Origin of the sequence: Aeromonas sp. QDB30 (assembly GCF_027707645.1) — a bacterium.
GTDB classification, from domain to species: domain Bacteria; phylum Pseudomonadota; class Gammaproteobacteria; order Enterobacterales; family Aeromonadaceae; genus Aeromonas; species Aeromonas caviae.
In genome coordinates this window covers 1-56533 of sequence record NZ_JAPCIY010000013.1, presented here as the reverse complement: position 1 = coordinate 56533, position 56533 = coordinate 1, and the positions used below count along the sequence as shown (strand labels likewise).

At 62.0% G+C, this 56533-nt stretch carries 51 protein-coding genes, 2 tRNA genes and 2 pseudogenes (1 of these 55 cut by a window edge); 35 read left to right on the top strand and 20 right to left on the bottom strand.

Annotation, left to right across the window (positions count from 1 at the left end; genetic code table 11):
* The 3 genes from PG896_RS06410 to PG896_RS06400 all read right to left on the bottom strand — a co-directional run.
* Positions 1 to 891, bottom strand: the 5' portion of a protein-coding gene (locus PG896_RS06410; protein ID WP_109112503.1) for a methyl-accepting chemotaxis protein. It extends 669 nt beyond the left edge of the window; 891 of the gene's 1560 nt are visible here — the first part of the coding sequence; it begins with the start codon at positions 889 to 891; its stop codon lies beyond the left edge, outside the window.
* Positions 892 to 1042: 151 nt separating this feature from the next.
* Positions 1043 to 1342: a hypothetical protein gene (locus tag PG896_RS06405; RefSeq protein ID WP_171865506.1), complete on the bottom strand. Its 300-nt coding sequence runs from the start codon at positions 1340 to 1342 to the stop codon at positions 1043 to 1045.
* A 110-nt stretch (positions 1343 to 1452) separates the two neighbouring features.
* A complete protein-coding gene (locus tag PG896_RS06400; RefSeq protein WP_128318329.1) occupies positions 1453 to 3057 on the bottom strand; it encodes a peptide ABC transporter substrate-binding protein in 1605 nt (534 codons plus the stop codon).
* Positions 3058 to 3230: 173 nt separating this feature from the next.
* Here PG896_RS06400 and PG896_RS06395 point away from each other — a divergent pair, with 173 nt between their 5' ends.
* Together PG896_RS06395 and PG896_RS06390 are read left to right on the top strand one after the other, a co-directional pair.
* Positions 3231 to 3938: a ParB-like protein gene (locus PG896_RS06395; RefSeq protein WP_042014597.1), complete on the top strand. Its 708-nt coding sequence runs from the start codon at positions 3231 to 3233 to the stop codon at positions 3936 to 3938.
* Positions 3939 to 4023: 85 nt separating this feature from the next.
* Positions 4024 to 4452, top strand: a complete 429-nt coding sequence (locus tag PG896_RS06390) for a DUF2753 family protein (RefSeq protein WP_010672859.1) — start codon at positions 4024 to 4026, stop codon at positions 4450 to 4452.
* 2 nt (positions 4453 to 4454) lie between these two features.
* Here PG896_RS06390 and PG896_RS06385 read toward each other — a convergent pair whose 3' ends face one another.
* Positions 4455 to 5204: an enoyl-CoA hydratase-related protein gene (locus PG896_RS06385; RefSeq protein WP_270835532.1), complete on the bottom strand. Its 750-nt coding sequence runs from the start codon at positions 5202 to 5204 to the stop codon at positions 4455 to 4457.
* A gap of 89 nt (positions 5205 to 5293) precedes the next feature.
* Between PG896_RS06385 and PG896_RS06380 the strand changes: the two genes are divergently transcribed.
* From PG896_RS06380 to PG896_RS06370, 3 genes are all read left to right on the top strand, one after another.
* Positions 5294 to 5734, top strand: coding sequence for a copper chaperone PCu(A)C (locus PG896_RS06380; RefSeq protein ID WP_039039478.1), 441 nt, complete (start codon positions 5294 to 5296; stop codon positions 5732 to 5734).
* 94 nt (positions 5735 to 5828) lie between these two features.
* Positions 5829 to 6458, top strand: coding sequence for a TIGR04219 family outer membrane beta-barrel protein (locus tag PG896_RS06375; RefSeq protein WP_128313680.1), 630 nt, complete (start codon positions 5829 to 5831; stop codon positions 6456 to 6458).
* A gap of 31 nt (positions 6459 to 6489) precedes the next feature.
* Positions 6490 to 7170, top strand: coding sequence for an SDR family oxidoreductase (locus PG896_RS06370; RefSeq protein ID WP_270835531.1), 681 nt, complete (start codon positions 6490 to 6492; stop codon positions 7168 to 7170).
* A gap of 194 nt (positions 7171 to 7364) precedes the next feature.
* On the opposite strand, the gene PG896_RS06365 is transcribed toward PG896_RS06370, so the two are convergent.
* The 3 genes from PG896_RS06365 to PG896_RS06355 form a co-directional block, all read right to left on the bottom strand.
* A complete protein-coding gene (locus tag PG896_RS06365; RefSeq protein WP_171865504.1) occupies positions 7365 to 7994 on the bottom strand; it encodes a 3'-5' exonuclease in 630 nt (209 codons plus the stop codon).
* Between the two features lie 194 nt (positions 7995 to 8188).
* A complete protein-coding gene (locus PG896_RS06360) occupies positions 8189 to 9913 on the bottom strand; it encodes a proline--tRNA ligase (protein WP_244813086.1) in 1725 nt (574 codons plus the stop codon).
* 137 nt (positions 9914 to 10050) lie between these two features.
* Entirely contained in the window at positions 10051 to 12060 is a 2010-nt protein-coding gene (locus tag PG896_RS06355) for a methyl-accepting chemotaxis protein (RefSeq protein ID WP_270835530.1), read from the bottom strand.
* Between the two features lie 232 nt (positions 12061 to 12292).
* On the opposite strand from PG896_RS06355, the gene ruvA reads away from it, so the two are divergent.
* The 15 genes from ruvA (at position 12293) to PG896_RS06280 (ending at position 24308) form a co-directional block, all read left to right on the top strand.
* Positions 12293 to 12907, top strand: coding sequence for a Holliday junction branch migration protein RuvA (ruvA, locus tag PG896_RS06350; protein ID WP_270835529.1), 615 nt, complete (start codon positions 12293 to 12295; stop codon positions 12905 to 12907).
* A 75-nt stretch (positions 12908 to 12982) separates the two neighbouring features.
* Complete coding sequence (ruvB, locus tag PG896_RS06345; RefSeq protein WP_041211014.1) at positions 12983 to 13993, top strand: Holliday junction branch migration DNA helicase RuvB; 1011 nt, start codon at positions 12983 to 12985, stop codon at positions 13991 to 13993.
* 940 nt (positions 13994 to 14933) lie between these two features.
* Positions 14934 to 16490: a cytochrome ubiquinol oxidase subunit I gene (locus PG896_RS06340; RefSeq protein ID WP_010672869.1), complete on the top strand. Its 1557-nt coding sequence runs from the start codon at positions 14934 to 14936 to the stop codon at positions 16488 to 16490.
* Between the two features lie 12 nt (positions 16491 to 16502).
* Complete coding sequence (gene cydB / locus PG896_RS06335) at positions 16503 to 17639, top strand: cytochrome d ubiquinol oxidase subunit II (protein WP_010672870.1); 1137 nt, start codon at positions 16503 to 16505, stop codon at positions 17637 to 17639.
* Between the two features lie 14 nt (positions 17640 to 17653).
* On the top strand, positions 17654 to 17770 hold the full coding sequence (gene cydX, locus PG896_RS06330; protein ID WP_005331536.1) for a cytochrome bd-I oxidase subunit CydX: 117 nt from the start codon (positions 17654 to 17656) through the stop codon (positions 17768 to 17770).
* On the top strand, positions 17757 to 18068 hold the full coding sequence (locus PG896_RS06325; protein WP_103244242.1) for a cyd operon YbgE family protein: 312 nt from the start codon (positions 17757 to 17759) through the stop codon (positions 18066 to 18068). Before cydX ends, PG896_RS06325 begins: the two co-directional genes overlap by 14 nt.
* A 286-nt stretch (positions 18069 to 18354) precedes the next feature.
* The gene (gene ybgC / locus PG896_RS06320) at positions 18355 to 18762 is read left to right on the top strand and encodes a tol-pal system-associated acyl-CoA thioesterase (RefSeq protein ID WP_010672872.1); all 408 of its coding nucleotides are present in this window, start codon (positions 18355 to 18357) and stop codon (positions 18760 to 18762) included.
* Positions 18752 to 19438 (top strand): protein TolQ, encoded by a 687-nt coding sequence (gene tolQ / locus PG896_RS06315; RefSeq protein WP_010672873.1) that lies wholly within the window; start codon positions 18752 to 18754, stop codon positions 19436 to 19438. Before ybgC ends, tolQ begins: the two co-directional genes overlap by 11 nt.
* Positions 19438 to 19884 carry a protein TolR gene (gene tolR, locus PG896_RS06310; protein ID WP_069784929.1) on the top strand — a complete coding sequence of 149 codons (447 nt, stop codon included), beginning with the start codon at positions 19438 to 19440 and terminating at the stop codon, positions 19882 to 19884. Before tolQ ends, tolR begins: the two co-directional genes overlap by 1 nt.
* Positions 19885 to 19889: 5 nt before the next feature.
* Positions 19890 to 21020 (top strand): cell envelope integrity protein TolA, encoded by a 1131-nt coding sequence (gene tolA, locus PG896_RS06305; RefSeq protein ID WP_010672875.1) that lies wholly within the window; start codon positions 19890 to 19892, stop codon positions 21018 to 21020.
* Between the two features lie 77 nt (positions 21021 to 21097).
* Complete coding sequence (gene tolB / locus PG896_RS06300) at positions 21098 to 22423, top strand: Tol-Pal system beta propeller repeat protein TolB (protein ID WP_041211016.1); 1326 nt, start codon at positions 21098 to 21100, stop codon at positions 22421 to 22423.
* Positions 22424 to 22471: 48 nt separating this feature from the next.
* The gene (pal, locus tag PG896_RS06295) at positions 22472 to 22996 is read left to right on the top strand and encodes a peptidoglycan-associated lipoprotein Pal (protein ID WP_010672877.1); all 525 of its coding nucleotides are present in this window, start codon (positions 22472 to 22474) and stop codon (positions 22994 to 22996) included.
* A 157-nt stretch (positions 22997 to 23153) separates the two neighbouring features.
* A complete protein-coding gene (ybgF, locus tag PG896_RS06290) occupies positions 23154 to 23963 on the top strand; it encodes a tol-pal system protein YbgF (protein ID WP_041211017.1) in 810 nt (269 codons plus the stop codon).
* A gap of 174 nt (positions 23964 to 24137) precedes the next feature.
* Positions 24138 to 24213: transfer RNA gene (locus PG896_RS06285), tRNA-Lys, on the top strand.
* Positions 24214 to 24232: 19 nt separating this feature from the next.
* A tRNA-Val gene (locus PG896_RS06280) sits at positions 24233 to 24308 on the top strand.
* Between the two features lie 47 nt (positions 24309 to 24355).
* Here the strand turns inward: PG896_RS06280 and PG896_RS06275 are convergent.
* Positions 24356 to 26460 (bottom strand): annotated as a pseudogene (locus PG896_RS06275) (methyl-accepting chemotaxis protein).
* A gap of 142 nt (positions 26461 to 26602) precedes the next feature.
* On the opposite strand from PG896_RS06275, the gene nadA reads away from it, so the two are divergent.
* Positions 26603 to 27676, top strand: a complete 1074-nt coding sequence (gene nadA, locus PG896_RS06270; protein WP_161469973.1) for a quinolinate synthase NadA — start codon at positions 26603 to 26605, stop codon at positions 27674 to 27676.
* A gap of 70 nt (positions 27677 to 27746) precedes the next feature.
* On the opposite strand, the gene PG896_RS06265 is transcribed toward nadA, so the two are convergent.
* On the bottom strand, positions 27747 to 28607 hold the full coding sequence (locus PG896_RS06265) for a D-hexose-6-phosphate mutarotase (RefSeq protein WP_161646924.1): 861 nt from the start codon (positions 28605 to 28607) through the stop codon (positions 27747 to 27749).
* Between the two features lie 105 nt (positions 28608 to 28712).
* Entirely contained in the window at positions 28713 to 29708 is a 996-nt protein-coding gene (gene gap / locus PG896_RS06260) for a type I glyceraldehyde-3-phosphate dehydrogenase (RefSeq protein WP_010672882.1), read from the bottom strand.
* Positions 29709 to 30054: 346 nt separating this feature from the next.
* Here gap and malQ point away from each other — a divergent pair, with 346 nt between their 5' ends.
* The 4 genes from malQ (at position 30055) to msrB (ending at position 37085) form a co-directional block, all read left to right on the top strand.
* Positions 30055 to 32244, top strand: coding sequence for a 4-alpha-glucanotransferase (malQ, locus tag PG896_RS06255; protein WP_161646923.1), 2190 nt, complete (start codon positions 30055 to 30057; stop codon positions 32242 to 32244).
* An 82-nt stretch (positions 32245 to 32326) separates the two neighbouring features.
* Complete coding sequence (gene glgB / locus PG896_RS06250) at positions 32327 to 34504, top strand: 1,4-alpha-glucan branching protein GlgB (protein ID WP_109112618.1); 2178 nt, start codon at positions 32327 to 32329, stop codon at positions 34502 to 34504.
* Positions 34504 to 36642, top strand: coding sequence for a glycogen debranching protein GlgX (gene glgX, locus PG896_RS06245; protein ID WP_045523375.1), 2139 nt, complete (start codon positions 34504 to 34506; stop codon positions 36640 to 36642). The genes glgB and glgX overlap by 1 nt, the downstream gene beginning before the upstream one ends.
* Before the next feature lie 56 nt (positions 36643 to 36698).
* Complete coding sequence (msrB, locus tag PG896_RS06240; protein WP_010672886.1) at positions 36699 to 37085, top strand: peptide-methionine (R)-S-oxide reductase MsrB; 387 nt, start codon at positions 36699 to 36701, stop codon at positions 37083 to 37085.
* Positions 37086 to 37155: 70 nt separating this feature from the next.
* On the opposite strand, the gene PG896_RS06235 is transcribed toward msrB, so the two are convergent.
* The 4 genes from PG896_RS06235 to PG896_RS06220 form a co-directional block, all read right to left on the bottom strand.
* The gene (locus PG896_RS06235) at positions 37156 to 38025 is read right to left on the bottom strand and encodes an AraC family transcriptional regulator (RefSeq protein ID WP_270835527.1); all 870 of its coding nucleotides are present in this window, start codon (positions 38023 to 38025) and stop codon (positions 37156 to 37158) included.
* Positions 38026 to 38162: 137 nt separating this feature from the next.
* The gene (gene chrA / locus PG896_RS06230; protein ID WP_270835526.1) at positions 38163 to 39305 is read right to left on the bottom strand and encodes a chromate efflux transporter; all 1143 of its coding nucleotides are present in this window, start codon (positions 39303 to 39305) and stop codon (positions 38163 to 38165) included.
* Positions 39306 to 39477: 172 nt separating this feature from the next.
* Positions 39478 to 39918 carry a nucleotide triphosphate diphosphatase NUDT15 gene (locus PG896_RS06225; protein WP_270835525.1) on the bottom strand — a complete coding sequence of 147 codons (441 nt, stop codon included), beginning with the start codon at positions 39916 to 39918 and terminating at the stop codon, positions 39478 to 39480.
* A 178-nt stretch (positions 39919 to 40096) separates the two neighbouring features.
* Positions 40097 to 41101: an NADP-dependent oxidoreductase gene (locus PG896_RS06220; protein ID WP_139739635.1), complete on the bottom strand. Its 1005-nt coding sequence runs from the start codon at positions 41099 to 41101 to the stop codon at positions 40097 to 40099.
* 175 nt (positions 41102 to 41276) lie between these two features.
* Here PG896_RS06220 and PG896_RS06215 point away from each other — a divergent pair, with 175 nt between their 5' ends.
* From PG896_RS06215 to PG896_RS06205, 3 genes are all read left to right on the top strand, one after another.
* Positions 41277 to 41702, top strand: a complete 426-nt coding sequence (locus tag PG896_RS06215) for a MarR family winged helix-turn-helix transcriptional regulator (RefSeq protein WP_029313694.1) — start codon at positions 41277 to 41279, stop codon at positions 41700 to 41702.
* 35 nt (positions 41703 to 41737) lie between these two features.
* Positions 41738 to 41968: a hypothetical protein gene (locus PG896_RS06210; protein ID WP_029313696.1), complete on the top strand. Its 231-nt coding sequence runs from the start codon at positions 41738 to 41740 to the stop codon at positions 41966 to 41968.
* 148 nt (positions 41969 to 42116) lie between these two features.
* Positions 42117 to 42434, top strand: coding sequence for a hypothetical protein (locus PG896_RS06205; protein WP_041211026.1), 318 nt, complete (start codon positions 42117 to 42119; stop codon positions 42432 to 42434).
* Between the two features lie 129 nt (positions 42435 to 42563).
* On the opposite strand, the gene PG896_RS06200 is transcribed toward PG896_RS06205, so the two are convergent.
* Together PG896_RS06200 and PG896_RS06195 are read right to left on the bottom strand one after the other, a co-directional pair.
* Positions 42564 to 43040, bottom strand: coding sequence for an Lrp/AsnC family transcriptional regulator (locus PG896_RS06200; protein ID WP_010672894.1), 477 nt, complete (start codon positions 43038 to 43040; stop codon positions 42564 to 42566).
* A gap of 309 nt (positions 43041 to 43349) precedes the next feature.
* Complete coding sequence (locus PG896_RS06195) at positions 43350 to 43973, bottom strand: helix-turn-helix transcriptional regulator (protein WP_041214535.1); 624 nt, start codon at positions 43971 to 43973, stop codon at positions 43350 to 43352.
* Positions 43974 to 44121: 148 nt separating this feature from the next.
* Between PG896_RS06195 and PG896_RS06190 the strand changes: the two genes are divergently transcribed.
* Together PG896_RS06190 and PG896_RS06185 are read left to right on the top strand one after the other, a co-directional pair.
* Positions 44122 to 45360 (top strand): MFS transporter, encoded by a 1239-nt coding sequence (locus tag PG896_RS06190; RefSeq protein ID WP_069652460.1) that lies wholly within the window; start codon positions 44122 to 44124, stop codon positions 45358 to 45360.
* A gap of 232 nt (positions 45361 to 45592) precedes the next feature.
* Positions 45593 to 46414 carry a Cof-type HAD-IIB family hydrolase gene (locus tag PG896_RS06185; RefSeq protein WP_043155694.1) on the top strand — a complete coding sequence of 274 codons (822 nt, stop codon included), beginning with the start codon at positions 45593 to 45595 and terminating at the stop codon, positions 46412 to 46414.
* Between the two features lie 54 nt (positions 46415 to 46468).
* On the opposite strand, the gene PG896_RS06180 is transcribed toward PG896_RS06185, so the two are convergent.
* On the bottom strand, positions 46469 to 47032 hold the full coding sequence (locus PG896_RS06180) for a DUF2799 domain-containing protein (protein ID WP_043155692.1): 564 nt from the start codon (positions 47030 to 47032) through the stop codon (positions 46469 to 46471).
* Between the two features lie 199 nt (positions 47033 to 47231).
* On the opposite strand from PG896_RS06180, the gene PG896_RS06175 reads away from it, so the two are divergent.
* From PG896_RS06175 to PG896_RS06165, 3 genes are all read left to right on the top strand, one after another.
* A complete protein-coding gene (locus tag PG896_RS06175; protein WP_010672899.1) occupies positions 47232 to 48071 on the top strand; it encodes an isopenicillin N synthase family dioxygenase in 840 nt (279 codons plus the stop codon).
* A 209-nt stretch (positions 48072 to 48280) separates the two neighbouring features.
* Entirely contained in the window at positions 48281 to 49594 is a 1314-nt protein-coding gene (locus PG896_RS06170) for a sodium-dependent transporter (protein ID WP_042015790.1), read from the top strand.
* 412 nt (positions 49595 to 50006) lie between these two features.
* The gene (locus PG896_RS06165) at positions 50007 to 51320 is read left to right on the top strand and encodes a sodium-dependent transporter (protein ID WP_161470177.1); all 1314 of its coding nucleotides are present in this window, start codon (positions 50007 to 50009) and stop codon (positions 51318 to 51320) included.
* 36 nt (positions 51321 to 51356) lie between these two features.
* Here PG896_RS06165 and PG896_RS06160 read toward each other — a convergent pair.
* From PG896_RS06160 to PG896_RS06145, 3 genes and pseudogenes are all read right to left on the bottom strand, one after another.
* Positions 51357 to 52995 (bottom strand): annotated as a pseudogene (locus PG896_RS06160) (hypothetical protein).
* Between the two features lie 142 nt (positions 52996 to 53137).
* Entirely contained in the window at positions 53138 to 53602 is a 465-nt protein-coding gene (locus PG896_RS06150; protein WP_041211035.1) for a hypothetical protein, read from the bottom strand.
* Between the two features lie 29 nt (positions 53603 to 53631).
* A complete protein-coding gene (locus tag PG896_RS06145; protein WP_171865572.1) occupies positions 53632 to 55005 on the bottom strand; it encodes an aminotransferase-like domain-containing protein in 1374 nt (457 codons plus the stop codon).
* A 115-nt stretch (positions 55006 to 55120) separates the two neighbouring features.
* On the opposite strand from PG896_RS06145, the gene PG896_RS06140 reads away from it, so the two are divergent.
* Positions 55121 to 55717 (top strand): LysE family translocator, encoded by a 597-nt coding sequence (locus tag PG896_RS06140; protein ID WP_039039402.1) that lies wholly within the window; start codon positions 55121 to 55123, stop codon positions 55715 to 55717.
* Between the two features lie 102 nt (positions 55718 to 55819).
* Positions 55820 to 56410 (top strand): LysE family translocator, encoded by a 591-nt coding sequence (locus PG896_RS06135; RefSeq protein WP_010672906.1) that lies wholly within the window; start codon positions 55820 to 55822, stop codon positions 56408 to 56410.
* Positions 56411 to 56533 lie beyond the last annotated feature (123 nt).

The window sequence follows — 56533 nt, the reverse complement described above, 5'->3', positions numbered from 1 at the left end:
GGCATTGTCAGCCACATCGCGGATGGACTGGCTCATCTGGGTGATGGCCGCCGCCAGTTGCTCGCTCTGGGCCCGCTGCTGTTGCAGGTGAGTGTCTATGGTCTGGATATGCCCCCTGTCATCCTCCGCCGCCTGCAGGATCTGCTGGTTGGTGTCCGCGCTGCGACCCACCACGGCGCGCAGCTCCGCCTTCTTCATGCGCAGCAGCAGTTCAAGGGCGGCCAGGCTGTCCTGACGCCTGGCATAGAGTACCTGGCAAAGGGCGCTGCCCTGCTCCTCGCCCGCCATGGTCAGCAGCCTGGCCAGCCGCCGTTGCAGATGCCTGCCATGTCCCATCTGGGCCAGCAAGCAGAGCAGGGTGATGACGCCCCACCCCGGCTGGCCGGTGACCAGACTGGCCCCCATGCCGAGCAGGGCGGTGCCAGAGAGCAGTAGACACAGCTGCCCCGGCTCCAGAGTCAGCCGGGTCAGCCAGGGCAGTGCCTTGCCGTCACGGATCCGGGCATAGAGCTGCTCTGCCCAGGCGATGTCGTGATCCTGGGGACGGGTGCGGACAGACTGGTATTCGATGATCTGCTGCTGATCGTTGAGAATCGGCGTGACGTAGGCGTTGACCCAGTAGAACTGACCACTCTTGGCGCGGTTCTTTACCAGCCCCATCCAGCTCTTTCCTTGTTGCAGGCGGCGCCACATGTCGGCGAACGCGGCCTTGGGCATGTCGGGGTGGCGGACCAGATTGTGGGGCTCCCCTTCCATTTCGGTCGCGCTGTAGCCCGCCACATCGCAAAAGTGCTGGTTGGCATAAGTGATGTGACTGGCGGGATCCGTGGTCGAGATCAGTGATATGTGATCGGGGAAACGGATCTCCCCTTCGTGCCGGGTTGTGGTCATGTGCGCATCCTGAATGAGCCAAGTAACTGATAAAATTATTTTTTATTTTTGTGATTGTTACGGCGTCATTGTAGATGTGGACTGTTACACCACCTTGGCTTGGGTCAATAAATCAACACGGGAAAGGCTGAAAAAAGTCGTAGATGGCGGCTCAGCCGCGGGGAGTGAAGTCGTGGATCTCCCCCGTCCTCGGCTTGAAGCGGGGGTCATTGTCTTCTGTGCTGGCGACCCAGGCCATGGTCTGGCAGAAACTCTCCTGCTTGGCGAAGGCATCCCGGGCCTGATCGATGGCTCGTTCGGCATTGCGCCGCTCCATCTTGCTGGCCTTGCGGTCGCTGAACTGCTTCTGCTGGCTCAACATCCATTCGAGGAAGGCCTGGCGGCATTCGGTTTCATCGGCGGCCTTGGCGGGAAGGGCAACAAACAGGGCAATCAGGAGCAGAGCACGCATGGCAGGATCGGATCACGGGGTTGATGAATGAAAAGAGGCGGCATTTTATGCCGGGAACTTGAACAGGAACAGTGCCAGGAGGGGTCAGATGTCCCGACCCCTCCCCGGACTCAGTGTTTGACGAGGTAGAGCTGACGGCTGTAGGCCACGTCTTCCGGGTTGTTGATGGGATACCCCTTGAGCCAGGGCTTGATGAGCCGGGCATTGGTGTACTGGTAGATGGGGGCGATGGGGGCCTCCTTCTGCAAGATGGCCTCGGCCTCATCGAACAGGCGGGCCCGTTCTGCGGGATCCTGACTGTTGGCCGCCTGCGCCAGCAGCTTGTCGTAAGCCGGGTTGGCGAACCGGGCCATGTTGCCGCTGTGGCCCGATCCCCAGAGCCCGAGGAAGGCGGAGGGGTCGTTGTAATCGGCGACCCAGGAGGAGCGGATCACCTCGAACTGGCCGCTTTGACGGCTGTCGAGATAGGTTTTCCACTCCTGGTTGGTGAGCTCGACCCGGGCCCCCAGCTTCTGTTTCCACAGGTTGGCGATGGCCAGCGCCATCTTCTTGTGAATTTCCGCCGTGTTGTAGAGCAGGGTCAGCTTGAGGGGATTGCTTGGGCCGTAGCCCGCTTCTTTCAGCAGGGCTCTGGCACGCTCGTCCAGCGCCTGCTGACTGCTGGTGGAGAGCAGATTGGGCTTGGGGTCGAAGTCGGCGGTCACGTCCGGGGTGAAGTGGTAGGCCGGTTTCTCCCCGGTGCCCAGCACCTTGTCGGCAATCAGGCCCCTGTCGATGGTGTAGGAGAGCGCCTGGCGCACCCGCACATCATTGAGGGGCGGGCGCTGGGTGTTGAAGGCGTAGTAGTAGGTGCCGAGCTGTTCCGGGGTATAGACTTCCCCCGGGATCTGGGCCATCAGGCTCTGGTACTGCTCCTTGGGGAAGGATTCGGTGATGTGCAGATCCCCGGCCAGATAGCGGTGGGTGGCCGCGCTCTCCTGGTTGATGGGCACGAAGGTGACGCGGGTCAGCACCGTGTGGGCGCGATCCCAGTAGTAGGGATTGGGCGTCAGCTCCAGTTTCTCGTTCACCACCCGGTGACTCAGCACGAAGGCGCCGTTGCCCACCAGCTTGCCGGGCTGGGTCCACTGGTTGCCATATTGTTCCATGCTGGCCCGGTGCAGGGGCGACAGGCTGGGATGGGTCAGCAGGCTCAGGAAATAGGGCACCGGCTGGGAGAGGGTCACTTTCAGGGTATGGTCATCGACGGCCTCCACCCCGAGCGCATCGGGGGCCAGCTTGCCTGCCACTATGTCGTCCACCTTGTCGAAGCGAGCGAGCTGGGCGAACCAGGCGAAAGTGGCGGCTTCCCTGGGGTCAACCAGCTTGCGCCAGCCATAGACGAAGTCGGCGGCGCGCACGGGGTCGCCGTTGGACCAGCGGGCATCCGGCCTCAGGTGGAAGGTGAATGTCTGGTTCCCCTCGTTGTCCCAGCGGGATGCCACCCCGGGCAGCACCTTGCCGTCCGGTCCCTGGGTCAGCAGCCCCTCGTAAAGATCCCTGAGGACCTGCAGCTCCGGCAGTCCCACCAGCTTGAGGGGGCTCAGGCTCGCCGGTTCATCCTTGAGATGACGGACGACGGCCTGCTCGGCGGCGAGTGGGGTGCCGGGCGGCACATCGGCGGCCTGGACGCAGGCACAGCCCAGCAGGGCCAGCAGGGGGCTCCATCCTTTCATGGTGAATCCTTCAAAATGTGTGAAGCGGGGAGAAAACTCGGCGAGAATGCATCGCCGGCAGATGGGAAATCATGATATCCCCTTTGCTGGTCAGACCGCCAGCATGAGTCCCATGATATCCGATGCGGCTGTCAACGAGGGGGCGCCGTGAGCGCCAGGAAAAGGAGAGAGTGATGAGAGCATGGATCTTGTTGGCCTGCGTGCTGAGCCAGGGCGCCTGGGCGTTGTCCCCGTGCGAGAAGAGCAGCCCGGTGGGAAGCTGGTGCGAGGTAAACATAGAGGCGCTGCACCCCACCCAGGGTGGCGTCGGTCAGTTGCAGGTGGATACCACAGCCCGGGAGCTGGCGGACAAGAGCGAGAAGCAGCTCGACAAACTGATGAAAAAGAAAGAGATCCCCATCGTCATCGCGCCGGATGGGGGTTACTGGCTGGTGGACAGGCACCACCTGACCAAGGCGCTGTGGCAGCAGGGGGTGAAGCAGGTCAGGGTCAAGGTGATTGCACGGTTGCAGGACAGGGCCAATTTCTGGAGCCAGATGCAGAACAACCACTGGGCCTGGCTCAAGGATGAACGGGGTCAACCCCTGACTCCCGAGCAGTTGCCCGGCCATATCGGTGAGTTGCCGGATTATCCCTACCGCACCCTGGCGGGGCTGTTGCAGGATGCGGGCTACTTCAGCAAGAAGGATCAGGTCTACTTCGTCGAGTTTGCCTGGGCCAGCTGGCTCGGCCAGCAGATGGCCTGGCAGCCGATCGATGAGGTCAACCTCGCGGATCGCCTCGCCGAAGCCAAACGGCTGGCGTGCAGCAGCAAGGCGGCGGATCTGCCTGGTTACCCCGGCAAGCAGTGTCGCGTCAATCAGCCCAGAACGGCGGGTTGAGGGATCCTGCACAAAGGGTCTGGTTGATATTTGTTCTCGATTGGCCATGATACAGACTCCACTCGTGTCGGCAAAGGAGAGGAACATGGAACATCAGAACTGGCAACGTTACATGCTGGAGGCGGAGAACGCCCTTGGCATGGGGGCTCTGGGCACGGCGATCTGCCTCTATCAGCAGGCCCTGGGGGAAGTCTATGAGCTGGCCTCCGGGGATCTGGACGAACTGGCCAGCATGCGGGTCGCCACCTGTCACCGCATGGCTGACTTCTGGCGTGCCATGGAAGAGCCCGCCTATGAACTGCGCTACCTCAAGCTCGCCTCCGAGCTGGTCACCGCCCTGGTGCCCCAGTGCCCCAACCGGGAGTGCGAATCCCTCATCAGTGAGCTGGGCTGCTGCCGCGCCGCCCTGCTCTCCTTCTTGAAGCGCCACCCCAATCCGGAGATTGCCCGGCTTATTCAGGTGCAGGACAGGGTGCAGGGCTGCGAGTTGATAGGCCGGTTCCGTCTCAACTGAGTTCAGCGCCGTTTTTGCAGCTTGCTGGCGATGCGGCTTTGCGCCTCTTCCCCTTGCAGGGCCTGGGCGAAGGCGCGCGCTTCCAGGTCGATGACGAAATGCACCGCCTGTTTGAGCTCCTGCTTGAGCAGCGCCTTGCTCTTCTGGAGCGCCATCGGCGGCTTGGCCGCCAGTTTCAGTCCCTGCTCTCGAGCGAAGTGGAGCAGGTCCGCCGGGGCCAGCACCCGGTTGGCGAGCCCGAGACGCAGCGCCTCTTCTCCATCGATGGCCTCTGCCAGCAGCAACAGTTCCGCCGCCTTGAGGTGACCGACGGCGCGTGGCAGCAGCAGGCTGGCGGCAAACTCCGGCACCAGTCCCAGCTCGACGAAAGGCAGCTGCAGCCGGGCGTTGTCACCCAGATAGACCAGGTCGCAGTGCAGCAGCAGTGTAGTGCCGATGCCGACTGCCGGGCCGCCCACGGCGGCGATCACCGGTTTGGGGAAGTCGGCCAGGGTGTGCAGAAATTGCAGGATGGGGTCGTCCGGCTCAAGGGCGTGCTTGCCAACAAAGTCGGCCAGATCGTTGCCGGCGGTGAAGCACTCCGCCTGGCCTTGCAACAGCAGCACATGGACCTCTTCGTCCCGGGCGGCCTGGCGCAGTGCGTCGGTCAGCGCCAGATACGTCTCCGTGTTGAGGGCATTGCGCTTTTCCGGTCGATTGAAGGTCAGGGTGAGCAAGCCGTCCTGCTGTTCGGCCAGAATTGTGAGGGCCATGTCTGAATCCTTGTTGTCGGGGGCTGTCAAAAGCTTGCCACAGGGGTAAGCTTTGTCTCGTTTAACAACATCATAAAAGGATTTCAACCATGTTTAAACGTGCGTTTTATTCCACCATGGCACTGCTTCTGGCCGCCCCGGCCCTGGCCAAGGTCGACGCAGTCGATGGTTATGTGCGCCTGCTGCCCCCTGGCTCGCCGAACACGGCGGCGTTCATGGTGCTCAGGAACGATGGGGACAAACCGGTGAAACTGGTGGCGGGAGCGTCCCCTGAGGCGGGCCGTGTCGAGCTGCACACCCATTTGCACGAGAACGGCGTCATGAAGATGCGCCAGGTGGAGAGCATCGAGATCCCGGCCAAGGGGGAGGCCGTGCTCAAGCCCGGCAGTCTGCACATCATGTTGTTCGACATCCATACCCTGGCCCAGGGCACGCCCTTCCCGCTGACCCTGACCCTGGACGATGGGCAGACGCTGTCACTGAGCCTGCCCGTGAAGCCGGTCGAACCCATGAAAGGGATGAAGCACTGACATTTATCGTCGTTTGTTCAGATTTGAGACTGGGTATTTTGGCTGCACCGGGTAAAATAGCGCTCTTTCCATGTATGCAAGAGGAAGTGAAGTAATGAAGAAGACACTGATTGCCGGTTTTGTGTTGGCGCTGTGCAGCCAGAGTGCCATGGCCGCTGACGACTGGCGTTTTGCCGCCGGTGCTGATGTATGGGCTTCTCAGGGCAGTGGTCAGGCATATGGTTATAGTGCCAATCACTATGATGACAAATACAACTGGAACGGCTATCTGCAACTGGAACACGGTATCATCTTCCTGCCGAACGCCAAATTTGAAATTTCCGATTTCAGCACCTCCGGTGGCGCCTTCAAGAACGACCTGACAGCCTACGATCTGAGCCTCTACTACCGTCTGTTCAACAACGATCTGTTCAAGATCGATCTGGGTATGACCGGTCGTCACTACGATGGCGAGCAGGTCTACTCCGGTCGCAAGGGTTATGACGAAGATACCCTGATGGCCTATGCCGGCAGTGAAGTGAAGATCCCGGGCACCGGCATCGCCTTCTTCGGCGATCTGCGCACTCACGATGCGGACAACTATGACTACCGTCTGGGTGGTTCCTACAAGTTCTCCTCCATGCCGATCAAGCTGCGTGCCGGCTGGCGTGAAGCCAAGGTCGACTTCGCCAATATCGATCAGTCTGTCGATGGCTGGTTCATGGGCGGCGAATTCACTTTCTAATCTGACCGTCGACTGACGACGAGGAGCGATAATGGGCCACATCATAGTGACAGGTGCCGGTTCTGGTCTCGGCCGGGCGCTGACCATCGGACTGGTTGAGCGGGGCCATCAGGTCTCCATGATGGGGCGCCGTTATCAGCGACTGCAGGAGCAGGAACAACTGCTCGGCAGCGCGGTGATCGGCATCGCTGCCGATCTGGCGCACCATGAAGAGGTCGACGTCGCCTTCGCCGCTGCGGTGGAGTGGGGCGGGCAGCCCGACATGGTGATCCACTGCGCCGGGGTGGGCGAGTTTGGCCCGGTCGGTGTCTACACCGCCGAGCAGATCCGCCGGGTGGTGGAGAGCAATCTCATCTCCACCATTCTGGTGGCCCAGCAGACGGTGCGCCTCATCAGTGACAAGGGCGGGGTGCTGGCGAATGTGCTCTCCTCTGCCGCCCAGACCGGCAAGGCCAACGAGAGCCTCTATTGCGCCTCCAAATGGGGCATGCGCGGCTTTCTCGAATCCTTGCGGGCCGAGCTGAAGAGTGCTCCCCTGCGACTGGTGAACCTCTATCCGAGCGGGATCCGCAGCGAGTTCTGGGAGAATTCGGATCACGTGGATTCGAGTGGCTTCATGACGCCGGAAGACGCGGCAGCCTACATGCTGGATGCGCTGGCCGCGAGAAGCAGCTGCCATGTGACCGATCTCTTTATCGGTCGCAATGCCTGAAGCGCCGTGAACCTGCCCCGTCGCCAGATGACAAGGAAACAAAAAGCGCGCCATTTGGCGCGCTTTTTCATTGATGTGCAGTGCTAAATTATCTGCTTGCCTGCCTCTCTTTACGCCGGGCCATCATGGATTTGAAGGCGGGTAAATTCAGTGCCGACATGGCATGGATGATTGATGATGCATGTCGGCACATATTATTTCCGAGTCGCATATTCCCGCAGGAAGGATGGAATCACCTGTTTTGGCTTCTTGCCAAGGGTCAGCAGCAATTCAAAGTCCGGGTCGATAATGCCATGTCGACACGCCAGCTCTTCCAACAAGGCAAGCCAGAGGTGGGCCGTCACCTCGGCATCCGCCAGGGCACGGTGAAACACCCCGTCATTGGGCAGACTCCGGTATTGCACCAGGGTACCCAGCTTGTGATCCGGGGCATCGGGAAACAGGCGCCTCGATAGCAGCAGGGAACAGGCGAACTGGCCGCGGTATTGCGCCGGCAATCGCTCTATTTCCGCATCCAGAAAGCGCTTGTCGAAGGAGGCGTTGTGGGCGACCAGATTGTCATCACCGATAAAGTCGACGAAATCCGCCATCACCTCGTTACAGGGGGGAGCCTGTTTCAGCATGGCATTGCTGATCCCGGTATATTGCTCGATGAAGCTGCTCACGTTGAAGCCCGGATTCATCAATGCCGAGAAACGCTCACTGATATGGCCATCCTTGATTCTGACGGCACCGACCTCGATGGCTCTATCCCCTTGTCCGGGTGAAAGCCCTGTGGTCTCGAAGTCGAGCACGACAACGGTATTGGCTGAGGCGATGGACATAACTTCTCGGGCAAGCTGGGTAAAGAGCGCCAGTCTAGGAAATCAGCCGTGCCGTGTACAGGGCAATGCAGTTATCTCATTGGTTCACGCTGGAGACGCATTTTTGTGCATCATGGCTGAGAGCCATATAAAAAGCCCCGAGTGCCGTGGCACTCGGGGCTTTCCTATGAAAAGCGAAAGGCGGTGTCGCGTTATCAGCGACCCAGCTTGGCCTTGAGCAGGGCAACGATCTCTTTGATCGCCACTTCCTGCTTCTCGCCGGAGCGGCGGCACTTGTACTCCACCACGCCGTTGTCCAGACCACGGTCACCGATGACGATGGCGTGGGGCACACCGATCAGCTCCATGTCGGCGAACATCACACCCGGGCGCTCCTTGCGGTCGTCAAACAGCACGTCCACACCGGCGGCTTTGAGCTCGGCGTAGAACTGTTGCGCCTGCTCGGCCACGCGCTCGGACTTGTGCATGTTCATCGGCACGATGGCCACTTCGAACGGGGCGATGGCGTCCGGCCAGATGATGCCGTACTGGTCGTTGTTCTGCTCGATGGCGGCAGCCACCAGACGGGAAACCCCGATACCGTAGCAACCCATTTCCATGGTGACGGACTTGCCGCCTTCGTTCAGCACGCTCGCCTTCATCGCTTCGGAGTACTTGGTACCCAGCTGGAAGATGTGGCCCACTTCGATACCGCGCTTGAGCAGCAGCTTGCCCTGGCCGCACGGGCTCGGGTCACCTTCTACCACGTTGCGCAAGTCGGCAACCTCAAAAGAGGTGATGTCGCGATCCCAGTTGGCACCGGTCAGGTGGAAACCGGTCTCGTTGGCGCCGCAAACAAAATCGCTCAGATGGGCGGCGCTGCGATCGACGATGATGCGACCGGCAAAGCCGACCGGGCCGATGGAGCCTGCGTCGCAACCGGCGGCAGCCTTGATCTGCTCGTCATTGGCGAAGGTCAGCGGGTTAGCCACGCCAGAAAGCTTCTCGGCCTTGATTTCGTTCAGCTCGTGGTCGCCACGCAGTACCAGGGCGATGACAGCCTGTTTTCCGTGCTCGTCTTCCTCGGCCAGTACCAGCAGGGTCTTGGCGATGGCGGTCGGCGCCACGTTCAGGAAAGCGGCCACATCAATGATGGTGTGGACGGCCGGGGTGGCCACCTTGGTCAGGGCTTTGGTTGCGGCAGCGCGCTCGCCAGCCGGTGCCAGGGCTTCGGCCATCTCGATGTTGGCGGCGTAATCGGATGTATCGGAGAAGGCGATCAAGTCTTCACCGCTCTCGGCCAGCACCTGGAATTCGTGGGAGCCGGTGCCCCCGATGGAGCCGGTATCGGCCTGCACCGGGCGGAAGTTCAGACCCATGCGAGTGAAGGCGGTGCAGTAGGCCGCATGCATCTTCTCATAGGTATCGACCAGGGAAGCCTTGTCGATGTGGAAGGAGTAGGCATCCTTCATCAGGAATTCGCGGCCACGCATCACGCCGAAACGGGGGCGCACTTCGTCGCGGAACTTGGTCTGGATCTGGTAGAGGTTCAGCGGCAGTTGCTTGTAGCTGTTCACTTCGTAACGGACCAGCGCGGTGATCACCTCTTCGTGGGTCGGACCCAGCACGAAGGGGCGGTTGTGACGGTCGGTCAGGCGGCACAGCTCGGGGCCGTAGTCATCCCAACGGCCGGACTCCTGCCACAGCTCGGCGGGCTGTACCACCGGCATGGACACTTCGACGGCACCCGCATTGTTCATCTCTTCGCGGACGATGTTTTCAATCTTCTTCAGGACCCGCAGGCCGGTCGGCAGCCAGGCGTACATGCCGGAAGCGAGTTTGCGGATCATCCCGGCGCGCAGCATCAGCTGGTGGCTGACAACTTCAGCGTCGGAGGGGGTTTCCTTGAGAGTGGAAAGCAGATATTGGCTGGTACGCATCGCGGTAGACCTTCGCTAGTTCGGGCGGCTTGGCCCTGGAAAATTTCAAGTGCGGAATTTTAACAGGCGAAGCCCCCCGGCCCAAGGGCTAAATTCAGCGGCGCTGGGGGGAGGGCGGGGGCCTTGCCCCGCCCGCACTAGACCCGAAATTGCGACAGCAACTGCTGTTGCTGCTGGCTGGCCTGATGGAGGGAGGAGGCCAGTTGCAGGCACTCCTGGGCTTCCTGTTCGCCCGTCTGGGCCTGCAGGCTGATATCCGAAACCTTGCCCGTGGTGTGTCCCAGGGTGTGGGAGAGCTGGCTGGTCGCCTCTGCCACCTGTTGCACCATGTCGGCGAGCTGATCGATGGCCTCTTCTACCTTGAACAGGATCTGTTTGGTGTTGTCGGAGTCCGCCATACCCGATTCCACAGTTTTCAGGTTGCGTTGCATCATCAGATAAGCCTGCTCTGTCTGCTGCTGGATGCTGTTGATCACATCCGTTATCTCGGCACTGGAGGTGGCGGTGCGATTGGCCAGGGTGCGCACCTCGTCGGCCACCACGGCAAAACCGCGCCCCATCTCGCCCGCCCGGGCGGCTTCGATGGCGGCATTGAGTGCCAGCAGGTTGGTCTGCTCCGAAATATTGCTGATGGTGGAGATGATCTGGCCAATCTGCCCTGCCTGCTCCTTGAGGGCATTGATGGCGGTGGCACATTCACCCACCTCCATGACCACCCGCTGCATGCCGGCGGTGGCGGAGGAGACATACTGGCTGCTTTGCGTGGTGAGCTGGCGTACCTCGTTGGCGTTGTGTGCCGCCAGGTTGCAGTTGTCCGAGATGGTGGTGGCCACCTGCACCATCTGCTCGCTGTCGTGGTGCAGCGCCTGGGCATGCGCAGCGGTCTGGCGGCTGCTCTGGCTGATGGCCTGGACCCGGTTGACCGAGGTGTGCACGTGCAGGTTGATGTGCTGGTTGTTGTCCATGGTGGCGCTGATCATCTTCTGCAGCTTCTCGATGAAGCGATCCACGCTGCCGGCCAGGGAGCCAATCTCGTCGTCGCGTGAGAGGTTGATGCGGGCATTGAGATCTCCCTCCCCGGCGGCGATGTCCTGCATGCGCTTGTCGACCTGGAGTAGCGGACGAACAATGGTGCGTACCAGCCAGAAGCCGCAGCAGGTGACGCTCAGCAGGCTGAGCAGCAAGCCCCCCAGGATGAGTCCTCTGGTGTAGTCGATGATGGCGTTGAGCTGGTGAACCTGATCCTCGACGGTGGCGTCCCCCTGGGCCTCGACCTCGACCAGCGCCAGCCTGAGCTGGTCGGCACTGTGTTCGTAACGGGCCAGCTGGTTCTGATAAGCGCTCAAGGCTGTGGTCCATTCACGGATCAGGCGGGCATTGTCGGCTTGCAGGGCACGATACTGGGTGGAGAGCCTTTGGCCTGCAAACTCCCCGTCACCGGGCACATCGAACTGGCCGGTTGCCAGCATGCCGTCAACCGCGTCCTGATAGAAGCGGGTGGCTTGTGCCAGCTCGGCCTGGATGGCAGGAGTAGGGCCTTCGCTCTGCATCTTCTCCAGCGCATAGAGCTGGCGCAAGAATCCGATGTTGGCCTCCATGCCGCCATCGGCCGCCTGCCAGCGGGTCGCGAGGCCGCCGTTCCAGCTGATGGCCTGATCCGGTGAGCGGGTGAGGCTCTCGACGGCCTCGTCACCGATCACCTCCAGCCTGGTCGAGAGGCGTGACATGCGTTCAGAACTGGCGCGCAGCGCCTCATCGGTGCTTGTGAAGGTGCGATAGAGGGTCAGCAGCTGTGCCTGCTCTTGCTGATAGGTCTGCTCATGCTGCTTCAGTGTGGTAATGGCCGCCCCATCGATGAGCCCTCCTTGCTCCACCCGGCGCAAAGCGTCGCTGGCCGCCGCTTTTGCCCGTTGCAGTTCCGGTGCGTCGAGGGGGATCCCCGAGAGCATTTTCTGGATATAGAGCGACTGGTTGCCGAGTTCGATGGAGCCCTCCATGGCACCATCTGCCGTCTGCCAGGCGGCACCCAGGACGTAGGAGAGCAGATCAGCCAGCCGCTGGCTGCCATACCAGCCGATCGCCCCCATGCCCAGGGTGCAGCCGAGCAGAATGGTGAGTCCGAGGTTGGATGTGGTGACGATTTTCATGATTCAAGCCTTCCATGGTGCCGAACAAGACCATTTCAGTGTTCAATCAATGACGAAGATGTGCCATCCCCGATGGAAAATAAAGTGATAGACAGTGTTCTGAACGAGGGAAATGGCCGGGTATGAAGAGCTGGTCATCCCATGATCTGCATGGACCTATGCTGGATACTTATCCAGTTATTCTTTATGCTATGACCCAATTTGCGAGAGTCTGCGTGGCGAGGAAAAGAACATGATCGGTCGCTTGAGAGGCGTCATCATCGAGAAGCAACCCCCCGAGGTGTTGCTGGAAGTCGGAGGGGTGGGATATGAGGTTCATATGCCCATGAGCTGCTTCTATGATCTGCCCGAACTCGGGAAGGAGGCCGTCATTCACACCCACTTCGTGGTGCGTGAAGATGCCCAGCTACTCTACGGCTTCAACCACAAGCAGGAGCGGGCGCTGTTTCGCGAGCTGATCAAGACCAACGGGGTCGGCCCCAAGCTGGCGCTGGCGATCCTCTCCGGCATGACGGCCACCCAGTTTGTGATGAGCGTTGAGCGCGAGGAGATAAGCTCTCTGGTCACGCTGCCCGGGGTGGGCAAGAAGACCGCCGAGCGGCTGGTGGTGGAGATGAAGGACAGGCTCAAGGGTTGGGTCAGCCACGATCTCTTCTCCCCGGCCGAGATCGCCCTGCCTGCCAAGGAGAGCCCGCTGCGCGCCCCCGATGCGAGCGAGGAGGCGGCCAGCGCCCTGGTGGCGCTCGGCTACAAGCCGCAGCAGGCGAGCCAGATCGTCACCAAGGTGGCGGTCGAGGGGATGTCGGTCGAGGCCATCATCCGCGAATCCCTGCGCAGCCTGGTGTGAGTGTGACCATGAACAGAGCGGATCACCCCCTGCCGCGCGCCGGTGCGAGCGGGGATGCAGCGCGTGAGGTAGCCCATGATTGAAGCGGATCGTCTCATCTCGGCGGGGGCTGCCCGCGAGGACGAGATCATCGATCGGGCCATCCGGCCCAGGAAACTGGCCGATTACACCGGGCAGGATCACGTCTGCGACCAGATGGAGATCTTCATCGAGGCCGCCCGCCAGCGCGGGGAGGCCCTCGATCATCTGCTGATCTTCGGGCCTCCCGGCCTTGGCAAGACCACGCTGGCCAACATCGTCGCCAACGAGATGGGGGTCAACATCAAGACCACCTCGGGCCCCGTGCTGGAGAAGGCCGGCGATCTGGCGGCGCTCCTCACCAACCTGGAACCGAACGATGTGCTCTTCATCGACGAGATCCACCGTCTCAGCCCGGTGGTGGAGGAGGTGCTCTACCCGGCCATGGAGGATTATCAGCTCGACATCATGATAGGGGAGGGGCCGGCGGCCCGCTCCATCAAGCTCGATCTCCCTCCCTTCACCCTGATCGGTGCCACCACCCGGGCCGGCTCCCTCACCAGCCCCCTGCGTGACCGGTTTGGCATCGTGCAGCGCCTCGAGTTTTACAACGTCAAGGACCTGACCGACATCGTCTCTCGCAGCGCCCGCTGCCTCGGGCTCGACATGACGGAAGACGGCGCTCTCGAGGTAGCCCGTCGCTCCCGGGGGACACCGCGCATTGCTAACCGTTTGTTAAGGCGGGTACGAGATTTTGCCCAGGTGAAGTCTGACGGGCGAATTGACGGACCCATTGCGGCCCGTGCTATGGACATGCTGGACGTGGACAATGAAGGTTTCGACTTCATGGATCGCAAGCTATTGTTGGCCGTCATCGACAAGTTTATGGGGGGGCCCGTCGGGCTCGACAACCTGGCCGCCGCCATCGGTGAGGAGAAGGACACCATAGAAGACGTGCTGGAACCTTATCTGATCCAGCAAGGCTATCTGCAACGTACACCCAGAGGGCGGATTGCAACTCAGAGAGCCTACGCACACTTTGGCCTGGAACGACCGGCAGATCAGTAGACGTTGCGATATGAACCAAAAAGCCGCCCTTGAGGCGGCTTTTTGTTTTGCGGGCAAAAAAAAAGCCCACGGCACAGGCGGTGGGCAAAGACAATTCAGGATGGATGTTCACAGACAGTGAGCGCGTCTGCAGACCGGTCGGGAAAAAACAGAGGAGCCGTCGCGAGGCTTCAGAGTCGGTTCATTTGATAGAGTTGAACGAAAGAAAGCTTGTAGTAACGGATGGTCTTGGCAACAAACTTTTTCATCATTAATCCCAACAAACAGGTTCGAAATGTTCATCGAATACGTACCGGGAACCCGGAATGACCGGCCTGTATTCAGAGGTATGCCCTCACTGCGAGGCGCATTGTAGGAGCTCTTTCCGGGTGGGGCAAACAAGAAAATCTATGGGCTTTTGATTAGATAAACTAATGATTTTCGTGGGGGTGCCAATCCGCATAAACATGTGTTTTTACTGGGTTTAAATTGATTTTTGGATGAGCCTGGCCATTTATTGAAATAATCGAGATGTGAGGGCTTTATTTCCGGGGTTGCGTATTTTTTTAACAGAATTGAAACTATTTTAGTGAGTCATAAAATTGATTTAAATCAATTATTTACGACTTATCGTTTTTTGTGATGAAGCTCCCATAATTAATGGGAAAAGCCCTATAAGTTACCTTGAAAAAACATGTATTGAGGGTGGTTTTACATTGATTTTAATCAAATAAAGGTGATATAAAACAGCGATCATTATAGGCGGGAATAGAACCCTGGTTATTGTTTATTAGATGTTAAACATTAGCTTTTTTTGTTCCTGTATATTGCCTTGTTGTTAATGTGGTGGCAGTCGAATCCGGTCAGTCCGCGAGGGGTGACCGACCGTTCGGGGACTTCCAATGGAAGCTTTGTCCTTAAAACTTAAAATAGCCGTGCCAATAATCGGTGAGGAAACATCATGATTGCTGAGCATGTGGTAGACCTATCGCGGTTCCAATTTGCTGCGACGGCCCTTTATCACTTCCTGTTTGTACCCTTGACGCTGGGGATGGCCTTCATCCTGGCGATCATGGAGTCTGTCTATGTGATGACCAACAACACAGTGTACCGGGACATGACCAAGTTCTGGGGCAAGTTGTTCGGTATCAACTTTGCCCTCGGGGTTACCACCGGGCTCACCATGGAGTTTCAGTTCGGTACCAACTGGGCTTACTACTCCCACTATGTCGGCGACATCTTCGGGGCCCCGCTGGCCATCGAAGGCTTGATGGCCTTCTTCCTGGAGTCCACCTTCGTCGGTATGTTCTTCTTCGGTTGGGATCGTCTCAGCAAGCGCCAGCACCTGGCGGCTACCTGGCTGATGGCGCTCGGGACCAACCTCTCCGCACTGTGGATCCTGGTCGCCAACGGCTGGATGCAGAACCCGGTGGGTGCCGAGTTCAACTTCGAATCCATGCGCATGGAGATGGTGAGCTTCGCCGACCTGGTGTTCAACCCGGTTGCCCAGGTCAAGTTCGTCCACACCGTGGCAGCAGGCTATACCACGGGCGCCATGTTCGTGCTCGGGATCTCCTCCTATTACCTGCTGAAGAATCGTGATGTGGCGTTCGCTCGTCGCTCCTTCGCCATCGCGGCCGCGTTCGGCATGGCCTCCATCCTCTCCGTGCTGGTGCTGGGTGACGAGTCCGGCTACGAGACCGGGGAAGTGCAGAAGGTGAAACTGGCAGCCATCGAGGCCGAGTGGAACACGGAGCCGGCTCCGGCATCCTTCACCCTGTTCGGGATCCCGAACCAGGAGGAGATGCGCACCGACTACGCCATCAAGATCCCCTATGCCCTCGGCATCATCGCCACCCGTTCCCTGGACGGTCAGGTGACTGGTCTCAAGGATCTCAAGAGCGAGCATGAGCTGCGCGTGCGCAACGGCATGACCGCCTACGACCTGCTGACCAAGCTGCAATCCGGTGACAAGTCCGACGATACCCGCGCCCGCTTCGACGAAGTGAAGCAGGATCTGGGCTACGGTCTCCTGCTCAAGCGTTACACCCCCAACGTGACCGACGCCACCGACGAGCAGATCAAGGCCGCCGTGGATGACTCCATCCCGCAGGTACTGCCGCTGTTCTTCGCCTTCCGCATCATGGTCGCCTGCGGCATCCTGATGCTGGTGCTGATCGGTCTGGCCTTCTATGACAGCACCCGCCACAAGATCGGCGAGCGCAAGTGGCTGCTCAAGGCGCTGCTGTACGGCATTCCGCTGCCCTGGATCGCCATCGAGGCTGGCTGGTTTGTCGCTGAATATGGTCGTCAACCCTGGACCATCGCCGAGATGCTGCCGACTTATGTCTCTGCATCCAACATTCCTGCGTCCGAGATCTGGTTCTCTCTGATCGGGATCTTCCTGTTCTACACCGTACTGCTGATCATCGAGATGTACCTGATGTTCAAGTATGCGCGCCTGGGCCCAAGCAGCCTGAAGACGGGCAAGTACCACTTCGAACAGAGCAAGGCATAAGGAGAGTGACCCATGTTTGATTACGAACTGTTGCGTCTGGTCTGGTGGGTGCTGGTCGGCGTGCTGCTGATCGGGTTTGCCATCACCGACGGTTTCGATATGGGGGTGGGCGCCCTGCTCCCCTTCGTCGGCAAGAAGGATGTGGAGCGTCGCGTGATGCTCAACACCATGGGGCCGCACTGGGAAGGCAACCAGGTCTGGCTGGTGACCGCCGGTGGCGCCCTGTTCGCCGCCTGGCCCATGGTCTATGCGGCGGCCTTCTCCGGCTTCTACATCGCCATGATCCTGACCCTGATGGCGCTGTTCTTCCGTCCGGTCGGCTTCAAGTACCGCTCCCTGCAGGAAGATGCCAAGTGGCGCTCCAACTGGGACTGGGCTCTGTTTGCCGGTAGCGCCATTCCCCCTGTCATCTTCGGGGTGGCGTTCGGCAACCTGCTGCAGGGCGTACCGTTCAGCTTCAACCAGTTCCTGATGATGACCTATCACGGCAACTTCTTCGGTCTGCTCAATCCGTTCGGCCTGCTGGCCGGTCTGGTGAGCCTCTTCATGATCATCACCCAGGGTGCAACCTGGCTGATGATGAAGACCGAAGGTGAAGTGCTGGCGCGCTCTCGCACCGCCGCCATGATCTTCTCCCTGCTGACCCTGGTGCTGTTTGCCCTGGCCGGTGTCTGGGTGAGCGGCATGGATGGTTATGTGATTGTGGGCTCCGTCGCCACCGACGCCGTCACCAACCCCCTTCACAAGGAAGTGGTGGTGCAGGCCGGTGCCTGGATGCAGAACTACAACCTCTATCCCTGGATGATTGCCGCACCCGTGCTGGGTCTGGTGATGTGTCTGCTGACCGCCGTGGCGGCCAAGCTGGACAAGGGTTGGGTGGCGTTCCTGTTCTCCTCCCTGGCCATCGCCGGCATCATCCTGACCGCGGGCTTCTCCATGTTCCCGTTCGTGATGCCCTCGAGCCTCGAGCCGTCCCAGAGCCTGACCATGTGGGATTCCACCGCCTCCTTCAACACCCTCAAGGTGATGACGGTAGTCGCAGTCGTCTTCGTGCCGACCGTGCTGGCTTACACCATCTGGACCTACATCAAGATGTTCGGCCGGGTGAGTAACAAGCACATCGAAGACAACCAACAATCGCTCTACTAAGAAGGTGCCCTGATATGTGGTATTTCACCTGGATCCTGGGGCTGCTGCTGGCCTGTGCGTTTGGGATTATCAATGCGCTCTGGCTGGAGCACACCGAGAACCTGGATCGTCAGATTGATGAAGACAAGTGACAGGCTCGCCCGGCTGGCCGCTCCTCTGGAGCGCCAGCCATGGCAAGGTCTGATGCTGCTGGCGGCGGCCCTGCTGGCTGTCGCCATCTTGCAGGCGCCCAACCTGGTCGCGGCCAACACCAGTGAGCACGGCCTCTGGCTCGCGCCCTGGCTGATGTGGGCGGTCTGTTGCGGTGTCATGCATGGACTGGGGTTTCACCCGCGCAGCCTGGTGGGTCGCGTGCTGTTCCTCCCCTGGCTCGCCCTGCCCAGCCTGCTCTGCGGGCTCTGGCTGACCAGCAGCTACTACCTGCCATAAATGATGAAGGAGGTCGGCATGAGCCCACCTCCTTCTTTTTTTTTGAGGGGCGTGCCGCCGCCCGGTCAGAGCGACAGAACCTCGCTTGTCACGCCGCTCGCAGCCACTTCTCTTGTCCGCTTTTCTTGTGATGCTGACAGCCCTGTGGTCTTCGGCCTGTCGGCGCTGCTGCACGCCATAAAAAACAGGGGGAGAGGGGATTTCCCTGTCTCCCCCTGCTTCTTTCCTATTCAGCCCTGCGCTATGATAGCCCCCCATCTGACTGTCGAATGGATCACAGATTTTTATGGGGGAAGTCTCTGAGTTTCCGGTGCGTGTCTACTACGAAGACACGGATGCCGGAGGCATCGTCTACAACGCCAATTATCTCAAGTTTATGGAACGGGCCCGCACCGAATTCCTGCGCGCAGGCGGCATCGAACAGGATGTCCTGCTGCAGGCGGGGATCGCGTTTGTGGTGAGTCGCACCGAAATCGACTTCCGCGCGGCTGCCCGCTTCAATGAACTGCTGACCGTAATGACGCAAGTAACTGAAGTGAAACGCGCTTCCATGCGTTTTTCACAGCAGATCCTGGCGGCTGATGGACGGCTGATCACTCAGGCCATGGTACAGATCGCCTGTGTCAGTCATCCGCAAATGAAACCTGTTGCAATACCTGAAAAAATCAAGGGAGTGCTGTTAAGTGCACGCTGAAATTTCGTTTATTGGCCTGTTCTGGCAAGCCAGTCTGTTGGTGAAACTGGTCATGATGACCCTGATGGGCATGTCGGTCGTCTCCTGGGCGCTGATCATCCAGCGCTCCAAGGCCATCAAGGCGGCCAACCTCGCCTCGGAGCAGTTTGAAGACAGATTCTGGTCCGGGGTCGACCTCAATCGTCTCTACCAGGAGTCCTCCTCCCGTCGTGACGACATCGAAGGCATGGAAGACATCTTCTACTCCGGCTTCAAGGAGTATGCTCGCCTGCTCAAGGCCGGTGCCCGCGGTCAGGATGCGGTGATGGACGGTACCTATCGCGCCATGCGCGTTTCCCTGTCCCGTGCAGTGGACGATCTCGAGTCCAACCTGCCGGTCTTGGCGACCATCGGTTCCATCAGCCCCTATATCGGTCTGTTCGGTACCGTCTGGGGGATCATGAACGCCTTTATCGCTCTGGGCCAGGTTCAGCAGGCGACCCTGCAGATGGTGGCACCGGGTATCGCGGAGGCGCTGATCGCCACCGCCATGGGTCTGTTTGCCGCCATCCCGGCCGTTATCTTCTACAACCGCTTCACCAACAAGGTCGAACGGCTGGAAAACGCCTACGCCAACTTCATGGACGAGTTCACCACCATTCTGAACCGCCAAATCGCACAGCAGGGTGAGAAGTAATGCAAACCTATCAGCGGCTCAAACGCAAGAAGGTCGCCGAGATCAACGTGGTGCCCTATATCGACGTCATGCTGGTGCTGCTCATCATCTTCATGGCGGTCACGCCCGTGATCACGCAGGGGGTCAAGGTCGACCTGCCCCAGGCGGAGTCCGAGCAGTTGCCGGAAGACGCCAAGCCGCCTTTCATCGTCAGCGTCAATACCGAGGGTGAGTACGTCATCAAGGCCGGCGAGGCGGATGACGAACCCGTACCGAGCGGCACACCAGAGGCGATGCAGCAGTACATCACCGAGAAGGCCATGGGCTATCTGGCCATCAACCAGAACGCGCCCGTGGTGGTCGCCGGTGACAAGTCCGTGCGCTACGAGGAGGTGATCCTGCTGATGGTGGCCCTCAAGAAAGCCGGTGTGCCTCAGGTTGGTCTGATGACGGATCCGGTGAACTGACGGAGATGGATGTGAAGCGTGGTATTTCCGGTTATCTCGTCGCGTCGCTGCTGCTGCATCTGATCATCGGCATCATCCTGCTGGTCGGTGTCGACTTCAGCAAACCCAAGCGCCCCGAGTCCAAGGGACAGATCGTCAATGCGGTCATGATGGACAGCGAAATGCTGGAGCAGCAGATGCAGCAGGTCCAGCAGCAGAAGCAGGCCCAGCCCAAGGCTGCACAGCAGCAGAAGGACAAGGAAGACGCTGAGCGCGTCAAACGCGAGCTGGCACAGGAGCAGGAGCGTCTGCGTATCGCCGAGACCAAGCGCAAGCAGGCCGAAGAGGCGACCCGCAAGGCCGAAGCCGACAAGCAGAAGAAAGAGGCTGAACAGAAGCAGGCCGAAGAGAAGGCCCAGAAAGCCGAGGAAGCCCGCAAGCTGGAAGAGCAGAAGACCAAGAAGGCCGAAGCCGAACGCAAGGCGGCGGAAGAGGCCAAGGCGCTGGCGCTCAAGAAGAAAAAAGAAGAGCTGGAGAAGAAGCAGGCTGAAGAGAAGGCCAAGGCGGAAGAGGCCAAGGCCAAGAAAGCGGAAGCCGAGAAGAAGGCCAAGGCCGAAGCCGAGAAAAAGGCGAAGGCGGAAGCCGAGAAGAAAGCCAAGGCCGAGGCCGAGAAGAAGGCGAAGGAAGAGGCTGACAAGAAGGCAAAAGCTGACGCAGAGAAGAAGGCGAAGGCCGAGGCCGACAGAAAGGCCAAGATTGAGGCGGAGCGCAAGCGCAAGGCGGCCGAAGAGGCCAAGTTGCAAAAAGAGATGGAAGCCATGATGGAGCAGCAGCTGGCCGCCGAGGCCAATGCGCGCAGTCAGGCAGCATCGGCAGCCGCCAAGGGCGAAGTCGACAAGTATGCCGCCCTCATCAAGGCCACGGTCGAGCGCTACATGATTTTGGATCCCACCATGCGGGGCAAAACATGTACTATCGGTGTCAAGTTGGCCAGTAGCGGCTTCGTCATCTCGGTGGACAACGGTCAGGGTGATCCGGCGGTCTGCCGCTCCGGCAAGGCGGCGGTGCTGAAGGCCAACCAGTTGCCGGTGCCGAAGGATCCGGCGGCATTCGAATTGATGAAGGATCTACGCCTTCAGCTAGCGCCAACGATTTAAGAGAGTGTTTCTGCTTTGATTGGCAAGGGTTGTTGATCAGAGAACTGAGTCTCAAATTGGAACTGAGAGTTTAAGCCATGATAAGAAAAGTGTTTTTTGCTTTGGTTGGCTGTTTGTTGCTGGGCCAGAGTGCTCAGGCGGCCTTGGATATCGTCATCACCGGCGGTATCGACAGTGCACGTCCCATCGCCATCGCTCCCTTCAAGTGGGAGGGCAATGGCCAGTTGCCGCAGGATATCGCAGAAGTGGTCTCCAACGACCTGATGCGCAGCGGCAAGTTCAAGCCGCTGGCCCGTGGCCAGATGCCGCAGACGCCGAGCTCCAGCGGCGAGATCAACTTCGCACCCTGGGCTTCCCAGGGAGTCGAAGCCGTGGTGGTCGGCTCCATCGCCGCCGTGGGTGATGGCACCTACAAGATCAACTTCGAGCTGGTCGACGTCCTGAAAGGCCAGCTGGCCAAGACCCAGGGCGGTGAGGCGAACGGTTACATCCTGGACAGCCGCATGGCGACCATCCCGGGTGCGCAGATGCGCCAGTTTGCCCACCGCATCTCCGACATCGTCTACGAGCGTCTGACCGGTGAGCGTGGTGCCTTCCTGACTCGTCTGGCCTATGTCTCCGTGCAGCAGGGCACCCAGTTCCCGTATCAGCTGCGGATCTCCGACTACGACGGCTACAACGAGAAGACTCTGCTGCGCTCCCGTGAACCCCTGATGTCCCCGGCCTGGTCGCCGGATGGCAGCAAGCTGGCTTACGTGAGCTTCGAGAACCAGAAGTCCGAGATCTATGTGCAGGACATCTACACCCAGCAGCGCAGTCTGATCACCAGCTTCCGTGGCATCAACGGTGCGCCGGAGTGGTCTCCGGATGGTCGTCGTTTGGCTATTGTTCTGTCCAAAGATGGGCAGCCTGACATCTATGTCGTTGATGTTGCTAGCAAGCAACTCACTCGAGTCACAAATAACCGCACCATCGACACCGAACCCTCCTGGATGCCGGACGGTCAAACTTTGCTGTTCACCTCTGAACGTGGTGGCAAACCCCAGATTTATAGCGTAAATTTGGCGACTGGCATGACTCGCCGGATGACCTGGGAAGGGGATTCCAACCAGGGGGCATCCATCACACCGGACGGCAAGTCCATGGTGATGGTGACCCGGGTTCAGGGACAATATCGCATCGCTCGCCAGGATATGGAAAATGGAGCCATGCTGGTACTGACCCAGAGTGCTCTGGATGAATCGCCAAGTGTGGCTCCCAATGGCAGCATGATCATTTATGCCACCATCTATCAGGGTCGTAAGAGTCTTGCATTGGTGTCGACCGACGGTCGCTTCAAGGCAGTGCTTCCGACCAGTAGCGGTGAAATTCGTGCACCAGCTTGGTCGCCCTTCTTGAATTGATAAAAATCGATTGTTTTTTGTTTTGTTATAAAGGTTTAAGGAAATAGCATGCAACTCAATAAACTGCTCAAGGGTCTGGCCATCGCACTGCCACTGTTCACCCTGGCTGCCTGTAGCTCCTCTTCCGACTCCGACGCCGCTGGCGCCGAGTCCGGCATGACCGACGGCATGGGCGGTGTACAAACCGGCGGCGCCAACGGCATGTTGTCCCCGGAAGAGCAGATGCGTCAGAAGTTCGAAGCGCTGCAACGCGACAACGTGATCTACTTCCCGTACGATGGTTACGACATTCAGGGTCAGTACGCCGACCTGCTGGATGCCCACGCCAGCTACCTGCGTGAACGTCCGAGCGTCAAGGTACTGATCGAAGGCCACGCCGACGAGCGCGGTACGCCGGAATACAACATCGCGCTGGGTGAGCGTCGTGCCAAGGCTGTTGCCAAGTATCTGCAAACCCTGGGTGTGCAGGCCGAGCAGCTCTCCATCGTCAGCTATGGCGAAGAGAAGCCGCTGGATCTGTCCCACACCGAGGAAGCCTTTGCCAAGAACCGCCGTGCGGTCCTGGTTTACTAAGGTTTGAGTCGAACGAAGTTCGTTTATATGCAAGCGGCCATTTCGATGGCCGTTTTATTTGCACTAAACGTCAAGGTTTGATCCGAATGAAATCTGTATCAGCGAGCGACTATGCGCTGGCCGTTTTATTTGCACTAAACGCTAAGGTTTGATCCGAATGAAATCTGTGTACAAGCAAGCTGGTGTTGCGCTGGCCGTGTTGGTTGCTTTGAATGCGCAAGCGGCAGCACCCGTGAGCGATCTGAGCGGGGATTCTGGCAGCAGCGGCGTAGTGCTGAGCGGCAACAATGGTGCCATCGTACCGACCGGCAGCCTGGAAGACCGGGTTGCTCTGCTGGAGCGTACCCTCAACGCCCGTCTGCGTCTGCAGGCCGAACTGCAGCAACAGGTCGACTCCCTGCAAGGGGAGGTCTCCGAGCTGCGTGGTCAGCTGGAACAGCAGACCTACCAGATGGAGCAGTCCCAGGAGCGCCAGCGCCAACTCTACCAAGAGCTCGACAAGGTGGCCAACAGCCAGCCTGCCGCCGCGCCCGCAACACCTGCTGCAGGTGCTGCAACGCCTCCTGCCGCGGCTGCCAACTACTCCACCAACCAGGATGAGAACCAGGCCTACGACGCAGCCGTGAACATGGTGCTCAAGGAGAAGAACTACGACAAGGCCATTCCTGCCTTCGAAGGGTTCATCAAGCAGTTCCCGAACTCCAGCTATGTTCCCAATGCCCACTACTGGCTCGGCCAGCTGATGTTCAACAAGGGTGACAGGGCGGGGGCCGCGAGCCAGTTTTCCACGGTGGCGAACAAATACAGCAAGTCACCCAAGCGGGCCGATGCCCTGCTGAAACTCGGCATGCTCGCCCAGCTTGACGGCAAGAAAGCAGAGGCCAAGGCCTTCTATGAGCAGGTGATCAAGGGTTACCCCAACACCTCGCCGGCCCAGCTGGCCAAACAGAGTCTGGCCAAGCTGTGACATTGCTGCATGTCACTGTTTTCGTAACACTCTTGTAAATACCGCCGTGCTTTGTATGCGCAGTGAACAATCAGATTTAATTTAAGATTTTTCTATTGCGCCAGGATGATAAATCCGTAATATAGGCCGCCGTCAGAGCCGGAGCAGTAATGCAGTCGGCACTGGTCGTGGTGAGGGTCGTTAGCTCAGTCGGTAGAGCAGTTGACTTTTAATCAATTGGTCGCTGGTTCGAATCCAGCACGACCCACCATCATTTCAGTCTTATCCCAGGTCGTTTAGCTCAGCTGGGAGAGCACCTCCCTTACAAGGAGGGGGTCACTGGTTCGAGCCCAGTAACGACCACCATATTGAAAAGCCCGCAGCGATGCGGGCTTTTTCGTTTCCGTCTCCCATCAGGTTCGCAGTCGATCCAGCTCGCTTGCCAGGGTGGTGGCCGCCTGTTCCAGCGCCTCGCTCAGGCGCTGGCTGGCATTGGCCTCTTGTCCCAGGGTGGTGGCGGCGTCACCGATGCGCATCAGGTTCTGGTTGATGGTGTCGCTCACGGCACTCTGCTGCTCGGCGGCGGTCGCCACCTGGCTGATGTGATCATGGATCTGCTGGATCTGGGTGACCACCTGATTGAGTGCCTCGAAGGCCTGCTCCGTGCCTTCAACCGTGCTCACCGAGCGGGCGATCCCCGTGCTCATCAACTGCTGGCTGCTGGTGACCTCTCGCTTTGCAGGCTGCCGATAAGCTGGCCTATCTCGTCGGTGGATGAGCGGGTCTTGTTGGCCAGCGCCCTCACCTCGTCCGCCACGACGGCAAAACCCCTGCCCATGTCGCCGGCCCGCGCCGCCTCGATGGCTGCGTTGAGGGCCAGCAGGTTGGTCTGTTCGGCAATGGCCCGGATCACATCGAGAATGTGGCTGATATTGGTGCTGCGCTGGGCGACCTGGGCGACCGCCTTGTCGGCCTGATGCATGTCCTCGACCAGGGTATGGATCTCGCTGCGGGCCCTGCTCAATGTCTGCTGGGCCGTGCTGACATGGTGGGTCGCCGCTTCCGACTCCTGCGCCGCCTGTTCCGCATAGCCCGCCACGCTGACTGCCGTGGTGCTCATCTCGTGCATGGCGCTGACCACGCTCTCCAGCTCCAGGCTCTGATCATCCAGGCTGCTGCGCATGGCATCGGCCGTCTGCTTCATGCCCCTGGCCTGCTGATGCACCTGTTGCCCAATCTGCTTGCTGCCCTGCACCATGGCCCTCAGCTTGCCGAGGAAGGCATTGAGATGCCTGCCCAGCTCGATGAGCTCCTGGTGGGTGTCGATACGCATCTGCTGGGTCAGGTCGCCCTCATTGCTTGCGAGGTGGGAGACATGGCGGCTGATGAGGGAGAGGGGCGCCGTGATGGTCTGGATGAACCAGACAAGCAGGCCCAGGGCCACCAGGGTGATGACAACGATGGCAACCAGCTGCTGCTGGGTAGCCTGCAACAGGCTGCCGAGCTGCTGGCTGATGGTGTTGGCCTGGCTGAGGGCGAGGGCCTTGGGCACCTTGATCATCAGCCACCACTGGTTGTCGGCAGCCTCGATCCGTATGGGCTGCTGCAAGATGAAATCGCTGTCGGTATCGGCGGGGTGTCCATTCGGGGCAACCAGTCCGGCCTCTGTCAGGGGGCGCCCCAGTTTGTCCGAATGGCGGTTGCTGCCGACGATGAAGCCCGTCTTGCTGACCAGGGTGACCTCGGCCTGGTTGTCATAGAGGCTCTTGCCAAGGTGCTCGGCCAGTTGCTGGAAGATGGGCAGGTTCATGTCGACCCCGGTGATCCCGGCAAACTTGCCATCCTTGAGGACGGGCACCGTCAGGCTGGTCATCAGCATCTTCTGACCAGGGCTTATCTCGTAGAGGTAGGGTTCCATCAGGCAGGGGCGACGTGTCTCGCGACCGCAGAGATACCACTCGCTGTTGCGAATGCCGAATTCATTGCGCGAGGTGTCGAACTTGGCATCACTGGTGGCGGCATCTATGGTCTGCTGCGCGATGTTTCCGTTCTGTTCCCGGGTGAAATAGACCTCCAGGCTGCCCTTGCCGGCAACCGAATGGCTGGCGCCCGTCTGCCAGTCGGCGTCCTGTCCGTCGTAACCGTTGGGTTCGAACTGGGCATAGATGGAGCTGATCCCGTTTGCCTGGTGCAGGCGGCTGCCAAGCAGGAGCTCCACTTGCGGGCGACTCAGCCGCTGGTCCGGCTGGGCCATGCTTCCTTCAAGCTGCGCCGCCATGCCGAGCGGTATCTGATAGGCCTGCTGCAACTGGTCTTCGATCTGCACGGCATACCGCTCTGCCTGGAATTGCAGAGAACGGGAAACCTCCTGCTCCAGGGCGCCACGGGTCTGCGCCATGATGTCATCGCGCAGGCCGTTCAGCGAGGAGGACTGTATCCATGTCATGGCGACGCCACTGGCGAGAAGAAGTCCCAGCGTGAGCAACAACAACTTGGTCTTGAGCGAACGTTGTTTCATTCGACAACTCCTTTTGGCAAGAATGACAACGATATGGTCGGAGCGGGTCCTGACAGTTGTACTGTACTGGATTTGTTGATGGGTTTGTGCACGGCTTCTGGTTATAATTTTGGCCTTCCCGAGCGTTGATGGAACAGTCGCAATGAGCAATGCACTGAGCAGTATTCCGCCGGTAGTCGAGATGGACTACCCCTTCCCGGCCAAACCACAGCCCCTGACTCCCGAGCAGAAGGCGACCCTGATCGCCGAGATCAAGGTGCTGCTGCAGGCGCGCCAGGCCGTGCTGGTTGCCCATTACTACACGGATCCCGAGATCCAGGCCTTGGCAGAAGCCACCGGTGGCTTCGTGGGTGACTCCCTGGAGATGGCCCGCTTCGGTCGCGACCATGTGGCCCAGACCCTGATCGTGGCCGGTGTGCGCTTTATGGGAGAGACCTCCAAGATCCTGAGCCCCCACAAGCGGGTGCTGATGCCGACGCTGGAGGCCGAGTGCTCGCTTGATCTGGGTTGTCCCATCGACCAGTTCTCCGCCTTCTGCGATGCCCACCCCGATCACATCGTGGTGGTCTATGCCAATACCTCGGCAGCGGTGAAAGCACGGGCCGACTGGGTGGTCACCTCCAGCATTGCGCTGGAGATCGTCGAACATCTGGACAGTCAGGGTCACAAGATCATCTGGGGCCCGGACCGCCACCTCGGCGCCTATATCGAGAAGAAGACAGGGGCCGAGATGCTGCGCTGGCAGGGTCACTGCATCGTGCACGACGAGTTCAAGGCCAAGGCGCTGCGCGAGCTCAAGGCCCAGAACCCGGATGCCGCCGTGCTGGTGCACCCGGAGTCCCCGGCCTCCGTCATCGAGCTGGCGGATGCGGTGGGTTCCACCAGCCAGCTCATCAAGGCCGCCAAAGAGCTGCCCCAGCAGAAACTGATCGTGGCGACCGATCGCGGCATCTTCTACAAGATGCAGCAGGCCTGCCCGGAGAAAGAGATGGTGGAGGCGCCCACCGGTGGTGATGGTGCCACCTGCCGCAGCTGCGCCCACTGCCCCTGGATGGCGATGAACGGCCTGGTGGCCATCAAGGAGGCCCTGACCGACGGTGCCGAGCGTCACGAGATCCATGTGGATGAGGCACTGCGTCTCAAAGCGCTTGTCCCGCTCGACCGCATGCTGGATTTCGCCGCCGAGCTCAAGCTCAAGACCCAGGGCAACGCCTGACTGACGCTGATGGCAAGATGCAAAGAGGGCTCCCGCGGGAGCCCTCTTTATTTATCCGTCATCTGTATCGTCAGATGATGACGGTGGAGAAGCTGTGCTCCTCGTCGGGCGCGACGGTGATCCCGTCCTCGGCGGTGATGGCCGCCTCGACACAGAGCATGGTGCGATAACCGTCGTCACTCATGTCGGCCATGGCGCAGGCCCCTTCCTGCCAGGGGGTCCAGACCACCACGCTGTCGTGGTTGCCGTTGACCACCCGGGTGGTGCGCTCACCATCCTGCACGCTGACCATGGCATCGGGCTGGCGGTAGATGCGATCCATGGCTGCGGTGACGGTCAGCGCGCCCTGTTGCAGTTCGTTTCGGCCGGTCAGCTTGTCCAGATAGGGTTCGCCGAGGCCGGTCACGGTCACCGCTTCCGGCGCACTGATCTGCAGGTAGGTGTGCAGGGCGGCATTGTAGGTGAGCGCTGACTTGCCGGTGTTGCGGGTGGTCAGCACCAGGGAAAGCTCCTTGCCGACCAGTACGTCCAGCTCCAGCTCGAAGGCATGGGGCCAGAGTGTCCTGCTGGCATCGTTGTCACGCAGGGAGAGGTGGACGAGTGTGCCATCCCCGTGATCGGAGACCCCATCCAGCGTCCACAGGCAGTTGCGTGCGAAGCCATGAGCCGGCTTGCCGCTGCCAACGCGAGCGGGGGAGGGGCCGAACCAGGGCCAGCAGAGGGGAATGCCGCCGCGAATGGGCTTGCTGCCATCCAGTATCGCCTTGTCGCTGAGCCAGAGAGAGGCCGGCTCACCATGGCGTTGGTAACGCAGCACATGGGCGCCAAACAGGCTTATCTCGGCCCTGGCGTGCTCATTGTCTATGGTCAGCAGGGGCAGGCCATCCTGGCTCAGGGTGCAGTGGGCAGTCAGCGTACGTGTCGGTGTCATAAAGGCTCCAGTGCTCGGGGACATTCAGAAAGGGTCCGTGATTCAGAATACAAAAAGGCGGCCATTGGCCGCCTTTTTTCAAGCTACGCGATTGCGCATCCCAAATTACTTGGAGATGTGAGCGATCAGGTCCAGAACCTTGCTGGAGTAGCCCATTTCGTTGTCGTACCAGGAGACGACTTTCACGAAGGTCTTGTTCAGCTGGATACCAGCCTTGGCATCGAACACGGAAGTCTGACGCTCGCCCAGGAAGTCGGTGGAAACCACTTCGTCTTCGGTGTAGCCCAGCACGCCCTTCATGGCGCCTTCGGAGGCAGCCTTCATGGCCTGGCAGATTTCAGCGTAGGACGCTTCTTTCTTCAGGTTGACGGTCAGGTCAACAACGGACACGTCCGGAGTCGGCACGCGGAAGGCCATGCCGGTCAGCTTGCCATTCAGTTCCGGGATGACCACGCCAACAGCCTTGGCAGCACCGGTAGAGGACGGGATGATGTTCTGAGCCGCACCGCGGCCACCGCGCCAGTCTTTGGCAGACGGACCATCAACGGTCTTCTGGGTAGCAGTGGTAGCGTGAACGGTGGTCATCAGGCCGGATTCGATACCGAAGGTATCGTTCAGAACCTTGGCGATGGGGGCCAGGCAGTTGGTGGTGCAGGAAGCGTTGGAAACGATGTCCTGGCCAGCGTAGGAATCCTGGTTGACGCCCATGACGAACATCGGGGTGGCGTCTTTGGACGGACCGGTCAGTACGACTTTCTTGGCACCGGCAGCGATGTGCTTGCGAGCGGTTTCGTCGGTCAGGAACAGACCGGTTGCTTCGGCAACAACGTCAACACCGATTTCGCCCCATTTCAGGTTGGCCGGGTCACGTTCAGCGGTAACACGTACGGTTTTGCCGTTGACGATCAGGTTGCCGTCTTTGACTTCAACAGTGCCCTTGAAGCGACCGTGAGTGGAGTCGTACTTCAGCATGTAAGCCATGTAGTCAACGTCGATCAGGTCGTTGATACCAACCACTTCGATGTCAGCACGCTCAGCGGCCAGACGGAAAACGAAACGACCGATACGGCCAAAACCGTTAATACCTACTTTGATAGTCATAATTGGTTACCTAACTGTTCAGTAGTCAAAGAAAATTCCGTTTGTAAATTTACTAGAACTCCCTCGCGAGTCAACCAACAATCTGCTCGAAATTGCGCTATATCATGAAAAACTGTGAAATTTATTTTCGGTTTATGTAACTGGCTACCAACTTTTGTTGAATGCATCATCAGCAAAGTCGGTGGCAGAGAACAACAATAGTGCCTGCCCGGTCACACATCCAGCCGGGGAGATATGTAAAAATGTGCGCGGTTTAGCATGGCCAAAGAGCCACTGTTCAAGTACCAACCATAAAAATTAATCACAAAATAGCGTAGACAGAATCCACAGCGGGAATTCTCAAACTATGACCACCCTGATTGAACAGCTGGCTGCCGCCAAAGGCATTGCCAGTGAGTATGTTGATGCCTGGGGCCAGCCGGCCCTGGTATCGGAAGAGAGCAAGGCCGCCATGCTGGGCGCCATGGGCTACCGCGTCGACGACGAGGCCGCCCTGTCCGAACAGCTTGAGCAGGAGCACCGCCAGCACTGGCTGCGCGCGCTGGATCCCGTGATGGTGGTACGCAGCGGCGACGCCGTTACTCTTGAGGTTCGCCTCCCCATCGAATTCGTCAACGATGCCCTCACCTGGCAGCTCCAGCAGGAGCAGGGTGCAGTGCTGTCCGGTCAACTCACTCCCATCGAGGGTGAGCTGGTCGGGGTGGCCGAGTTCGAGGAGATGGAGTGTCAGGCCTATCGCGTCACCCTGGATGTGCAGCCTGCGCTGGGTTATCACCAGCTCATCCTGCTGGAAGAGGGCAATGACGAGCCGCTGGCCACCATGCGTCTCATCGTCGCCCCCAAGTCCTGCTACAAGCAGGCGCCCATCGCCAATGGTCGCAAGGTGTGGGGCCCGAGCGTCCAGCTCTACTGCCTGCGCAGCCGCCACAACTGGGGCATCGGCGATTTCAGCGATCTCGGCCAGCTGGTTGAGAACGCAGCCGCCTGGGGAGCCCACTTCGTCGGTCTCAACCCCATTCATGCCCTCTATCCGGCCAACCCGGAGAGTGCCAGCCCCTACAGCCCCTCTTCCCGTCGCTGGCTCAACGTCGCCTATATCGATGTGGAAGCGGTGCCCGAATTCCAGGGCAACGATCGCCTGAAAGCGGAAGTGGCGAGCCCGGCCTTCCAGCAGCACCTCACCTCCCTGCGGGTCAAGGACAATGTGGATTACACCGGCGTCATCCAGACCAAGATCGGGATGCTGCGCCAGGTGTTCGACCAGGCCAGCTTCAGCGCCGAGCGTCAGGCTGCGTTCGATGCCTTCGTGGCTGCCGGCGGTGACAGCCTGCAACAGCAGGCAGCGTTTGACGCCCTGCAGGCCCACTTCTATGCCAAGGGCGAGAATGCCTGGGGCTGGCCGGTCTGGCCCGAGGCGCTGCGCGATTACCACAACCCCGAAGTGGCGGCCTGGATGGCCGAGCACCAGCAGGATGTGGCCTTCTATCTCTATCTGCAGTTCCTGGCTGACGAGCAGCTGGCCCGGGCCGATGCCCGCGCCAAGGCCGCCGGCATGGTGATGGGGATCTACCGGGATCTGGCGGTCGGCGTCTCTGAAGGTTCCACCGAGATCTGGGCAAACCGGGATCTCTACTGCCCGAAAGCCTCGGTCGGTGCACCGCCCGACATTCTTGGCCCCCTCGGCCAGAACTGGGGCCTGCCCCCCATGAACCCGAACCAGCTGTTCGAGGCCGCCTACCAGCCCATGGTGGATCTGTTCCGTGCCAACATGCGCTCCTGCGGCGCCCTGCGCATCGACCACGTGATGGCCTTGCTGCGCCTGTGGTGGGTGCCGCCCGGAGAGTCCGCCGCCAAGGGGGCCTACATCTATTACCCGGTGAACGATCTGCTGGGGATCCTGGCCCTCGAGTCTCATCGCAACCAGTGCTTGCTGATCGGCGAGGATCTCGGTACCGTGCCGGAGGGGATCGACGTGACCCTGAAAGAGAACGGCGTCCACTCCTACAAGGTGTTCTTCTTCGAGCGCTCCAAGGACGATGGCGGCTTCATCTCCCCGGCGCACTACGCCGAGCAGGCGATGTCCGCCCTGACCACCCACGACATGCCGACCCTCAAGGGCTTCTGGCACTGCGACGATCTGGCGCTGGGACGCGAACTGGGCCTGTACCCGGATGAAGACGTACTCAAGACCCTGTATGCTGATCGCCACCAGGCCAAGCAGCGGATCCTTGACAGCCTGCATGCTCATGGGGTCATCTCTGGCAATATCAGTCACGACGTGAACTGGGTCGGCATGAATACCGAGCTCAACCACGGTCTGCAACTGCACATGTCCCGCGGCAGCTGTGCCCTGTTCAGCACCCAGCTCGAAGACTGGCTGGAGATGGACAAGCCGGTCAACGTGCCGGGTACCAGCTACGAGTACCCCAACTGGCGTCGCAAGCTCTCCCGGGATCTGGAGGATATCTTCGCCGACGAGGCGCTCAAGAATCTGGCGGGCAAGATGAGCCGGGCCCGTGACGAGGCCAGCCGTTGAGCCTTGAACGCCAACATGTGACTCACTTTCATCCGCTTCGGCTTCGGCCGAAGCGGATGTTCAGCCATCAAAGGAAATGTCGATGCCCGTTGAACGTTTGGTTGCCGCCCGCTGTGCCGATCCCTTCTCCCATCTAGGCCTGCTGGCCAATCCGGATGGGCCAGGCCTGAAACTCACCGCCTGGTTGCCCGATGCACTCGAGGTCCGGGTCAGGGATCTCAAGTCAGGCAAGATAGTTGCCACCCTGACCGCCGCTGACGAAGCGGGCCTCTTTGAAACTGTTTTCACCCGCCGCAAGAATCCCTTCCCCTACCAGCTGATCGCGACCTACGCCGACGCCAGTGCCGACATCATCGACCCCTATCAGTTCCAGGCTGCCGCCTGGGAAGGGCTGGCGGAACTCACCTGGCAACCGGAAAACCTCTACCACACCCTCGGCGCCCAGTTGCGCACCGTGACGCACCTCGGCCAGCAGGTAGAAGGGGTACGCTTTGCCGTCTACGCGCCGAGCGCCACGGCGGTGAGCCTCATCGGGGATTTCAACTTCTGGGATGGCCGCCGTCACCCCATGCAGCGCAGCCAGTGCGGCCACTGGGTGCTGTTCGTGCCGGGGCTCAAGGCCGGGGATCGCTACAAGTTCGAACTCAAGGACCCGGCGGGCAATCGCCTGCCCCACAAGAGCGACCCGGTGGGCTTCTACTGCGAGCAGTACCCCTCGTTCGCCTCCGTGGTCTATGACCACGGCCAGTACCAGTGGCAGGACGCCGCCTGGCGCGAGAGTCAGCTCAATGACAAGCGCGAGCAGCCCCTTTCCATCTACGAGCTGCACGTGGGCTCCTGGAAGCGCCACTCCAACGGCGACAGCCTTAGCTGGCGTGAGCTGGCGGTGGAACTGGTGGATTACATCAAGGAGATGGAGTACACCCACATCGAGCTGCTGCCAGTCTCCGAGCATCCCTTCAGCGGCTCCTGGGGCTACCAGCCGGTGGGCATGTTCTCCCCCACCAGCCGCTACGGCACGGCCGACGATTTCAAATACTTCGTGGATCAGTGCCACCAGGCGGGGATCGGCGTGATTCTGGATTGGGTGCCCGCCCACTTCCCGTCCGATGCCCACGGCCTGGCCCGCTTCGACGGCACGCCGCTCTACGAGTACGAAGATCCGCGCCGTGGCTGGCACCCGGACTGGAACTCCTACATCTATGACTTCGGTCGCGACACCGTGCGCCAGTTCCTGGTGGCCAGCGCCCTGTTCTGGCTCGACAAGTTCCACATAGACGGCCTGCGGGTGGATGCGGTCGCCTCCATGCTCTATCTGGATTACTCCCGCAACGCCGGTGAGTGGGTGCCCAACGTCGATGGCGGCAACCACAACTACGAGGCGATCAGCCTCTTGAAGTGGACCAACGAGGAGGTGTACGGCAAGTACCCCCACGCCATGACCATCGCCGAGGAGTCCACCGCCTTTGCCGGGGTCTCCCGTCCCACCTTCCTCGGTGGCCTGGGGTTTGGCTTCAAGTGGAATATGGGCTGGATGCACGACACCCTCAGCTACATGCAAAAAGAGCCCATTCACCGTCGCTACCACCACAACGACATGACCTTCTCCATGGTGTACCACTATGACGAGAACTTCATTCTGTCCCTCTCCCACGACGAGGTGGTCCACGGCAAGCACTCCCTGCTCTACAAGATGCCGGGGGACGAGTGGCAGCAGGCCGCCAACCTGCGCGCCTACATGGGCTTCATGTATGCCCACCCCGGCAAGAAGCTCAACTTCATGGGCACCGAGATCGCCCAGAGCAACGAGTGGAATCATGATGCCCAGCTGCCCTGGCACCTGTTGCAGTACCCCAGGCACGGCGGCCAGCAGCGGCTGATCCGGGATCTCAACCACCTCTATCGTCATGAACCTGCCTTGTATCAGGCGGATTATGAACAGGCCGGTTTCCGCTGGCTGGATCACAACGATGCCGACAACAGCATCTTCGCCTGGCTGCGGGCCGACAAGCTGGGGGCCCATCCGCTGGTGGTGGCCTGCAACTTCACCCCGGTGCCGCGCATCGGTTACCGTCTCGGGGTGCCGGCTGCCGGTCGCTATCGGGTGGTGCTCAACACCGACAGCGAGCATTACTGGGGCAGCAACTATGATGTGGGTCTGGTCTTCGTCGCCGAGGCGACCCCCTGGCAGGGGATGGCACACAGCCTGGTGCTGGACTTGCCGCCGCTCGCGACCTTGTTCATCAAACAGGAGTCCTGATGTTTGAAATGGAAAACGGGGTAGATCACCCGCTTGGCGCCCGTCTGGACGAGACGGGCTGCCACTTCTGTGTCTGGGCTCCCCAATCGGACAAGGTGGAGCTCTGCCTGTTCGACGAAGAGGAGCAGGAGCTGGCGCGTCTCCCCTTGCCCGGTCGGCGCGGCCAGTACTGGTTCGGCCACGTGCGCGGTGTCAAGGCCGGTCAGCGCTATGGCTACCGAGTGCATGGCTCTCCCCAGGATGGGTTGCTGTTCGACCCGGACAAGCTGCTGATCGACCCCTATGCCAGGGCGCTCAGCCGTGCCACCCACTGGGACGATGCCCTCTACGAGGGGGACAGCGCGGCCATGGTGGGCAAGTCGGTGGTGGTGGACGATGCCTTCGACTGGCAGGGGGTCGGCAAGCCCGGCATCCCGCCGGAGCGGGTCGTGCTCTACGAGACCCACGTCAAAGGGTTCACCCGCCAGCACCCCGGCATCCCCAAGGCGTTGCAGGGCACCTATCTGGGCATCAGCCACCCGCTGATGATCGAGCATCTGCAGGGGCTGGGGGTGACCTCGGTCCAGCTGATGCCGGTGGCGGCCTTCATGTCCGAGCCCAGGCTCGAGCAGCTGGGGCTCACCAACTACTGGGGCTACAACCCCATCGCCTTCTTCGCGCCCGAACCGCGCTACGGGGCGAAGGATGCAGTGACCGAGTTCAAGACCATGGTGCGCGAGCTGCACCGGGCGGGACTCGAGGTGATCCTGGATGTGGTCTACAACCACACCGCCGAGTCGGGCTTCGACGGCCCCATGCTCTCCCTCAAGGGGTTTGACAACGCGGGCTACTACGCCTTCGAGTCGGGGGCCCACGGTCCGGATTACCATCGCCACGCCAACGTCACCGGCTGCGGCAACAGCGTCAATCTGGATCACCCCAATACCCTGCGACTGGTGCTCGATGCCCTGCGCTACTGGGTCACCGAGATGCAGGTGGACGGTTTTCGCTTCGATCTGGCGGTCACCCTGGCGCGGGAGGCGGGGGAGTTCGATCCCATGAGCGCCTTCTTCAAGGCCATGATGGCGGATCCCGTGCTGGCGCGGGTCAGGCTCATCGCCGAACCCTGGGACATCGGCCCCTTCGGCTATCGTCTCGGCCAGTTTCCGAGCCAATGGCTGGAGATCAACGATCGTTACCGCGACACGGTGCGCGCCTTCTGGCGCGGGGATGCGGGCAAGATGGGGGATTTTGCCACCCGTCTGGTGGGCTCGCGGGATCTCTTCCCGAAGAACTGGCGCTCCCCCCACACCAGCGTCAACTACCTCTGCTATCACGACGGGTTCACCCTAGAGGACCTGGTCTCCTACAACCAGCGCCACAACCAGGCCAACGGCGAGGACAACCGGGACGGCCACGGCAACAACCTCTCCAGCAACCACGGGGTGGAGGGGCCGACCCTGGACCCGCGCATCAACAACCTGCGCCAGCAGCAGAAGCGCAACCTCATCGCCACCCTGCTGCTGTCACAGGGAACGCCCCACTTCCTCGCCGGGGACGAGATGGGCCGCAGCCAGCTCGGCAACAACAACGCCTACTGTCAGGACAACCAGATAAGCTGGGTGAACTGGCAACTGCGCCCGGAGGACGAGCGGCTGCTCGCCTTCACCCGCCAGATGATGGCGCTGCGGGCGGAGTCAGGGGTCTTCTCCAACCTGCAACTGAGCGACGACGGCTGGAACGGCAAGGCGACCAGCTGTCACCAGGTGAACTGGTATCACCCGGACGGCCATCAGCTCACCGATCAGGACTGGCACGCCCCCATGGGGCAGGCGTTTGCCATGGACATCGGCATGATCGGCTGCACCGGGGAGCGCTGGTACGTGCTGTTCAACGCCAGCGACTATGACATCCAGTTCCGCCTGCCGCCGCCGGGGGAGGGCATGGAGTGGATCCAGACCATCGACACCGCCACCAACGACGGCCTGCCCTTCCTGCCGGACGACATCAAGCGGCAGGTGGCGGTGGGGCGTGCCCACTCCCTCAAGCTGCTGGAGCGGGTCGCCCTGCCGGCGGCGGTGCTGGCGAGTGAAGGGGTGGTGGCAGCGGATGTTGTCGCCGTGTTGCCAACGGGATCACAGTTCCCGCTGGCGGGGTAGAGCCAGGCGCCCTGACTGGGTATGCTGGGCACCGTTATCAGTGGTGAGGAGCCGGAATGAGCAGTAACAACCCTGAACAGTGGCGCGACAAGCTGAGTGCAGAGCAGTTCCACGTCTGCTGGGAGAAAGGGACCGAGCGTCCCTACAGCGGTGCCCTGCTGCACAACCGCAAGAGCGGCGATTACCACTGCGTCTGCTGCAAGCAGGTGCTGTTCCACTCAGGCGCCAAGTTCGACGCGGGCTGCGGCTGGCCCTCGTTCGACCGGGCCATCGAGGGGACGGTGACCTACACCGAGGACAACAGCCACGGCATGAAGCGGGTGGAGATCACCTGCAGCCAGTGCGGCTCCCACCTCGGCCACGTCTTCCCCGACGGGCCGACCGAGACCGGCCAGCGCTACTGCGTCAACAGCCTGAGCCTGGATTTCGAGCCCGACGCCTGATCCCCGACACGACCAGCGGCGCCTCCCTTCGGAGGCGCCGCTTTTTTATCTCCCCCTGTCAGGTGCTGGGCTATGCCAGCGGCAGGTAGATGTCGGTGACCAGCTCATGGGTGGGCACCTCGTGTACAAAGTTGTGGTAGTGGAAGAAGAGCGGAAAATCCCGCAGCTCTTCGCCGCTGGCGGGCAGCCAGTCGCGGTAGAGCGCCCGGGCACAGTCGGCCAGGAGGTCGTGGGAGCCGTGGTGGCGTACCACGGCGCAGCGCCCAGCCGGGATGAGGGCATTCTTCACGCCCCACTCATTGTCCTCGGCGACGGGGGCCTCGACGCTGCCACAGAGGGTAAAGCGAAACGCCGCACCCTCCGTCGTGGCGGGGTCGTCCGGCGCCAGGCCATAGGTCCGGCTGGTGGCGACCGGGGAGCCGCCCGTGGCCTTGCGCCACTGGATGAAGCGCGCCGCGGTGTCGTTGATGCGCTCGGGCAGGCCCTGATGGGTCAGGGCGGCGACGGCGGTCTGCGGGAACTGGATGATGTCGACTCGCATGGGGTCAATCCTCTTGGTGGGGGGCCGTGGCAGGCAGCGATGCCAGCTGGCCCAGTCCGGGTGCTGCCTGAACTGGCTGGGCGTCAGGCCGAACGTCTGCTTGAAGGCGCGACTGAAAGATTCGCCATGCTGGAAGCCGGCATCGAGGGCGATATCAGTCACCTTGTCCAGAGGAGCGAATGCCAACCGGTAAGAGGCCCGCTTCAGCCGCGTCAGCTGGATGTAACGCCCCAGCGGCACGCCGCAGTAAGCGGCAAATTGCCGATGAAAGTGAAAGGGCGAAAAGTGCGCCACGGCGCTGAGCCGCTCCAGCGACAGGTCGTCGTCGAGATGGCGCTCGATGTGCTCTGTCACCGTTTGAAAGCGTCGGCGGTAGGCCTCTGTCTGGTTGTGATCCATGGTCTCTCCTCTGTGCTGCCCACTATCGGCCAACGGGCCCGAGCTGTCCTGACGGATCTTGCTCTCTTTGCCTCCCTTCGGGGAGAAGATCCACGACCGACAGCCCGGCGGGCGCTGCCTGACTTGTCGCGGGTTCGTCAGGCCAACAACAGGGCTGCCCCCGTCAGCAGGGCGGCGAGGGGCAGCACGGGGAGCCGTGGCACCCGCAGCAGGTAGAAGCCGACGGCGGCCAGCGCCAGATCGGTGGGGGAGAGCACGGCGCTCTGCCACACCGGCTGATAGAGGGCCGCCAGCAGCAGCCCCACCACGGCGGCGTTGATACCGGCCACGGCCCCCGCCAGACGGGGGCGGGCCAGCCAGTGCTGCCAGCAGGGGCCCAGCGCCCAGAGCAGCAAGAAACCCGGCAGGAAGAGCGCCAGGGTCGCCAGCAGCGCTCCGATGAGGGGAGTGGCGGGCAGCAGCACGGCGCCCAGGTAGGTGGCCAGGGTGAACATGGGGCCGGGTACCAGCTGGGCCAGGCCGTAGCCGGTCAGGAACTGCTGCTCGCTCAGGTGGTGACCCAGGCTCTCCTGCAACAGGGGCAGCACCACGTGACCACCTCCAAACACCAGGCTGCCTGCCCGGTAAAAGTCGGCCAGCAACTGGCTGACGGGGCCGCTCGCCACCAGGGGCAGGCCGACGAACAGCAGGGCGAACAGCAGCAGGGTCGGCCAGTGAGGCTGGCGAGCAGGAGTGGACGCGAGGCCCTGACTCCCCGGGTGCGGCTCGCGCAAGGCACAGAGCAGGGCCGCGCCGAGCAGCATGGCGACCTGGGTCAGAAGCCCGGGGGCGCACCAGAGGGCGGCGGCGGTGGCCACCATGACCCCCTGTTGCAGTGCCGTCTTGCAGAACTGGCGGCTCATGGTGAGCACGGCATCCGCCACCACGACGAGCGCCAGCAGCTTGAGGCCGTGCAGGGCGGCGTCCAGCCAGAGGCTGCCCGCAAGCTGACCCAGACCGACGGCGGCCGCCAGCAACAGCAGGAAGGAGGGGAGGGTAAAGCCGACGAAGGCGGCCAGGGCGCCGCTGATGCCGGCGCGGTGGCGGCCGATGGCAAAGCCGAGCTGGCTGGAGGCCGGACCCGGCAGCAGTTGGCACAGGGCCAGCAACTGGGCGAACTCCGCCTGGCTCAGCCAGCCCAGCCGCTGGACAAAGGTGCGCTGAAAATAGCCGATATGGGCGGCCGGCCCGCCAAAACTGATGCACCCCAGCCACAAGAACTGCATGAATACCTGTCCCATCTTCCCCTCCTCGTCATCATCCTGGCCCGGATAATATGACAAAAAAGTGACAGTTTGGTGACGGTACGCCCTCCCGCGCTGCCTGCCATCAACAGGGGCTGGCGGGGGGCTGGTCGCCTCCGCCAGCTGACGAGAGGTACCGGGGTGACGCGCGGCAGCCTGCCGGTGAGGGTCAGGGGGCCGGTTGTGCCTGGGGCAGGTAGCATTGTCCCGCCAGCCAGCAGGCGATGGACTGGCGACTGGCATCGAAGTGAGGCTCGGGCAGAGTGTGCGGGTCGCACCAGCTCCAGCCCTCGCATTTTTCCGGCTCCAGCAGTTGCGGCTCCCCGTCCACCTCTGCCAGCAAGGTGACCGAGATGTAGTGCAGGCCGCTCTCGCGCCAGGTCTCCAGGTTGTTGGTGACGGCGATGACGCGAGGCTGGTGGATGACGAAGCCGGTCTCCTCCGCCACCTCCCGGATGGCTGCCGACTCGAAGGTCTCCCCCAATTCCAGATGACCGCCTGCGATGGACCAGTAGGGGGCATGGCTGCCCTTGCGCTTGCCAAGCAGTACCTGGCCCTGGTCATTGGTGAGAATGACGCCGACACCGACGCGGGGATAGGGGGTAGACATAGGGGAGGCTCCTTGCTGAGACGGCGGGGTGCGCCAGGGAAAACGGGCCCACCTTAGGGGGGATGGGCCCGTTGCGCAAGCCGCCTGTTCAAGGGCGATCGGATGCCGATTCTCCATCGCTTAAATGGATGGGTCTGGCGACATTCTATCTGTTAAATAGATGGGAAATGCCCCCGGATCAGGGCAGTCTGACCAGCATCTTGCCGGTATTGTGGCCCTGGAACAGTCCGATAAAGGCTTGCGGCATGCTGGCCAGCCCCTCGCTGACGGTCTCCTCGGCCTGGAGGGTGCCCGCTTCGAAGGCCGGCATGGCCTCGGCCAGGAACGCCCCGTAGTGCTGCCAGTGATCGGAGACCAGCAGCCCCTGCATCAGGATGCGCTTGCGGATCACCTGGGAGAGGTTGCGCGGGCCGCTGGCCTGGCCGTTGCTGTTGTACTGCTCGATGAGGCCGCACAGCACGATGCGCCCGTGCACCACCAGGTGGTTGAGGGCGGCATCCAGCATGGCGCCCCCCACGTTCTCGAAGTAGACGTGGATGCCTTCGGGGGCGAGGCGGGCCAGCTCGGCGTCGAGATCCGGGGTCTCCCGGTAATTGATCACCGCATCGGCTCCCAGGGTCTTGAGGTAGGCGACCTTGTCGGCCGAGCCGGTGGAGCCGATGACCCTGGCCCCCGCCTGCTTGGCGAGCTGGACCGCCATGGTGCCGACCGCCCCGGAGGCTGCCGAGACCAGCAGGGTTTCACCGGCCTTCAGGTGTGCCACCTTGTGCAGGCCCGCCCAGGCGGTCATGCCCGGCATGCCGAGGGCGCCGAGGAAGCGCTGGGGCGGCAGGGTGGTGTCGGGCAGGCGGGTGAGCTGGGCGGCGTTTGCCACGAAGGCATCCCGCCAGCCCAGCATGCTGCTCACCTTGTCCCCCACCTTGAAGTCGGGATGGCGCGATGCCTGTACCGTGCCGATGGCGCCGCCGTCGAGGGGACCGTTGAGGGGGAAGGGAGGAACGTAGCTTTTTGCCTCGCTCATGCGGCCGCGCATGTAGGGGTCCACCGACAGCCACTGGTTGGCGACCTGCACCTCTCCCTCCTGCAGGGCGGGCAGGGGCACGTCCCGGAGGGCGAAGTCCTCCAGGGTGGGGAGACCGGTGGGGCGACGCAGCAGTTGGATTTGATGGCTGATGGCATTCATGGGCATTCTCCGGCAGTGGGGCCGCGCGTCGGGCGGCGGCCTGGTATTTTTGTTTGTGTGCAAACTAAAATCAGGGTAGTCCTGAACGCGGGGGCTGGCAACTGTTTTGTGTGCAAACTATTCAGCCCCGAAGTTGATGGGGTATACTGCCCCCTTGTCGTCAGCGAGGTCCTCCATGAGCGAATTGAAAAAGCAGGTCTGTTTTGCCCTCTACAGCGCTTCCAATGCGGTGATGCGTGCCTATCGGCCGCTGCTGGACAAGCTGGATCTCACCTATACCCAGTACCTGGTGATGCTCTCGCTCTGGGCCCGGGACGAGGTCAGCCTCAAGGAGATAGGGCAGGAGACCGGACTGGATGCGGGCACCCTGACCCCCATCGTCAAGCGGCTGGAGAGCAAGGGGTGGCTGACCCGCACCGTCTCCCACGAGGATGAGCGGCAAAAGTGCATCAGCCTGACCGAGGCGGGACGCCAGTTGCAGCAGGAGGTCAGGGAGTGCTGTCTGGCGGACAGCTTGCGCAACCAGGTGGATCTGGCCGATGCTGAGTTGGCCCAGCTCAAGCAGCTTTGCGATCGCGTGGCGGCGCAGCTGGGGCGCTGATCCCTTTTCCCGTCAGGAGTGACCCGATGAAACCCATGCAATCCCTGCTGCCTCTGTTTGCCATCCTGCTGTGCGCCTGCGCCGATACCTCCTATCCCCGTTCCGAGTTGCAGATCGACGATGCCGATGCCTGGCAGGCCATCTGCAAGGACGGGGTCCGGGTGAGGGCGGTCACCGACGAGGGGATCTGTGCGGATCACCGCGGGGTGGCCATGTGGACAAATAAACCAAGGGCTGCACGGATGGCAGAAGAAGCGGCCAAGTAGTGTGACCTGTACGACATAAAATGACATGACCGGCCATGGGGCCGGTTTTTTTCGCGATCTTGCCAGCACTTTGGCACCTTGTTCATGGTGCACTCATTTTTCTCTTCCCATACTGGCCCTCAAGGTAGCAAACCAACAGGAGAGAGAGATGCAATCATCCATCGTCGGGCTCTCCATTCTGTGGGGGCTGGCCAGCTTTGGTGTTCAGGGGGATTTCATCGAGAGCCGTGATACCGCCTCCCCCTCCTGGCAGGCCGAGTCCAGAGTGGAGATGGAAGGGTACTTGATGGAGTCGTTGGGCGCCGATCGCTGGGTGTTCGACAACGGCAGCGAGAGCCTGGAAATCTCTCTGCCCAAAGGGCAGTGGGTGTCGACCGGTGAGCGGCTGCGGCTGCGCGGCGAACCCCTGCAGGAGCAGAGTGGCTGGTTGCTGCAGGTGCAGGATGTCAGCCAGGTCGAGGCATGACGAGGCGTTCGCCACCTGGCGGCGCGATGGCGCCCGGGGGCTGTGTTGACCGCGAATGCCCTTGATAGCAGAGACAAGAAGAGGAGGCCCTGGCCTCCTCTTGCTTTTGGTGCTCCCCGGATGCGGGGGTCAGCCCAGGTGGTTGAGGGGCAGGGCGGTCTTGTGCTTGATGCGGCGCAGCACGAAGCTCGAACGCACCCCGGTCACGCCGGAGATGTGGGTCAGCTTGTCCAGCAGGAAGTGCTGGTAGTGCTCCATGTCCCGCACCACCACCTTGAGCTGGTAATCCGCATCGTTGCCGGTGATGAGGTCGCACTCCAGCACTTCGGGCAGATCCTTGACGGCGCGATCGAAGTTCTCGAACCGCTCCGGAGTGTGCCTGTCCATGGAGATGTGAATGTAGGCGGTGAGGGTCAGCCCCAGCTGGCGGGCATTGAGCAGGGTGACATGGGTATCGATGAGACCGGCATCCTCCAGCGCCTTGACCCGGCGCGAGCAGGGGGAGGGGGAGAGCCCGACCAGCTCGGCCAGCTCCAGGTTGCTGATGCGGCCATTTTCCTGCATCAGCTCCAGAATATGCCTGTCTATACGATCAAGTTTCAGCATTCTCCGTACCTCTTCGCAATTACTAATCCACTTTTCCTAGATTAAGGGTGAACTATTGCAAAAACAACTGAAAATACCTGCTACTTCACAACCACTCACCGCATCGCGGGGAGTACCATGGTTACATCTTCCGGTGGCAAGACAGGCGCCCGACCAGGCACCTGTGGTGAAGGACCTTACCGGGTCAAGAGCCCCATCAGCCGTTCGACCTTATCGGGAAACAACGGGCTGGAACGAGAGCACCCCCTCCCCGAAGGCAACAAAGCAGGCATCCCGGCGCCTGCTTTGTTGTTTTTGCGTTCCGCCCGCTCAGGGGCGGGGCGGCCGGATGCGATAGAGACAGCGGCTGTCCCCCTCCAGCAGATACTGCTCCCGCTCCACCTCGGCCGGCGCCAGCAACCGGCGAAACAGTGCCAGCTCGCTGCGGCAAAAGCCCCGACAGGCTCTGGCCGCACTGCAGATGGGGCAGTGACTCTCCCACCACAGCCAGCTGCCGTCCTCCTCCTGCGACATGTCCGCCATATACCCCTCCTGGGTGCGCAGCGCCTTGAGCGTCATCAGCCTGTCTGCCAGCGCCGGCTGGGTCAGCCTGGATTCATAGCGAGCCTGCATCTGCTGCTCCCGCCGCGTGATGAGCTGCTCCATGCCCGCGTCGCCAAACACCTGCCGGATGTCGTCGATCAGCTGCAGGGTCAGATCGCCATGGGTGTCGGGGAAGCGTTGCCAGGCCTGGTCGGTGAGGTGCCACAGGCGCACCGGGCGACCACGGCCGCGGGCCTCGTCACTAAACCCCACCCAGCCCTCGGACTCCAGGGCCATCAGGTGCTGGCGCGCCCCCATGGACGTCATCTGCAACTGGTCGCCGAGTTCGGCGGCGCTCTGGGGGCCGCGGGTTTTCAGCAGATAGAGGATCTTGTCGGTACTGGCGTTCATGGGGGCTCCGGTGGTGGGTATCGGTGCGGTGACCGCCTGGATGAGGTCATTATGGGTAGCAGGGAGATTTAAATCAACAATCTGCTTTACTTAATGGACGACCCCTCACAATATAAATAAACAAATAACTTTATTTAATGAGGCGAAGATGGAAGGGATCAAGGGACAGGCGACCCTCTGGGTATTGGTGATGACGGTGACGCTGGCGGTGGCGGGATTCAGCCTGCCTTCCCCCGTCCTGGCGCCGCTGCTGCTGGATCCGGCCCAGGGCATGCTGACGCCACAGGCGTCGGACTGGAGCCGCAAGGTGTGGCTTGGCGTCATCATGGGGCTCTATCCGTTGTTTCAACTGCTGGGGGCACCCTTGCTTGGCCGCCTCTCCGATCGCCATGGGCGCAAGCCGGTGCTGACACTCTGTCTGGTGGGGGTGCTGGCGGGGTATGTGCTGATGGCCCTTGGCATCGCCTGGCGTTCCCTGCCGCTCTTGCTGCTGAGCCGGGTGGTGGAGGGCTTCTTCAACGGCGACATCGCCATCGTGCAGGCGATGGCGGCGGACATGAGCACGGCCAGGACCAAGGCCCGCAACTTCGCACGCATCAACATCGGCATGAACCTGGGCTGGGTGGTGGGCCCCATGATCGGAGGCTATGCGGCCGTGGTCTCGGGAGATTACAGCCTGGCGGCCTGGCTGGCGGTGGGGATGACGGTGATCAACCTGCTGCTGGTGCTCTGGCTGCTGCCCAATCGTCCCCCGGTGCCGGCGACCCGGGATGAGGTTCCTCTCTCGACCCGCCAATTGCTGTTGCAACCTCGTCTCCTGCCCTACTTTGCCCTGACCCTGGCAAGCTACGGGGCGGTGCAGCTCTACTTCACCTACTTCAATGTCTGGCTGGTGGAGCGGCTGGCATGGGATCCGGTGCAACTGGCCCAGGCCGCCGTGCTGGTGAGCGTGCCCATGATGCTGGGCTCCTGGATCGGTGAGCAGCTGGCACGGCACTGGCGCGGCAGCTCCCTTGGCATCGTCGGCCACCTGGTGATGGCGGCGGGCATGCTGATGTTCATCCTGCCGACCCAGTGGTGGGGGCTCGCGCTCACCTTTATCCCGGCGGGCATCGGCATGAGCCTGGGGGAGCTGGCCACCTCGGTGGCGGTCTCCAACCGCAGCCATGCCAGCCAGCAGGGGCAGGCGATGGGGCTCTACCGCGGTCTGGCGGTGGGCAGCGAGATCCTGGCGGTGGTGCTGGGCAGCCTGGTGCTGCTGGCGGGGACCGAGTGGCCCTTCTACCTGGCCGGCCTCTGCGGCGTGATCTGTGCCCTCGGTTTCTACGGATTGCGCAGACGGGCGGACAGGCGAAACGCCGTGGCCGGGTGCGCCGAGGCGGGCTGACGAAGGGCGCGGGGATCACAGTTCGGCGACGGGATGGCGGGCCGGACTTGCATCGCGGCGCCGAGTCTGGGACGGTATGGCTCTTTGCTCCGCTGTTCCCGCCCCCCGGCGAGCGCGTCTCCCATCATGGGCCTTGCCATGCCCAGTCCGCATTCCCGGCGGTGAGATGAGTCGTGGCACTGGCAACGGGAGGGGATGGCGCCGCACCCGTCTCGACATTCCTGGAGGTGATATGAGTCGTTATCAGGCCATTGCATTGGACATGGACGGTACCCTGCTGAACCGGGATCACAAGATCTCGTCCGCTACCCGGGCGGCCCTGGCCCAGGCCCGGGCCCACGGCATCAAGGTGCTGCTGGTGACGGGTCGCCACTTCATGACGGCCCGTCCCTTCCACCACGAGCTGGCCCTCGACACCCCCATCATCTGCAGCAACGGGGCCTACCTCTATGATCCGGTACAGGAGAGGATCCTCGCCGGGGATCCCCTGGCCGTGGCGCCCCTCACTGCCCTGCTGGAGGAGGTGCAAGCCCAGCAGATGGGGGCGCTGTTCCACCTGGGGGACGGCATCGGCTACCTGGGCTGCGAGGAGCACGTGGGCCGGATGCGGCGCTGGTCGGCAACCCAGCCGGATCACCTCAAGGTCTCCCTGCTGCCCGCCGAGGATATCGAGTCCTGGTTGCAGTCCCCCATCTGGAAGCTGGAGTTGTTCAACCAGGACCCCGGCCGGTTGCACCGTTTCGTCGGGGAGGTGGTGGAGAGACTGCCCTTCACCCGTGACTGGGCGGCCCCCTATGCGGTGGAGCTGGTGCAGCCCGGTTGCAGCAAGGGCAACCGGCTGGCCCAATGGGCGGCGAGCGAGGGGATCGCCATGGAGAACCTGGTGGCCTTTGGCGACAACAACAACGACATCAGCATGTTCGAGCAGGTGGGGCTGGCGGTGGCCATGGGCAATGCGGCGCCCCAGATCCAGGCCCATGCAGACCGGGTCACCGCGGATCACAACGAGGATGGCATCGCCCTGGCGTTGCAGCGCTGGGTCCTGCCCGCCTGAGGGGAAAAACAGTCTACGGGATAAACAGAAAGGGGCCATGTCGGCCCCTTTTTGTCAGCTCCCGAAGGAGAACTGGATCACCCGATCCGGGAAGCGCAGCCGGTTGTAGTCCCGGTATACCCCTTCGTAGTGACGGATGGCGCGCTCGCGCTGGGCACGGTAGTAGTCGCGCTGGCGGCTGTCGCTCTCGCCCCGGATCTGCTGATCCAGCTGGTGGATGCTCCGCTCGGTGCGCTCCAGCTCCTGCTGCAATTCGCCGAGGCGCTGCTCCAGCAGGTACTCCTTGCGGCCGCGCTCGAACTGGGTGAGGAAGCTGGTGTCGTTGGGGCAGACCCCCAGGTATTCGCTCCCCTCCCGTCCCTTGCTGTAGGCAAGCTCGGGGATGCAATAGAGCTCCAGCCCCTTGGCGTAGCCGCGCTGCCACTCCGCCTCATCCACCTTGAGGCCGTACTCTCCGCAGGTCTTCTGATAGTCGCGGGTGGCGCTCCGGGTCTTGCCCTGCTCCCCGTCCTGATAGCCCTGGTTGTACCAGCTCATGGCACGGCACTCCTCCTCCGAGAGGGAACTGCACCCGGCGATCAGGAAGGGAAGGGTCAACAACAGGATCTTGGGGGACATGAGGGGGCTCCGACAGCAAAGGGGTGGGGCATTCTAGAAGAGGAGGCCCGTCCGGGACAAGCACCGGGCGAGGGGGCCGTATCATGATGTTTTTATCAGTATTTTCAAGCCATTGTAGACGGGCTTCTGGCAGCCTTTTCTTGCCGGGGGAGGCAGGGTAAACTGCGCCTACTTTTAACTGGCATGTAACATAAAAACAATGAAAGTCCTGACCGTCGATTATCGCTCCCCCGATGCGGCCGAGCGCTTCACCGAATCCCTGCGCACCACCGGCTTCGGAGTGCTGACTCACCACCCCATCCCGAAGGAGCTGGTGCAGTCCATCTATGACAACTGGTATCGCTTCTTCATGAGCGAACAGAAGCAGGATTTCCTGTTCAATCGCGAGACCCAGGACGGCTACTTCCCGCCCTCGGTGTCCGAGGTGGCCAAGGGCCACAGCCAGAAGGACATCAAGGAGTACTTCCACATCTATCCCTGGGGCCAGATGCCGGCAGAGCTGAAAGAGCAGGCGATGGAGTACTACCGCCTCGCCAACGATCTGGCCGCCGAGCTGCTGGGCTGGGTGGAGCAACACACCCCGGGGGACATCGCCGCCCATTACAGCTGCCCGCTCTCCTCCATGATCGAAGAGAGCCACAAGACCTTGCTGCGGGTGCTGCACTACCCGCCCTTCGACGGCACCGAGGAGCCGGGTGCCATCCGCGCCGCCGCCCATGAAGACATCAACCTGCTGACCATTCTGCCCGCCTCCAACGAGCCGGGCCTGCAGGTGAAAGGTTCAGACGGGGAGTGGATGGATGTGCCCTGCGATTTCGGCACCCTCATCATCAACATCGGTGACATGCTGCAGGAGGCCTCCCGCGGCTACTACCCCTCTACCACCCACAGGGTCATCAACCCGACCGGGGGCAGTGCCGCCAAGTCCCGCATCTCCTTGCCGCTCTTCCTGCACCCCCGTCCGGATGTGGTGCTCTCGGAGCGCCACACCGCCCACAGCTATCTGATGGAGCGGTTGCGGGAACTGGGGGTCATCTAATCCCGCCAGACCCGGGCAGACAACAAACCGGAGCATCCCCGCTCCGGTTTTTATTTTGTGGCACGATTGGTGGGTTATCCGAATTTTATTGGTTAATGATGCTAAAAACTGAGTTTTATATCGGATATACGCCGAGTGATTGCGCGCCCGCGGGCGTACTCTGAGCGCCATTTCGGGCCTCGCTGGCAGGCCCTTCCCGTGGAGTTCTTATGAAGCAGTCCCAATGGTCATCCCGGCTCGGTTACATCCTGGCCGCCGCAGGTTCCGCGGTCGGTCTCGGCGCCATCTGGAAGTTCCCCTATGTCACCGCCGCCAACGGTGGCGGCGCCTTCCTGCTGGTCTTTCTGTTGTTCAGCTTCACCCTGGGGGTGGCGGTGCTGATGGGGGAGACCCTGATCGGCAGCCTGACCCGGCGCGGGGTGGTGGGCGCCTTTGGTGAACTGATGGGCAGGCGCTGGCGCTGGGTCGGTGCCATGGGTTTGCTGTGCAGCCTGCTCATCTTCTGTTTCTACAGCGTGGTGGGCGGCTGGACCCTGGGGTACACGGGCATGGCCCTGGCGGGGGAGCTGCAACAGGGGGACGGCGCGGCACTGACCGCCCGTTTCAACGACTACGTCGGTGATCCGCTCTGGCCGGTGCTGACCCACCTGCTGTTTGCCGGCTTGACCTGGTGGTTCGTGCGGGGCGGCGTGCAACAAGGGGTGGAGCGCACCCTGCGCTGGATGATGCCGGCCCTCTTCATCATGATCCTGCTGCTGGTGGCCTTCGGCCTCACCCTGCCGGGCGCCATGGCCGGGGTGCGCCACTTCCTGATGCCCGATTTCAGCAAGCTCGGCATGTCGGGTGTGCTGGACGCCATGGGGCTGGCCTTTTTCTCCCTCTCCATCGGCCTTGGCATCCACACCACCTATGGCGCCTACCTGCCTTCCAGCGAAGGGGTCGGTCGCTCCAGCCTCTGGGTAGTGCTGCTGGCGAGCGTCATCGCCGTGCTGGCGGGCCTGATGATCTTCCCGGTACTGGCGGCGACCGGTATTGACCCGGCCTCGGGCCCGGGCCTCACCTTCATGACCATGCCGGCGGTGTTCCAGCAACTGCCCTTCGGCCAGGGGCTGGCGGTGGTGTTCTTCTCTCTGCTGGTGGTGGCGGCGCTCTCCTCCTCCATCTCTCTGCTGGAGCACTTGCAGTGCTTCCTGTGCGAGAGCCTGGGCTGGTCCCGCCGCGCGGCGTGCAACCTGGTCATTGCCCTGGTGATGGCGGGTGGCATCCCGGTGAGCCTGTCGTTCGGCCCCTGGGCCACCCTGACCCTGTTTGGCAAGAACATCTTCGAGTTGCTGGACTTCATCACCTCCAACCTGATGATGCCCCTGTTCGGGCTGGCCCTGACACTGCTGCTGGGCTGGCGGCTCGGTCGCCAGGCGCTGCCCGAAGGGCTGGCTCCCCACTGGCGGGCCCTGCTGATGGGCTGCTGGCGCTGGCTGGCTCCCCTGCTCATTGGCGGCATTCTGGTGCGCGGCCTGGTGTAGGGAGGGTTGGTCATCTCTGCCACTCCCCGGCCGGGCTGGCCGGGGAGTGGGGTGGCAGGATTGACTCTTTATAAAAATCTGTCAATTAAAAATAAACAGAGTAACGGTCTGTAATTTCTATATTTTGTTTTGATTAAATCTGTTTTTGGTTCTGTTTTAGACTATTTTCTGTCAACTTCTCTTGCCATGGTTTAGGCTGTGGCTCCTTTTTACCGTGCAGGCGTCGCCCTCCCATGTCACCCCTTATCGCTCTCTGTGGCCGATTTAGCCCCTTCCTGGAGAGGTGACCTTGCAGGTGTCGTTTGTCTGACTGTTCATTGCAAAGGTCGCCCTCAGGCGGCCTTTTTTGTTGCGGCGCACACCGCGTCTAGCCATGGAGTATCGAACTGATGTTGTCTTGCCCGGAGGTTGTATGAGCCAGGTTCAGTGGTCTTCCCGTATTGGTCATGTGCTGGCGGCCACCGGCTCGGCGATCGGCCTTGGCGCCATCTGGAAGTTTCCCTATGTGACAGCCACCAACGGGGGCGGTGCCTTCCTGCTGGTGTTCCTGCTCTTCAGCTTCACCCTGGGGGTCGCGGTGCTGGTGGGGGAGACCCTGCTCGGCAGCCGCAGTCAGCGCGGCGTGCTCGGCGCCTTCCACAAGTTGGTGGGGCCGAACTGGCGCTGGATGGGTTACATGGGGATTCTGTGTGGCTTCTTCATCTACAGCTTCTACAGCGTGGTGGGGGGCTGGACCGTGGGCTATGCGGCCCTGGCCGTGGGCGGCGAGCTCAACCTGAGTGAGGCGAGCACCCTCACCGCACTCTTTACCGGTTATGTGAGCGATCCCCTCTGGCCGGCCCTCACCCATCTCGTCTTCGCCGGGCTCACCTGGTGGTTCGTGCAGGGAGGGCTGCAACAGGGGGTGGAGCGGGCGCTGCGCTGGATGATGCCGGCCCTGTTCGTGATGATGCTGCTCCTGGTGGTGACCGGGCTCTCCATGCCGGGGGCCATGGCCGGGGTACGCCAGTTCCTGATGCCCGACTTCTCCCACCTGACGGGGCAGGGGGTGCTCGACGCCCTGGGGCTGGCGTTCTTCTCCCTCTCCATTGGCCTCGGGGTACACACCACCTATGGCGCCTACCTGCCGAGCAGTGACGGGGCGCTGCGCTCCGGGGTCTGGGTGGTCACCCTGGCGAGCTGCATCTCGGTGCTGGCGGGGCTGATGATCTTCCCGGTGCTGGCCTCCACCGGCATCGATCCTGCCGCCGGCCCCGGCCTCACCTTCATGACCATGCCGGCGGTGTTCAACCACCTGCCGTTCGGTCAGGGGCTGGCGGTGATCTTCTTCCTGCTGCTGCTGGTGGCGGCGCTCTCCTCCTCCATCTCCATGCTGGAGCACCTGGTGCGCTTCACCACCGAGGAGTGGGGCTGGTCGCGCCGCAATGCCTGCCGGGTCCTGACCCTGCTCATCATGGCCTGCGGCATTCCGGTCAGTCTGTCATTCGGGCCCTGGGCTGACTACACCCTGTTTGGCAAGACCCTGTTCGATCTGCTGGATTACCTCACCTCCAACCTGATGATGCCCCTGTTCGGTCTGGTGCTGACCCTGCTGCTTGGCTGGAAGCTGGGGGACAGTATTGTGCCTGCGGATCTCTCGCCGCTGATGCGTAGTGCGCTGCTCTGGTGCTGGCGGCTGGTCGCCCCCCTGCTGATCGCGGGGATCTTGGTGCGAGGCTTGTTGTAACGCACCATCCAGGGCGGCATGCACCGCCCTGGATGGCTATAGGCCCTGATGGGGACCGAGGGGCGGCAGTTTGGGGGCCAGGTGGGATCTCACCTGTTGCAGGGTCTCCCGATAGGCGTTCCCATGGTGTTCCAGGAAGGCGGCACTGTGGTTGAGACGCTGCTCCAGCCTGTCCACCAGGCGGGCCACCGCCGGGGCCGCCATGCCGGCGGGCCAGCACTGGGTCAGCAATACCAGCAGTTGCCAGGCATCCCCCGCCTGGGCCGGGAATCGCTCCTGCAGGGTCAGAGCACTCTGCACGGCGAGCTGGAGCTGACCCGTGGTCATGGCCCGTTGCCGCTCCTCGCGCAGCTGGGTCAGCAGCTGCTCCCGCTGCGCCAGTTGCCGCGCCAGATCGTCGACCACCTGCAAAATGAGCCCCTGCAACAGCGGGGTCTGTGCCACCGGCCCCTGATATTGGCCGAGCTGGGCCAGATAACGCTGGGCATGGTGGGGAAGCCCGCAGAACTGGCTGACGGCCACCCCGAGCAACTGGTTGAGGTGATTGTCCCGCGCCGCCTCCGGCGGGTGCTTGGCCAGCAGCATCAAGGCGTCATCGAATCGATAATCCAGACCCAGCATCAGGGCGCGCAGCAGCCCCTCCTCGTGGGCCCGCAGGGTCACGGCCTGCTGGCCGAGCTCCTCCAGGGCCTGCTGCAGCCCATGAACTCTGGCCTCTCCCGGTGGATGCCAGAGCACCGCCAGGGTCGCATCCAGCAGGCAGCGTTCGACGGAGTGGCGAAACGTCTGTTTGGGGAAGTAGCGCAGGATGAAATCGCTGGCCTGCGCCAGCACCTGACCTTCATCCCTTCGCAGCAGGGCCAGCAAAATGGCCACCTGGCGCCACTGCGGCTGCCAGGGGCAGCGTTGGAGCAAGCCTGACAAGGTTTCCCAGGCAGGAGCCCACTGCGCCTCGTGCAGTTGGCAGGCGAGAACCAGCGCCTGATGGATGACAGGGGGCAGTCGCTCCCGGTTGCGGGCCAGATCCTTGTGGGCACTCTCCACCCGGTTCAGCCCGAGCAGGGCCTGGTTCAGTCCCTGGCGTGGCCACCAGGCATCGTGCTCCGTGGTGCAGATGGCGTAGTGCTGGGCGGCCTGCACCCGTTCCCCGGCTTGCAGCAGCATGTAGCCCTTTACCCTGTCCATCTGTGCTTCCAGCCCCTTGTGGCTGGCGTGCCGGTAAAGCAGATCCTCGCACTGGGCGCAGGCGCTGCGCCACTCCCTGAGCGCCATGGGGGTGGCCAGGGGGCGGGTCACCGTGGTCAGTGCCAGCAGCGCTTGCAGGCTGTGCGCCAGCTGCTCCGTGGTGAAGGGCACGGCCAGACGCAGGGCGAAATAGAGGTCGGAGGGGGGGGAACTGGCCGGTGTCCTCGTCCTGCTCCAGCAGCAGGAGCACGCAGCCGGGCGCGAGCAGGCCCAGGTGGTGTGCTTCATGCAGCAGCCTGACGCCCTCGTGGGCCTGGTGGTGATACTGGCGGCAAAGAATGGCATCAAAGGCGTGCTGGCACAGCAGGGCGGGCAGGCTTGCAATCTCTTTGCAGTGGAACAGCTCGGTGGGGGGCAGCCCCAGATCACTCAGTCCCTGGGTGAGGGTCGAGCCCATCATGGCATCGTCTTCGATGAGGAGGATCTGCATCTTTGACGCTCCTTCGCCGGTCGGGGGTGGAGAGGTTGGATTCAAAGTTAGCCTCCACTCTCCCGCGAGAGCCAGAGGGGGTCAATACCCCACCTGGGTCAGGAATGGCTCAGTGCCAGCCTTGGGCAGGGCAAAGAAAGCATCACTGAAGGCCGGGCCCCCTGGCCGAGAAGGGGCAGTCCCGCTGGGGGACACGCAGCTCCCCGGCTCCCGACTCTCCCTGCCAGGCGAGCTCGAGCTGGCCCAAGCGCCCGAGGCGGCGCAGCTCGAACTCGTAGCGCAGGCAGGGGTTGTCGGTGGGCAGCTGCGTCATTCCGGCGGGCAGCCGGTAGTCGTAGCGCAGCAGAGGGCCATCTTGCAGTCGGCTCTGCACGGGCACCAGCCCCTCTGCCGTCGGTGCGGGGGCCTTGAGATAGCGGCGCAGCGCCACCGGGGCGTCGATGGCTTTTTGATAGTGAAGGCCGTTCATGGCTGCCAACTCCTCCTCCAGCCGCGTCAGCTCCCCCTCCAGTCCGCTCAGGGCGGCGCCAAGCTGTTGATGGGCCGGGGAGGCGCAGCCTCCCAGCAGCAGGGTCGCGATCAGCAGGGCGGGACGGACGGCAGACATGAAGGCTCCTCGGGTGCCAGGGTCAATGACTATAGCAGGGGATTGGTGGGCGGCGTGCCCCTCAGCAGCCCGGCGAGGCGCTCCAGCCCCTCGGCGACGCGGGCGTCGGTGGCGGGCTGGCTCAGGCTGAGGCGTACTCCCTGCGGGGCGGCAAACTGGCCGGCGGCGAAGTGTTCTCCGCTGGCGACCCCCACGTCAAGGGCGTTGGCGGCCTCCGCAAACTCCTGGCTGCGCCAGGGCTCGGGCAGCGGCAGCCAGGCGTGCATGGACCCCGCCTGCCAGCGCGCTCCCGGCAACAGGTGGCGCAGGAGCTCACCCCGGCGCGCCAGGATTTTTCGCTGGTGTTCGATGAGCGGCATGATCTGGCGCTGGCTCACCAGCTTGCAGGCCAGCTCGATGAGCAGCGGACTCACCATCCAGCTCGACAGCCGCATCGCCTGGGCGAAGCCGTTGCGAAGGGCGGGAGGGGACAACACGAAGCCGACCCGCAGGCCGCCGCAGGCGATCTTGGCGAGACTGCCGAGGTAGATGACCCGCTCCGGTGCCAGGTTGACCAGGGGAGGGAGCGCACTTTCGGGCAGCAGGCCGTTGACGTCATCCTCGACGATCAGCAGATCGTGGCGACGGGCGATGGCGACGATGGCGTCGCGTCGCGCCAGGCTCATGATGGCCGTGGTGGGGTTTTGCAGGGTGGGGGTGAGGTAGAGCAGCTTGGCCCGGCGGGTACGGCACGCGGCATCCAGCGCCTCTGGCAGCAGTCCCTCCTCATCCATCGCCAGTCCCACCACCTGATTCTTGAGCTGGCGTGCATTGCCCAGCATGCCGGGGTAGCTCAGTCCCTCGCAAAACAGGGTCTCTCCCACGCAGCCGGTGGCCAGCAGGGCCAGCATGATGCCGTGCTGGGCACCATGGCTGAACAGCAGGCGATCTTCGCTCGCCGTGATGCCCTGCTCGGCGAGCCAGTCGACAAACAGCTGGCGCTGTGCGGGGCGTCCCGCCTCCTTGTCATAGCCGAGCAGGCCGTTGAGATCCCCCTGCGCCAGATCGGTGAGCAGGGGCCTGATGATGGCGCCCCTGTCCAGCTGGACCGGGAGGTTCTGCCACAGCTCGATGCGCTGGCTGTCTTCATTGCGGATCACCCATTCGTTGGCAGGATCCGCCGCTCCCCTGACCCAGGTGCCGTGCCCGACCCGGGCCGCCAGCAGGCCCCGTCGCTCCGCCTCGGTGTAGGCGCGGGTGACGGTGCCCACGGTGACCCCCAGCTTGTCTGCCAGGGCCCTGTGGGTCGGCAGCCGGGTCTCGGGTGAGAGGATGCCGGTGGCGATGGCCTGCTCGATGGCCTTGACCAGTTTGAGGTAGAGGGGCCCCTCGAAGGGGGTGAGGTCGGGCGTCCAGATTGTCATGGTGACAATAAATCCATTGATCCAAGATTGTCCGCAATATAGCGTGATTATCAGTCTTTACACAACCAACAAGCACACATTGTATCGGTACAATGTGACGAGAAAGGAGTCTCCCATGACCATCGAATGGTATGCCACCCTGTTTGGCTTCGCCCTGCTCACCTGTGGCACGCCCGGGCCGAACAACCTGATGTTGACGGCGTCCGGCGCCAACTTCGGCGTGCGGCGCACCCTGCCCCATCTCATCGGGGTGGCGGTGGGCCAGCCTGTGTTGCAACTGGTGCTGGCGCTCGGCTTTTATCCGCTGTTCGAGCGCTGGCCCCTGCTCAAGCTGAGCCTGCAGGTGCTGGGCAGCCTCTACCTGCTGTGGCTGGCGTGGCGTATCGCGGTGGCAGGCGCCCCCGGAGATCCCGCCAGCCGTGCCCGCCCCTTGACCCTGCTTGAAGGGCTGGGCTTCCAGTTCCTCAATCCCAAGGCGTGGATGATGGGGATCTCGGCCATCAGTCTGTTCAGCCTGCCGGGGAGCGACTACTGGCCGAGCATGTGGGGCATCATGAGTGTCTTCCCCATGGCGGGGTTCCCGGTCTGCTTCGCCTGGGTGATGTTTGGCCATCAACTCAGCCGCTGGATCAACTCGGACAAGGGGTGGCGTCGTCTCAACGGCAGCCTGGGTGCCTTGACCGCCCTGTGCGTGGTGATGCTCTGGTATTAACAGCGCCTTGATTATTCATGCAAAGAAAATGCATTGCTGACCTTGTCGTCAGGGCGTCGGCTCTGCATATTAGGAGGCTTGCCGTATCTGAACGAGGTTGAGATGGATCTGAACTGGTTGCTCCCCCTGGCGGGCTTTGCCCTTATCACCTGTGGCACGCCGGGCCCCAACAACATGCTGCTCACCAGTGCCGGGGCCGCCCAGGGGTTTCGCCGCTCCGTGCCTCTGCTGGTGGGGGTGGTGGGGGGCATCAACCTGATGATCCTGGCCACGGCCCTGGGGCTTGGGGTGGTGTTCGAGCGTCTGCCCCTGCTGCACGACGGCCTCAAGCTGGTGGGGTCGGCCTACCTGCTCTGGCTGGCCTGGAAGGTGGCCAACGCCAGTGGCCCGGCGGAGGGGAACCGGCCGCTCATCCCGGCCCATCAGGGGGCCATGCTGCAACTGCTCAATCCCAAGGCCTGGATGATGGCGCTCTCCGCCATCAGCGGCTTCACCCTGGCGGGGGAGGCTTACTGGCCGTCCGCGGGCTGGGTGCTCGGCATTTTCTTCGTGACCGGCCTCTATACCGGTGCCTTCTGGGTGCTGTTCGGTGCCCAGGTGCGCCGCCTCATCCGCACCGCCACCGGCTGGCGTCGTTTCAATCTGGGCATGGGGCTCGCCACGGCGGCCTGCGTGCTGATGATCTGGGTTTAGGCCTCGGCCTGAGCCTTTACCGGCTGTCTTGTTGGCCCTTCGGGGCCTTTTTTATGGTTCTTCGCGGGATCTTGGGGAAGTGGAAGTTGACAGACAGGGTGCTGGTAAACTGGCTGTCTCCAA

Bases quoted from the DNA above. Each gene is read 5' to 3' on its own strand.
- PG896_RS06405 (WP_171865506.1), bottom strand. From the start codon at position 1,342: ATGCGTGCTCTGCTCCTGATTGCCCTGTTTGTTGCCCTTCCCGCCAAG.
- PG896_RS06400 (WP_128318329.1), bottom strand. From the start codon at position 3,057: ATGAAAGGATGGAGCCCCCTGCTGGCCCTGCTGGGCTGTGCCTGCGTC.
- PG896_RS06395 (WP_042014597.1), top strand. From the start codon at position 3,231: ATGAGAGCATGGATCTTGTTGGCCTGCGTGCTGAGCCAGGGCGCCTGG.
- PG896_RS06390 (WP_010672859.1), top strand. From the start codon at position 4,024: ATGGAACATCAGAACTGGCAACGTTACATGCTGGAGGCGGAGAACGCC.
- PG896_RS06385 (WP_270835532.1), bottom strand. From the start codon at position 5,204: ATGGCCCTCACAATTCTGGCCGAACAGCAGGACGGCTTGCTCACCCTG.
- PG896_RS06380 (WP_039039478.1), top strand. From the start codon at position 5,294: ATGTTTAAACGTGCGTTTTATTCCACCATGGCACTGCTTCTGGCCGCC.
- PG896_RS06375 (WP_128313680.1), top strand. From the start codon at position 5,829: ATGAAGAAGACACTGATTGCCGGTTTTGTGTTGGCGCTGTGCAGCCAG.
- PG896_RS06370 (WP_270835531.1), top strand. From the start codon at position 6,490: ATGGGCCACATCATAGTGACAGGTGCCGGTTCTGGTCTCGGCCGGGCG.
- PG896_RS06365 (WP_171865504.1), bottom strand. From the start codon at position 7,994: ATGTCCATCGCCTCAGCCAATACCGTTGTCGTGCTCGACTTCGAGACC.
- PG896_RS06360 (WP_244813086.1), bottom strand. From the start codon at position 9,913: ATGCGTACCAGCCAATATCTGCTTTCCACTCTCAAGGAAACCCCCTCC.
- PG896_RS06355 (WP_270835530.1), bottom strand. From the start codon at position 12,060: ATGAAAATCGTCACCACATCCAACCTCGGACTCACCATTCTGCTCGGC.
- ruvA (WP_270835529.1), top strand. From the start codon at position 12,293: ATGATCGGTCGCTTGAGAGGCGTCATCATCGAGAAGCAACCCCCCGAG.
- ruvB (WP_041211014.1), top strand. From the start codon at position 12,983: ATGATTGAAGCGGATCGTCTCATCTCGGCGGGGGCTGCCCGCGAGGAC.
- PG896_RS06340 (WP_010672869.1), top strand. From the start codon at position 14,934: ATGATTGCTGAGCATGTGGTAGACCTATCGCGGTTCCAATTTGCTGCG.
- cydB (WP_010672870.1), top strand. From the start codon at position 16,503: ATGTTTGATTACGAACTGTTGCGTCTGGTCTGGTGGGTGCTGGTCGGC.
- cydX (WP_005331536.1), top strand. From the start codon at position 17,654: ATGTGGTATTTCACCTGGATCCTGGGGCTGCTGCTGGCCTGTGCGTTT.
- PG896_RS06325 (WP_103244242.1), top strand. From the start codon at position 17,757: ATGAAGACAAGTGACAGGCTCGCCCGGCTGGCCGCTCCTCTGGAGCGC.
- ybgC (WP_010672872.1), top strand. From the start codon at position 18,355: ATGGGGGAAGTCTCTGAGTTTCCGGTGCGTGTCTACTACGAAGACACG.
- tolR (WP_069784929.1), top strand. From the start codon at position 19,438: ATGCAAACCTATCAGCGGCTCAAACGCAAGAAGGTCGCCGAGATCAAC.
- tolA (WP_010672875.1), top strand. From the start codon at position 19,890: ATGGATGTGAAGCGTGGTATTTCCGGTTATCTCGTCGCGTCGCTGCTG.
- tolB (WP_041211016.1), top strand. From the start codon at position 21,098: ATGATAAGAAAAGTGTTTTTTGCTTTGGTTGGCTGTTTGTTGCTGGGC.
- pal (WP_010672877.1), top strand. From the start codon at position 22,472: ATGCAACTCAATAAACTGCTCAAGGGTCTGGCCATCGCACTGCCACTG.
- ybgF (WP_041211017.1), top strand. From the start codon at position 23,154: ATGAAATCTGTGTACAAGCAAGCTGGTGTTGCGCTGGCCGTGTTGGTT.
- nadA (WP_161469973.1), top strand. From the start codon at position 26,603: ATGAGCAATGCACTGAGCAGTATTCCGCCGGTAGTCGAGATGGACTAC.
- PG896_RS06265 (WP_161646924.1), bottom strand. From the start codon at position 28,607: ATGACACCGACACGTACGCTGACTGCCCACTGCACCCTGAGCCAGGAT.
- gap (WP_010672882.1), bottom strand. From the start codon at position 29,708: ATGACTATCAAAGTAGGTATTAACGGTTTTGGCCGTATCGGTCGTTTC.
- malQ (WP_161646923.1), top strand. From the start codon at position 30,055: ATGACCACCCTGATTGAACAGCTGGCTGCCGCCAAAGGCATTGCCAGT.
- glgB (WP_109112618.1), top strand. From the start codon at position 32,327: ATGCCCGTTGAACGTTTGGTTGCCGCCCGCTGTGCCGATCCCTTCTCC.
- glgX (WP_045523375.1), top strand. From the start codon at position 34,504: ATGTTTGAAATGGAAAACGGGGTAGATCACCCGCTTGGCGCCCGTCTG.
- msrB (WP_010672886.1), top strand. From the start codon at position 36,699: ATGAGCAGTAACAACCCTGAACAGTGGCGCGACAAGCTGAGTGCAGAG.
- PG896_RS06235 (WP_270835527.1), bottom strand. From the start codon at position 38,025: ATGGATCACAACCAGACAGAGGCCTACCGCCGACGCTTTCAAACGGTG.
- chrA (WP_270835526.1), bottom strand. From the start codon at position 39,305: ATGGGACAGGTATTCATGCAGTTCTTGTGGCTGGGGTGCATCAGTTTT.
- PG896_RS06225 (WP_270835525.1), bottom strand. From the start codon at position 39,918: ATGTCTACCCCCTATCCCCGCGTCGGTGTCGGCGTCATTCTCACCAAT.
- PG896_RS06220 (WP_139739635.1), bottom strand. From the start codon at position 41,101: ATGAATGCCATCAGCCATCAAATCCAACTGCTGCGTCGCCCCACCGGT.
- PG896_RS06215 (WP_029313694.1), top strand. From the start codon at position 41,277: ATGAGCGAATTGAAAAAGCAGGTCTGTTTTGCCCTCTACAGCGCTTCC.
- PG896_RS06210 (WP_029313696.1), top strand. From the start codon at position 41,738: ATGCAATCCCTGCTGCCTCTGTTTGCCATCCTGCTGTGCGCCTGCGCC.
- PG896_RS06205 (WP_041211026.1), top strand. From the start codon at position 42,117: ATGCAATCATCCATCGTCGGGCTCTCCATTCTGTGGGGGCTGGCCAGC.
- PG896_RS06200 (WP_010672894.1), bottom strand. From the start codon at position 43,040: ATGCTGAAACTTGATCGTATAGACAGGCATATTCTGGAGCTGATGCAG.
- PG896_RS06195 (WP_041214535.1), bottom strand. From the start codon at position 43,973: ATGAACGCCAGTACCGACAAGATCCTCTATCTGCTGAAAACCCGCGGC.
- PG896_RS06190 (WP_069652460.1), top strand. From the start codon at position 44,122: ATGGAAGGGATCAAGGGACAGGCGACCCTCTGGGTATTGGTGATGACG.
- PG896_RS06185 (WP_043155694.1), top strand. From the start codon at position 45,593: ATGAGTCGTTATCAGGCCATTGCATTGGACATGGACGGTACCCTGCTG.
- PG896_RS06180 (WP_043155692.1), bottom strand. From the start codon at position 47,032: ATGTCCCCCAAGATCCTGTTGTTGACCCTTCCCTTCCTGATCGCCGGG.
- PG896_RS06175 (WP_010672899.1), top strand. From the start codon at position 47,232: ATGAAAGTCCTGACCGTCGATTATCGCTCCCCCGATGCGGCCGAGCGC.
- PG896_RS06170 (WP_042015790.1), top strand. From the start codon at position 48,281: ATGAAGCAGTCCCAATGGTCATCCCGGCTCGGTTACATCCTGGCCGCC.
- PG896_RS06165 (WP_161470177.1), top strand. From the start codon at position 50,007: ATGAGCCAGGTTCAGTGGTCTTCCCGTATTGGTCATGTGCTGGCGGCC.
- PG896_RS06150 (WP_041211035.1), bottom strand. From the start codon at position 53,602: ATGTCTGCCGTCCGTCCCGCCCTGCTGATCGCGACCCTGCTGCTGGGA.
- PG896_RS06145 (WP_171865572.1), bottom strand. From the start codon at position 55,005: ATGACAATCTGGACGCCCGACCTCACCCCCTTCGAGGGGCCCCTCTAC.
- PG896_RS06140 (WP_039039402.1), top strand. From the start codon at position 55,121: ATGACCATCGAATGGTATGCCACCCTGTTTGGCTTCGCCCTGCTCACC.
- PG896_RS06135 (WP_010672906.1), top strand. From the start codon at position 55,820: ATGGATCTGAACTGGTTGCTCCCCCTGGCGGGCTTTGCCCTTATCACC.